Annotated in this window: 51 protein-coding genes and 1 pseudogene (2 of these 52 running past the window's edge); 16 read left to right on the top strand and 36 right to left on the bottom strand. The window is 46.8% G+C overall.

What is annotated here, in order from left to right; all coding sequences use genetic code 11:
• The 4 genes from EA26_RS11295 to tesA all read right to left on the bottom strand — a co-directional run.
• Window positions 1-468: the start of an ABC-ATPase domain-containing protein gene (locus EA26_RS11295; RefSeq protein ID WP_039427521.1), read on the bottom strand. It extends 1,188 nt beyond the left edge of the window; only the first 468 of its 1,656 coding nucleotides appear in the window; it begins with the start codon at window positions 466-468; its stop codon lies beyond the left edge, outside the window.
• A gap of 86 nt (window positions 469-554) precedes the next feature.
• The gene (locus EA26_RS11290; RefSeq protein ID WP_039427520.1) at window positions 555-2,468 is read right to left on the bottom strand and encodes a sensor domain-containing phosphodiesterase; all 1,914 of its coding nucleotides are present in this window, start codon (window positions 2,466-2,468) and stop codon (window positions 555-557) included.
• 189 nt (window positions 2,469-2,657) lie between these two features.
• Window positions 2,658-3,860 (bottom strand): enoyl-ACP reductase FabV, encoded by a 1,203-nt coding sequence (fabV, locus tag EA26_RS11285; protein ID WP_039427517.1) that lies wholly within the window; start codon window positions 3,858-3,860, stop codon window positions 2,658-2,660.
• 81 nt (window positions 3,861-3,941) lie between these two features.
• Window positions 3,942-4,544, bottom strand: a complete 603-nt coding sequence (tesA, locus tag EA26_RS11280; protein WP_039427515.1) for a multifunctional acyl-CoA thioesterase I/protease I/lysophospholipase L1 — start codon at window positions 4,542-4,544, stop codon at window positions 3,942-3,944.
• On the opposite strand from tesA, the gene EA26_RS11275 reads away from it, so the two are divergent.
• The 3 genes from EA26_RS11275 (at window position 4,543) to EA26_RS11265 (ending at window position 9,422) form a co-directional block, all read left to right on the top strand.
• On the top strand, window positions 4,543-5,220 hold the full coding sequence (locus tag EA26_RS11275; RefSeq protein WP_039427513.1) for an ABC transporter ATP-binding protein: 678 nt from the start codon (window positions 4,543-4,545) through the stop codon (window positions 5,218-5,220). The two genes, tesA and EA26_RS11275, sit on opposite strands and share 2 nt — an antisense overlap.
• Window positions 5,192-7,663, top strand: a complete 2,472-nt coding sequence (locus EA26_RS11270; protein ID WP_039427511.1) for an ABC transporter permease — start codon at window positions 5,192-5,194, stop codon at window positions 7,661-7,663. The genes EA26_RS11275 and EA26_RS11270 overlap by 29 nt, the downstream gene beginning before the upstream one ends.
• A gap of 319 nt (window positions 7,664-7,982) precedes the next feature.
• Window positions 7,983-9,422 carry an FAD-dependent oxidoreductase gene (locus EA26_RS11265; RefSeq protein ID WP_039427509.1) on the top strand — a complete coding sequence of 480 codons (1,440 nt, stop codon included), beginning with the start codon at window positions 7,983-7,985 and terminating at the stop codon, window positions 9,420-9,422.
• A gap of 90 nt (window positions 9,423-9,512) precedes the next feature.
• Here EA26_RS11265 and EA26_RS11260 read toward each other — a convergent pair whose 3' ends face one another.
• The 3 genes from EA26_RS11260 to EA26_RS11250 are packed head-to-tail and all read right to left on the bottom strand — an operon-like array spanning window position 9,513 to window position 11,880.
• A complete protein-coding gene (locus EA26_RS11260; protein WP_039427507.1) occupies window positions 9,513-10,448 on the bottom strand; it encodes a 5-oxoprolinase subunit C family protein in 936 nt (311 codons plus the stop codon).
• Window positions 10,445-11,128, bottom strand: coding sequence for a 5-oxoprolinase subunit B family protein (locus EA26_RS11255; RefSeq protein ID WP_039427505.1), 684 nt, complete (start codon window positions 11,126-11,128; stop codon window positions 10,445-10,447). The genes EA26_RS11260 and EA26_RS11255 overlap by 4 nt, the downstream gene beginning before the upstream one ends.
• Before the next feature lie 11 nt (window positions 11,129-11,139).
• Complete coding sequence (locus EA26_RS11250) at window positions 11,140-11,880, bottom strand: 5-oxoprolinase subunit PxpA (RefSeq protein ID WP_081947067.1); 741 nt, start codon at window positions 11,878-11,880, stop codon at window positions 11,140-11,142.
• Between the two features lie 168 nt (window positions 11,881-12,048).
• On the opposite strand from EA26_RS11250, the gene EA26_RS11245 reads away from it, so the two are divergent.
• From EA26_RS11245 to EA26_RS11235, 3 genes are read left to right on the top strand one after another with little or no spacing between them, the layout of a single operon-like run.
• On the top strand, window positions 12,049-14,034 hold the full coding sequence (locus EA26_RS11245) for a TonB-dependent receptor plug domain-containing protein (protein WP_052079729.1): 1,986 nt from the start codon (window positions 12,049-12,051) through the stop codon (window positions 14,032-14,034).
• On the top strand, window positions 14,024-14,539 hold the full coding sequence (locus EA26_RS11240) for a YfiR family protein (protein ID WP_039444615.1): 516 nt from the start codon (window positions 14,024-14,026) through the stop codon (window positions 14,537-14,539). The genes EA26_RS11245 and EA26_RS11240 overlap by 11 nt, the downstream gene beginning before the upstream one ends.
• Complete coding sequence (locus tag EA26_RS11235) at window positions 14,527-16,509, top strand: diguanylate cyclase (RefSeq protein WP_039427502.1); 1,983 nt, start codon at window positions 14,527-14,529, stop codon at window positions 16,507-16,509. Before EA26_RS11240 ends, EA26_RS11235 begins: the two co-directional genes overlap by 13 nt.
• Before the next feature lie 304 nt (window positions 16,510-16,813).
• Here EA26_RS11235 and EA26_RS11230 read toward each other — a convergent pair whose 3' ends face one another.
• The gene (locus EA26_RS11230; protein WP_039427501.1) at window positions 16,814-18,952 is read right to left on the bottom strand and encodes a TonB-dependent hemoglobin/transferrin/lactoferrin family receptor; all 2,139 of its coding nucleotides are present in this window, start codon (window positions 18,950-18,952) and stop codon (window positions 16,814-16,816) included.
• Between the two features lie 232 nt (window positions 18,953-19,184).
• Between EA26_RS11230 and EA26_RS11225 the strand changes: the two genes are divergently transcribed.
• Window positions 19,185-20,072 carry a LysR family transcriptional regulator gene (locus tag EA26_RS11225; protein WP_039427500.1) on the top strand — a complete coding sequence of 296 codons (888 nt, stop codon included), beginning with the start codon at window positions 19,185-19,187 and terminating at the stop codon, window positions 20,070-20,072.
• A 55-nt stretch (window positions 20,073-20,127) separates the two neighbouring features.
• Here EA26_RS11225 and EA26_RS11220 read toward each other — a convergent pair whose 3' ends face one another.
• A complete protein-coding gene (locus EA26_RS11220) occupies window positions 20,128-22,806 on the bottom strand; it encodes a bifunctional acetate--CoA ligase family protein/GNAT family N-acetyltransferase (RefSeq protein ID WP_039429032.1) in 2,679 nt (892 codons plus the stop codon).
• Window positions 22,807-23,031: 225 nt separating this feature from the next.
• Between EA26_RS11220 and EA26_RS11215 the strand changes: the two genes are divergently transcribed.
• Both EA26_RS11215 and EA26_RS11210 read left to right on the top strand, forming a co-directional pair.
• Window positions 23,032-23,607 carry an SPOR domain-containing protein gene (locus EA26_RS11215; RefSeq protein ID WP_039427498.1) on the top strand — a complete coding sequence of 192 codons (576 nt, stop codon included), beginning with the start codon at window positions 23,032-23,034 and terminating at the stop codon, window positions 23,605-23,607.
• Window positions 23,608-23,763: 156 nt separating this feature from the next.
• Window positions 23,764-24,765 carry a D-alanine--D-alanine ligase gene (locus EA26_RS11210; RefSeq protein ID WP_039429030.1) on the top strand — a complete coding sequence of 334 codons (1,002 nt, stop codon included), beginning with the start codon at window positions 23,764-23,766 and terminating at the stop codon, window positions 24,763-24,765.
• On the opposite strand, the gene EA26_RS11205 is transcribed toward EA26_RS11210, so the two are convergent.
• The gene (locus tag EA26_RS11205; protein ID WP_039427496.1) at window positions 24,762-25,718 is read right to left on the bottom strand and encodes a tyrosine-type recombinase/integrase; all 957 of its coding nucleotides are present in this window, start codon (window positions 25,716-25,718) and stop codon (window positions 24,762-24,764) included. The two genes, EA26_RS11210 and EA26_RS11205, sit on opposite strands and share 4 nt — an antisense overlap.
• A 102-nt stretch (window positions 25,719-25,820) precedes the next feature.
• Here EA26_RS11205 and EA26_RS11200 point away from each other — a divergent pair, with 102 nt between their 5' ends.
• Both EA26_RS11200 and yciH read left to right on the top strand, forming a co-directional pair.
• Window positions 25,821-26,195: a DUF3319 domain-containing protein gene (locus EA26_RS11200; protein WP_039427493.1), complete on the top strand. Its 375-nt coding sequence runs from the start codon at window positions 25,821-25,823 to the stop codon at window positions 26,193-26,195.
• A 2-nt stretch (window positions 26,196-26,197) separates the two neighbouring features.
• Window positions 26,198-26,512 (top strand): stress response translation initiation inhibitor YciH, encoded by a 315-nt coding sequence (yciH, locus tag EA26_RS11195; RefSeq protein WP_039427491.1) that lies wholly within the window; start codon window positions 26,198-26,200, stop codon window positions 26,510-26,512.
• An 853-nt stretch (window positions 26,513-27,365) separates the two neighbouring features.
• Here yciH and EA26_RS20470 read toward each other — a convergent pair.
• From EA26_RS20470 to EA26_RS11155, 9 genes are all read right to left on the bottom strand, one after another.
• Entirely contained in the window at window positions 27,366-27,527 is a 162-nt protein-coding gene (locus EA26_RS20470; protein WP_081946409.1) for a YoaH family protein, read from the bottom strand.
• Between the two features lie 44 nt (window positions 27,528-27,571).
• Window positions 27,572-28,702, bottom strand: a complete 1,131-nt coding sequence (locus EA26_RS11190; protein ID WP_039427489.1) for a conjugal transfer protein TraF — start codon at window positions 28,700-28,702, stop codon at window positions 27,572-27,574.
• 63 nt (window positions 28,703-28,765) lie between these two features.
• On the bottom strand, window positions 28,766-29,647 hold the full coding sequence (locus EA26_RS11185) for a DUF2861 family protein (RefSeq protein WP_039427487.1): 882 nt from the start codon (window positions 29,645-29,647) through the stop codon (window positions 28,766-28,768).
• Window positions 29,647-30,309 (bottom strand): response regulator transcription factor VxrB, encoded by a 663-nt coding sequence (vxrB, locus tag EA26_RS11180; protein WP_039427485.1) that lies wholly within the window; start codon window positions 30,307-30,309, stop codon window positions 29,647-29,649. Before vxrB ends, EA26_RS11185 begins: the two co-directional genes overlap by 1 nt.
• Window positions 30,284-31,738, bottom strand: a complete 1,455-nt coding sequence (gene vxrA / locus EA26_RS11175) for a sensor histidine kinase VxrA (protein WP_039427483.1) — start codon at window positions 31,736-31,738, stop codon at window positions 30,284-30,286. The genes vxrB and vxrA overlap by 26 nt, the downstream gene beginning before the upstream one ends.
• A gap of 152 nt (window positions 31,739-31,890) precedes the next feature.
• On the bottom strand, window positions 31,891-33,285 hold the full coding sequence (gene pntB, locus EA26_RS11170) for a Re/Si-specific NAD(P)(+) transhydrogenase subunit beta (protein WP_039427479.1): 1,395 nt from the start codon (window positions 33,283-33,285) through the stop codon (window positions 31,891-31,893).
• Window positions 33,286-33,298: 13 nt separating this feature from the next.
• A complete protein-coding gene (gene pntA, locus EA26_RS11165; protein WP_039427477.1) occupies window positions 33,299-34,855 on the bottom strand; it encodes a Re/Si-specific NAD(P)(+) transhydrogenase subunit alpha in 1,557 nt (518 codons plus the stop codon).
• 305 nt (window positions 34,856-35,160) lie between these two features.
• Entirely contained in the window at window positions 35,161-35,442 is a 282-nt protein-coding gene (locus tag EA26_RS11160; RefSeq protein WP_039427475.1) for an HlyU family transcriptional regulator, read from the bottom strand.
• A gap of 8 nt (window positions 35,443-35,450) precedes the next feature.
• Window positions 35,451-35,828: a late competence development ComFB family protein gene (locus EA26_RS11155; protein WP_039427474.1), complete on the bottom strand. Its 378-nt coding sequence runs from the start codon at window positions 35,826-35,828 to the stop codon at window positions 35,451-35,453.
• Between the two features lie 205 nt (window positions 35,829-36,033).
• Here EA26_RS11155 and EA26_RS11150 point away from each other — a divergent pair, with 205 nt between their 5' ends.
• Window positions 36,034-37,278 (top strand): GGDEF domain-containing protein, encoded by a 1,245-nt coding sequence (locus tag EA26_RS11150; RefSeq protein ID WP_039427473.1) that lies wholly within the window; start codon window positions 36,034-36,036, stop codon window positions 37,276-37,278.
• Window positions 37,279-37,321: 43 nt separating this feature from the next.
• Here EA26_RS11150 and EA26_RS11145 read toward each other — a convergent pair whose 3' ends face one another.
• The 5 genes and pseudogenes from EA26_RS11145 to EA26_RS11125 all read right to left on the bottom strand — a co-directional run.
• Entirely contained in the window at window positions 37,322-37,663 is a 342-nt protein-coding gene (locus EA26_RS11145) for a diguanylate cyclase domain-containing protein (protein WP_039427472.1), read from the bottom strand.
• Between the two features lie 20 nt (window positions 37,664-37,683).
• Window positions 37,684-39,216, bottom strand: coding sequence for an IS66 family transposase (tnpC, locus tag EA26_RS11140; RefSeq protein WP_039424673.1), 1,533 nt, complete (start codon window positions 39,214-39,216; stop codon window positions 37,684-37,686).
• Between the two features lie 59 nt (window positions 39,217-39,275).
• On the bottom strand, window positions 39,276-39,629 hold the full coding sequence (gene tnpB / locus EA26_RS11135) for an IS66 family insertion sequence element accessory protein TnpB (protein WP_039423669.1): 354 nt from the start codon (window positions 39,627-39,629) through the stop codon (window positions 39,276-39,278).
• A complete protein-coding gene (tnpA, locus tag EA26_RS11130; RefSeq protein ID WP_039423672.1) occupies window positions 39,626-39,946 on the bottom strand; it encodes an IS66 family insertion sequence element accessory protein TnpA in 321 nt (106 codons plus the stop codon). Before tnpA ends, tnpB begins: the two co-directional genes overlap by 4 nt.
• A gap of 80 nt (window positions 39,947-40,026) precedes the next feature.
• Window positions 40,027-40,674 (bottom strand): annotated as a pseudogene (locus EA26_RS11125) (GGDEF domain-containing response regulator); the annotation flags it as partial.
• Between the two features lie 139 nt (window positions 40,675-40,813).
• Here EA26_RS11125 and EA26_RS11120 point away from each other — a divergent pair.
• Window positions 40,814-41,251 carry a DUF3069 domain-containing protein gene (locus EA26_RS11120; protein ID WP_039427471.1) on the top strand — a complete coding sequence of 146 codons (438 nt, stop codon included), beginning with the start codon at window positions 40,814-40,816 and terminating at the stop codon, window positions 41,249-41,251.
• 190 nt (window positions 41,252-41,441) lie between these two features.
• Here EA26_RS11120 and modC read toward each other — a convergent pair whose 3' ends face one another.
• Genes modC through EA26_RS11100 form a run of 4 tightly spaced genes read right to left on the bottom strand, consistent with a single transcriptional unit; the run spans window position 41,442 to window position 45,452 of the window.
• Window positions 41,442-42,548, bottom strand: a complete 1,107-nt coding sequence (modC, locus tag EA26_RS11115; protein ID WP_039427470.1) for a molybdenum ABC transporter ATP-binding protein ModC — start codon at window positions 42,546-42,548, stop codon at window positions 41,442-41,444.
• Window positions 42,545-43,234: a molybdate ABC transporter permease subunit gene (gene modB, locus EA26_RS11110; RefSeq protein ID WP_039427469.1), complete on the bottom strand. Its 690-nt coding sequence runs from the start codon at window positions 43,232-43,234 to the stop codon at window positions 42,545-42,547. Before modB ends, modC begins: the two co-directional genes overlap by 4 nt.
• Entirely contained in the window at window positions 43,231-43,986 is a 756-nt protein-coding gene (gene modA / locus EA26_RS11105; protein ID WP_039427467.1) for a molybdate ABC transporter substrate-binding protein, read from the bottom strand. Before modA ends, modB begins: the two co-directional genes overlap by 4 nt.
• A gap of 14 nt (window positions 43,987-44,000) precedes the next feature.
• Complete coding sequence (locus EA26_RS11100) at window positions 44,001-45,452, bottom strand: cobyric acid synthase (RefSeq protein ID WP_039427465.1); 1,452 nt, start codon at window positions 45,450-45,452, stop codon at window positions 44,001-44,003.
• A 149-nt stretch (window positions 45,453-45,601) separates the two neighbouring features.
• Between EA26_RS11100 and EA26_RS11095 the strand changes: the two genes are divergently transcribed.
• Together EA26_RS11095 and EA26_RS11090 are read left to right on the top strand one after the other, a co-directional pair.
• Window positions 45,602-45,970 carry a YgiW/YdeI family stress tolerance OB fold protein gene (locus tag EA26_RS11095; RefSeq protein WP_039427462.1) on the top strand — a complete coding sequence of 123 codons (369 nt, stop codon included), beginning with the start codon at window positions 45,602-45,604 and terminating at the stop codon, window positions 45,968-45,970.
• Window positions 45,971-46,107: 137 nt separating this feature from the next.
• Window positions 46,108-46,644, top strand: coding sequence for a hypothetical protein (locus tag EA26_RS11090; RefSeq protein WP_039427460.1), 537 nt, complete (start codon window positions 46,108-46,110; stop codon window positions 46,642-46,644).
• 38 nt (window positions 46,645-46,682) lie between these two features.
• Here the strand turns inward: EA26_RS11090 and EA26_RS11085 are convergent, their stop codons facing one another.
• The 4 genes from EA26_RS11085 to nrdD all read right to left on the bottom strand — a co-directional run bounded on the left by EA26_RS11085 (window position 46,683) and on the right by nrdD (window position 51,352).
• Entirely contained in the window at window positions 46,683-47,306 is a 624-nt protein-coding gene (locus EA26_RS11085; protein WP_039427459.1) for an ATP-dependent zinc protease family protein, read from the bottom strand.
• Window positions 47,307-47,319: 13 nt separating this feature from the next.
• On the bottom strand, window positions 47,320-48,507 hold the full coding sequence (locus EA26_RS11080; RefSeq protein ID WP_039427456.1) for an amino acid aminotransferase: 1,188 nt from the start codon (window positions 48,505-48,507) through the stop codon (window positions 47,320-47,322).
• Window positions 48,508-48,699: 192 nt separating this feature from the next.
• Window positions 48,700-49,167, bottom strand: a complete 468-nt coding sequence (nrdG, locus tag EA26_RS11075) for an anaerobic ribonucleoside-triphosphate reductase-activating protein (RefSeq protein WP_039427453.1) — start codon at window positions 49,165-49,167, stop codon at window positions 48,700-48,702.
• A gap of 64 nt (window positions 49,168-49,231) precedes the next feature.
• Window positions 49,232-51,352: an anaerobic ribonucleoside-triphosphate reductase gene (nrdD, locus tag EA26_RS11070; protein ID WP_039427452.1), complete on the bottom strand. Its 2,121-nt coding sequence runs from the start codon at window positions 51,350-51,352 to the stop codon at window positions 49,232-49,234.
• A 289-nt stretch (window positions 51,353-51,641) separates the two neighbouring features.
• On the opposite strand from nrdD, the gene EA26_RS11065 reads away from it, so the two are divergent.
• Entirely contained in the window at window positions 51,642-52,547 is a 906-nt protein-coding gene (locus tag EA26_RS11065; protein ID WP_039427451.1) for an endonuclease/exonuclease/phosphatase family protein, read from the top strand.
• 39 nt (window positions 52,548-52,586) lie between these two features.
• On the opposite strand, the gene EA26_RS11060 is transcribed toward EA26_RS11065, so the two are convergent.
• The 4 genes in view from EA26_RS11060 to EA26_RS11045 are tightly spaced (at most 39 nt apart) and all read right to left on the bottom strand, a layout consistent with a single transcriptional unit that may run on beyond the window.
• Window positions 52,587-55,739 (bottom strand): efflux RND transporter permease subunit, encoded by a 3,153-nt coding sequence (locus tag EA26_RS11060; protein ID WP_039427450.1) that lies wholly within the window; start codon window positions 55,737-55,739, stop codon window positions 52,587-52,589.
• 1 nt (window position 55,740) lies between these two features.
• Window positions 55,741-56,745 carry an efflux RND transporter periplasmic adaptor subunit gene (locus EA26_RS11055; RefSeq protein WP_039427449.1) on the bottom strand — a complete coding sequence of 335 codons (1,005 nt, stop codon included), beginning with the start codon at window positions 56,743-56,745 and terminating at the stop codon, window positions 55,741-55,743.
• A gap of 39 nt (window positions 56,746-56,784) precedes the next feature.
• Window positions 56,785-57,243 (bottom strand): YeeE/YedE family protein, encoded by a 459-nt coding sequence (locus tag EA26_RS11050; protein WP_039427448.1) that lies wholly within the window; start codon window positions 57,241-57,243, stop codon window positions 56,785-56,787.
• A gap of 19 nt (window positions 57,244-57,262) precedes the next feature.
• Window positions 57,263-57,671, bottom strand: partial view of a YeeE/YedE family protein gene (locus EA26_RS11045; protein WP_039427447.1) — the 3' portion only. Its footprint extends 17 nt past the window's final position; only the last 409 of its 426 coding nucleotides appear in the window; the start codon falls outside the window, past its right edge; the stop codon is at window positions 57,263-57,265.

Raw genomic sequence — 57,671 nt, 5'->3', positions numbered from 1 at the left:
GTCGAGTTCTCGCTCGATGGTCGCGCGGCGGATAAATTTGGGCAGGTGGAAGGTCAGAATATTCAGCGCCTTCTTCGCCAGAATATCGCGCCCTTCCGCCGGAAGATTGACTCTAAAGCGCAGCTCAATACCATCTTCTGTAAACAAAACGGCAGTGCTATCAAGCACGGTTTGACCATGCAGCGCAATAGAAACGCTGGATTCTTGCTTGGCAAACTCTGCAAAGCTACGGGCGATGAAATCACGCGCAGCCAGTTGATAAGCGGGCGACTCATCACGCAGCCAAGAAAGGCCAGTTAAAGACCAAGCACGGAAAGCGCGGAATCGGGACGCAGAAGCAAAGGGATCCGACTGAACATAATCGATGAAAAGGTCGAAATCGCCAAAGTTGTATTGTCCTTTTATCTGCTGGTAGGCACGATAGTTTTGCTTTTCGAGCTTTTTGAGTTTTGCAGTCAACAGGTCCATAACAATCAGCCTTTTAGAAACACAAAAGCGGCGATTATAGGAATCGCCGGAGGAAGAGTAAAGCCAAATCGGGTCTGTGCCCGATATCATGACGTGTGGTAAGCAAAAGATGCAGTGCCGAGGAAATTCTGGTTGAACAAGCCTTGCTCAAACTCGTTACTCGGCATCGGTTTGCCATATAAGAAGCCTTGGCCGATGTCGCAGCCTTCACGGATCAAAAACGCTTCTTGCGCATCCGTCTCGATACCTTCCATCACCACTTCGAGATCGAGCTTTTTCGCCACGTGAATGATAGAGCGAATGATCTCTTCATCTTGCTCTGAATGTTCAATTTGCTGGACGAAACTTTTGTCGATTTTGATCGCATCAAACGGGAATTTCTTCAGATAGCTGAAGGAAGAGTATCCGGTGCCAAAGTCATCGAGTGACAATGTCACGCCGAGTTCATGTAAGCGGCTCAACGTCGCTTTCGCCACCAGTTCATCGGAGATCAAACCGCTTTCTGTGACCTCAAGTTCTAGATAGTGAGAAGGGAGCTGATAAGCTTCTAGCAGATCCTGCACTTGTTCCGCAAACAGCGGATTTTTCAACTGAATGCCGCTGATGTTGACCGCTACGCGGAAATTTTCAACCACTTCCGACCACTGTTTGGCTTTTTCGATTGCCACGCGCAGCACAAAAGCACCGACCTCAAAAATCAGCCCATTTTGTTCTGCCATATGGATAAGCGCTTCGTTGGATACATCCCCCAACACAGGGTGGCTCCAGCGCAGCAAAGCCTCTGCGCCAATCCATTTGTGGGTGTTGGGACACACTTTGGGCTGAAAATAGAGCGTAAGGTCGTCGTTACGTACTGCTTGCAATAGGTAGCTTTCAATCTGGTTGTGATACAACAACGCGTCGGCGTGTGCTGAGGAGAAGTAGGTGTAGCGCTGCCCGGATTCTTTACTGACTATCATGGCTTGATTGGCGTGGCTGAGTAAATCTTCGGCGCTGTTTGTCTGCGCATCTGAGAGTGCAACACCGATAAAGGCGTGCAGATGGACCTCATTGTTGTCAATATTAAAGGTGCTTTGACCCACAGCGACAATCTGATAGAGCAAGGTTTCTAAAATTTGGCCGATTCTCTCTGATTGGATGACGATGACCAAATCATGAGACGCCGGGCGGCCAGTTAACGTGAACATCGCGTCTGGTATGCTAATTTGGTTGCGATACGCGACCAAGAGCTCCTCAAACAGGGCGAAACCATACTTGGCTTGAATGGTGCGCGCATTGGTAAAGCCGATATGGATGACCGCAATGTTGGTGGGATTGGATTGTTCTAACTGTCTTTGCAACTGGTTTTCCAGTGCGCTGAGGTTCAAAAAGCCAGTGCCATGATCATGCTGTCGCTGATAATCGGCATCCTGCTCGGCGGCAAGACGTTTGTCTCTTTCCTGACTCAGTGAAAAGCTCAACTGAGCCAAGTTACTGGTTCGGCTCTCGACGCGATGTTGCAGTGCTTTATTCAACCTAAGCAGTTTTTCATGTTGATAGACAACGGCCAACTGCGCTTCGATGGAGCTGCGAAAACAGCGCAGCAATTCTCGATAAGTGTCACTGAAATGATTTTCTCTTTCGTCCAACAGACAGATGGTGCCAAACGTCTCGCCATTTGGCCACAGAAGCGGCAGACCGCAATAGGAGATCATGCCCAATTTTATGTCTGGATTTTTGTCCCATAGCGGGTCGCTCAGAGCGTTGGGAATCATCAGCTCTGTATTCGAATTGATGACACTCTCGCAATACAAACCGTGACCTAACGTTTCCGAATCGCCTAATTTGTAAGGGTTTAACGGAGTCTCGCTGGTACGGCACACCTCAATGTGCTGTGGGTGAATACGCATCACCAACGCGGCGGGCACGCCAACGATATCGGCAAGCAAATTGACGATCCGTTGCCAACCGTGTTGCATTGGTTCAGGAATTTGATAATCAAGCGTTTTGAATTTCGTCATGACTTGGCAGTCCTTATCCTCGTTGTCACCACATCCTGTGGTCACATGGAGCGCCTCAAATGGGAGCAGAGTGCACTTGGGTTAAGTATAGGAGTTAAGCAGAACAAGATGAAAAAAAGTCCCGAAATATGGTCGGGACTTCATCAGTCAAAAACAGAATCTCAAGTTTAAGACATATATACTGGCGACTTAAGGGCGCAACTTTTTCAAGTCAGCGAGATCAATCTCTTGAGTGTAATCAACTGACTCAAAGCCAAAGCCGTTCAGTTTTAAAAATTCGTCTTTATAACCTTCATAATCGCCAAGTTGCTTAAAGTTGTCGCCGTTCATTTCAGACAACAGAGCGTTAACCTTTTGCTGAATATGCGGAGCCAGTTCTAACTCATCGATGCGGATCAAGCGTTCACCGTCCACGTCGACTTTCGCTTGACCATAGAGTTTCGTACTAAATAAACGTTGCATCTGTTCAATGCAGGTTTCATGGCATTGCTCGGCTTTCATCACTTTATACAAGGCAAGCAGATAGGGAGACAACGCGGGAATAAACACGCTCGCTTTGGTCACCAAGGCTTTACAGACGGTGGCGTAGGCGCTGCCATTGAAATTGGCCATTTCCAAATTGAGCGCATGGCTGGTTTGGTGCAGATCGATTTTCGCCCGGCCTAGCGTACCGTCGAGATAAATCGGGTGAGTGACTTCCGGCCCGATGTAAGAAAAGGCGATGGTTTTACAACCTTCAGCGATGGATTCGGTGTTGATAAGCGCATCCACCCAACTTTGCCAATCTTCACCGCCCATCACTTTGATGGTGTGCTCGGCTTCCTCATCACTGGCAGGCTCAAGTGTGGTTTCAATCCAACGGTCATGCTGTAAATCGAGGGAGGCGCCGGTGATAGGCTGGCCATAGGGTTTGATCACGCTACGCCAAAACTCACCGGGTTTGCCCGGAATGGGCCGCATGCCAGTCGCTAGGCTATAAATAATGAGGTCAACTTCGCCATCGAAATAGGTCTCTATCGCTTCAATCACTTGTTCGCGCGTCTCTTGGGCAAAGGCATCTCCGACGATGTTGATGGCGGTACGGCCTTCTTTTTGGGCTTGTGCTTTGAAAAAAATGTTGTTGTACCAACCCGCGCTGCCAGTGCCTTTTTCACTTGGACCACGTTCGAACGAGACGCCGATGGTGTCTGCTTTAGCGCCGCCAAACGTCAGTGCGATGCGAGCAGCAAGACCAAATCCAGAGGAAGCACCAAGGATCAGTACCCGTTTAGGGCCTTGAGTGATCTGTGGCGCACGTTTTACGTACTCTATTTGTTGTTTAATTGCAGCTTCACAGCCATAAGGATGAGCTGAGCGGGCAACAACACCATCAATTTGTGGTTCTATGCGCATGCCATTTTCCTGATTGGGGGACAAAGAGGCAGTTAGGCTAACGTAAAGAAACGTAAAATGATTTGAGCTAGGGCATTAAAATCAGAGATGTTGGCTAAACATTTCGGCAACAAACTCAGCAATCCAAGGTTGCGCGTCAGCGGTGGGATGCAGGCCATCTTGCATCATCCATTCTGGTTTAGTGATCACCTGCTCAAGGAAAAAGGGCAACAATGGCACTTGTTGATGCTCTGCCAAGGTAGGGTAAAGATCGAAAAATGCTTGCGAGTAACGTTTGCCGTAGTTAGGTGGAACGCGTATTTGCATTAACACGGGTTTCGCGCCCGCCGCCTTTGTTATTTGGATCATCCGTGACAGATTCGCGGCGATGGTTTTGGGCGGAAAACCTCTGAGGCCATCGTTGGCACCCAGTTCAATTAACACCCAATCGGGGGAGTGGGTGGTTAACAAGTCTGGCAGGCGCGCCAAACCGTTGCCTGTGGTGTCGCCTGAAATACTGGCGTTAATCACTTGTACGTCTTTCCCGTAGGTTTTTAGTACGTCTGGTAACAAACTTGGCCATGCCTGCTCGGCTGGCATGTTGTATCCTGCACTTAAACTATCGCCAAGTATGAGAATTTTTTCAGCCGCCGTTGCTGTCCACGACAGGATTAACATCAGCATTAAGGAAAACAATCTGACCATGCAATCTCCAGTAATTAAAGCAAAATCCGTTAGTAAACAAGTGTCTACAAGCAATGAGAAGTTAATCATCCTCAGCGATGTCAATCTCGAAGTCGCTGCAGGAGAGAGTGTGGCTATTGTAGGCACCTCCGGTGCAGGAAAGTCAACCCTGATGACACTCTTAGCTGGCCTTGATGTCTCCTCATCTGGCGAGGTTTATCTGCTCGATCAACCTTTGTCTCGTTTGGACGATGAAGCGCGTGCCGCGCTACGCAGTGAATCGATTGGCTTTGTTTTCCAAAGTTTTTTGCTCATTCCAAGCCTGACCGCACTGCAAAATGTCACTTTACCTTGTCTGCTCAAAGGGGAAGAGGAGGATAACGAGCGAGGTAAAGCGTTGCTTGCCTCGGTAGGTTTGGCCTCGCGAGTGGATCACCTCCCGAGCCAGTTGTCGGGAGGCGAGCAGCAACGGGTGGCTTTGGCACGCGCGTTCATGGCCCAGCCGAAGATCTTGTTTGCCGATGAACCGACCGGCAATCTCGATCAACACACGGCAGAAAAAATCATTGAGCTGCTGTTTGAGCTCAATCAACACCATGGCACGACGTTAGTGTTGGTGACACACGATATGAAGCTTGCTCAGCGCTGCCAACGCGTGTTTAGCATGGATGCAGGTCAACTGTCGGAGGCGAGTTAGTATGGCGTCAAACGGATTAAATCGCAGGCTCACCGCCTGGAGTTTGGAAGAGATACGCCACGGCAATCTCTGGCCAATCAGTGTCGCGCTGGTGCTGATCATCTCTGCGGTGTTCGCTTTATCGGCCTTGGCAACGCGTATGGAACAGGTGATCGTCAAGCAGGGCAAAGATGCGCTCACCGCCGATACACTCTTCATTTCCGCCAATCCTCTGCCACAAACCTTGCTCGATGCGGCCAAGAGTGAAGCGCTTACCACCTCAAAAATGACCCGTTTTGCCACCATGGCCTTTAGTGACACGGGGATGCAGTTAGTCACTGTCAAGGCAGTGCAATCGAGCTATCCGCTGCTTGGTGAACTGAGCCTGCGCAGCGACACAACTCGCGCTCAGCATGTGAACCCGGGGGAACTGTGGTTAGATAGCCGGATTATGGAAAGGCTGGAGGTTACGCAAGGTGACAATGTCACGATTGGCGACGCAGATTTTGTTGTTTCTGGCGTGATTGAGAGCGAACCCGGATTAAGCTTCAATCCGTTTCAACAGATGCCAGCGGCGTATATTCACGACACGGATGTAGCGCGTACTGGCGCGATTCAAGTGGGTAGCCGTGTGCAGTATCGTCTTTTTATCGTCGGCAGTGATCAAGCGATTGCTAAGGTCAAAGAGAGCGTTGAGCTGACGCCGAGTGATCGTTGGCGCGATCAGGAGAGTGCCAGTCGTAGTAGCGAAGTGTTTGAACGCACCAATCAATATCTGTCTCTGACCGTCGCGATTGTCATCATTATGGCGGCGACAACACTCGTGCTGACTTGCCAAAATTACGTTGTCACGCGAAAACAAACCATCGCGATGTTAAAGAGCATTGGAGCAAGCCGAGCGTGGATAGCGCGTTGGTTAGCGATTCAGCTAGCGCTGCTATTTGTATGCGCGGCCGTGATCGGCGTCCTGATTGGCATAGGTCTGGAGCAGTTGCTGCGCATTCCATTGAAAGATCTGCTGCCGGACCCGCTTCCATCGTATGGCATTACGCCGTATTTAGTCTCATTGGCGACTGCGTTACTGATTGCGGTTCCCGCATTGGGCATTCCGCTGTCGGCTCTGTTGCATACATCAGCGATCAATGTGATGCAAACAGACAACCAGCAGAAAGCCATTCGATCGAAAACCTGGCTGCTGATTGGGGTGCCGCTTTTGCCTATGTTGGCGATTTACCACAATAACATCATGGTGTGGATTGTGCTCGGGGCAATCATGCTGCTGTTCATTGTGCTAGCCTTTGTTGGCTTAGCGCTGAGTAAGCTATTGGCACGTTTACCATTTTCTACCTCCGTTAAACTGGCGCTGAGCCGCATCAACCGCTCGGCACTCGGCAGTGGGTTGCAGTTGGGGGCGTTGTCATTGTCGCTCATGTTATTGGCGATCATTTGGCTGGTGCGCACCGATCTGCTTAAAGATTGGCAGCGGACACTGCCTGCCGATGCCGCCAATGTGTTTGCGCTCAATATCAGTGACTTTGAACTTGACCCTTATTTGACGTTTTTAGACCAGAACCAAGTGAATCGTTCTCCGGCTTATCCGATCATTCGCGGCCGATTTACCGCCATCAACGGTGAAAATGTCACCAGTTATAGCCGGCCAGATGGCCAAGAGCGCAGTGACGCAGTGAGTCGAGAGTTAAACCTTACTTGGGGGGCGAGCTTGCCCGATTATAATCAGGTGACCTCGGGCAGTTGGACGCCAACGCAAGGCGTATCGGTTGAAGCTAAAGTAGCTGAAGAGATGGGAATCGAGGTTGGTGATACGCTCACCTTTGTGGTGAACAGTCAAACCTTCAACGCGACGGTCAACACCATTCGTCACGTTGAGTGGCGTGATATGAAGCCTAACTTCTATTTCATCTTTACACCGGATGTGATGGCGTCTATTCCTGCATCCTATTTGGTCAGCTTTCGTATTGAAGAGCACCAGACATCTTTGCTGAATCAGTTGTCGCGGCAATACCCGACCGTCAGTGTGCTCGACATTCGCACCATGGCGAGCAAGATCCAAGATCTGGTTGAGCAGATAGTGTGGTCGATTTCGATTTTGGCACTCATGGGGGTGATGGCGGGAGTGATGTTGATCTTTACCTTGTTGCGCCTGAGTTTAGCGCAGCGTCAGCAAGAGATCCGCTTGTACCGCACATTGGGCGCGCCGAAAAAACGGGTCACGCGTACCATTTGGGCGGAATTTGGCATCATGGCGCTGATTGCCAGTGCGATTTCTGCTCTCGGCGCGGAAGCAACGGTGGCGGCGGTGATGCGTTTCGGCTTTGACTTATCCGCTACGCTGCATCCACATTTGTGGCTGCTATTGCCCACCTTGGCGTTGGCGACATTGTTCATGGTTGTATCAAGTTTAATCAAACAGTTATTGACACCCATGAATAACTCGTATGGCTAATAGCCGCCTAGTCTTATCCCAGTTATCCACAAAATCAGTGGATAACTTTTGGGATAAGTGAAGCTCAAAAAGAAGGCAAAGTGAGCGAAGTCTTTGCCCTATCGGACTTGCGCAGAGAGGGTTATTCACATTTGGCCGAGAAACTGAAATCGAGACAAATCAGTCAAGTATTTTTTTGATAATTTTATTGCCATCTTTACGTTGCAAATTTTTATGCTTTTCGCCTGCTGTACGGAGAAATCCACAGCGAATTTGTGATTTTATTCACGTTCAATCACGAGTAGAATTCAATCCCAGAATTCATAGACATAGTGGAATAATGAACGCTTTGAACTCGTCCACCGGCAACAAACATATCGCCGTTGTAGGGGGTGGTGTCGCTGGCGCCACGGCCGCGATACATTTTTCAGAATTAGGCTATGCGGTGACCTTGATAGAAAAAGGGCCTTCCTTGGTCAATGGTCCGCCGATCTGTCATCTGCACGCCGGGGGAAATCTCTATCGTGAGATCTCGACGCAGCAATGCATTGACCTCCTGAAGCAATCGATCGACAGCGTCAGACTTTTTCCAGCCAGTATCAACATTCGCCCCACCATCATTGCGGTACCGCGCAGTGATGCGGGAGAGGCCGAAGAGCTGTTACCAAGGCTGGCTATTATTCGCGAAGCATATCGAGATCTAGTTCGAGAAGACGCCCGCAACCAAGTGCTTGGCAAGCCGGACGACTACTTCAAACTCTATTCCAAAGCTGATCTCGCGCGCCTGGCGAGGCTAACTCAGCCTGAGCAGCCTAAAACATTTGACGACTGGTGCATTCCATTTGCCAAAAATACTGATCTCGAGCAGCTTAAATATCCGGTGATCATGGTGGCCGAATATGGCTGGAGTGTGTTTCGTCTTTCTGCCATCGCCACCCTTGCCCTTGAGCGCTTTCCGGCCTCGACGGTGATGTGTAACCGAGAGTTGCAACACGCGCAGTGGGATGGGGCTAAATGGCAGTTGGATGTTTCTGGTTTGTCTCAACCTATCTACGCTGATTATTTGATCAACGCATGTGGTTTTGAAACGGGCGAACTCGATGATGTGGTTGGCGTGGCCACGCAACGTATGGTCGAATTTAAAGCGGCGTACGTCACGCAGTGGCAAGAATGCCATGAGGCTTGGCCAGAAGTGATTTTTCATGGCGAACGTGGCACGCCAGATGGCATGGCGCAGCTCACGCCATACGCTGACGGTTATTTTCAACTGCATGGTATGACGGAAGATATCACGCTATTTGAAGATGGTTTAGTGGCAGCATCGCCTCGCTCTGCGCAGCCGAAGTTGCCAGCACAATACGTCAAAAAGATCCGTTCAGGATGGGATGAATCGGTTTTGCAACTGCGCACCCAAAAGGCGATTGAACACGCGGCCAAGTTGCTGCCGGCCTTTATCAGTGCCAAGCCAGCGGGCAAAGCGCTGTTTGGCGCACAGCAAATTCCCGGGCGTGATGCAACACTGCGCGCGGCAGATGTCTCCTTTTCTGCTAACCATTATGCTTGCATCGAAATTGTCAAAGGCTCGTCGACTTTGCTTGCAGCGCAGAAAATCGCCTTGCAGTGGTTTGGTAAGCCTATCTCCACCCACATCGAACAAGAACACCCGGTCACCTGTTCACTGGCCACCAGTGAGATCGAATCGGTAGCCACTACATTAGCCAAACAGCGCGGTTACCCAGTATCGTTAGCTCAAGTGGTGGGGGAAGGGGTGTATCAATAAACGCAAAAACCAAGGCGGCGTTGTAAGCTGCCTTGGTCTCTTCTCGCGCAGTGTGTTTTCATCCTTCGCTATCAATATAAACAAAAGCAATCAGTAACCAAAAAAACGTGCCCATTGGCACCAGACATCTTGCAAACCCTCGCGGTCGCCTCTAACAAAACGGACCTCCTGCCCCGGTTTTGCTTGCGCCAGTCTTGGAAGGTCGATTCGGGCAACGCAGCCTAGTTTGGGATAGCCGCCAATCGTTTGTCTGTCATTTAGCAAAATGATTGGCTGACCATTCGGTGGCACTTGAATGGCGCCCAAGGTAATCCCTTCCGACAAAATACCCTGATAGGGAGGCGAAATCGTCCCTCCGGCCAGTCGGTATCCCATGCGATTTGAGTTGGGATCCACGCTAAATCGCGTTTGGTAAAACAGCGCGATTTCCTCGGCAGCAAAATCCGCGGCTTGATAACCTTCAATCACGCGCAATTTTAACGGCAAGTTGTAATCAGGCTTGAAACGGAAAGTCAGCGAGCGGGCTTTATTTGAGCTAGGTTGGTGTGGCGTAAACGGTAATAATTGTTCAGCAATCAGCGGCATGCCGTTTTGTTTCAGGCCGCCGAGATGATCGCGCACGACGGTACTGGTGCTGCCAAGCTGCGGACTGACGTCAAAGCCGCCAACCACTGAGAGGTAAGCTCGCAGGCCATTTTTTGCTAAGCCAAAAGTGAGAATGTCACCTTTGTGCGCGCGAAATTCGCTCCAGTTGTGCAATGGGTGTCCGTTGAGACGCGCATCGAGATCGCCGCCACAGATCGCCAGTTGACACGAACTGAGTACTTCGAATGCCGCTTGACCTAAGGTGATTTCCAACGAGGTGCAATTGACGGGATTGCCCAGCAAATGGTTCGACCAACTGTAGGCGTAGTCGTCCACCGGTCCGCCTTGCGTGATGCCTTGATGGGCAAGGGCGAATCGGCCAAAGTCCTGAATCAGGCTGAGTGACCCCGGTTTGATGACTTTTAGCGCGTGGGTTGTCACAATGTGCCTCCTAATTCGAGATACTCTTGTTCACTGATCGGGTAAAAAGTCACTGTGTCACCAATAGTAAATGGGGTCACGGGAACCTCGTTCGGGTTATACACAGACACTGGGCATCGGCCGATGATGTTCCAGCCACCGGGCGTGGCGGATGGGTAAATGGCCGTCTTACTTTCGGCGATCGCGACACTGCCTGCCGGGACGGAAACACGTGGCGAAGCTAGCCTAGGAACGGCGAGGCGTTCATCAACGTCAGACAAAAACGCAAAACCTGGTGTGAAGCCAATCGCCGAAACCGTATAAGGCGTTTCACTGTGCAGCTCGACAACGTCATCCAGTGACAAGCCGCGATGAAGAAACGTCTCCAGATCCAGCGCGGTCTGTTTGGCATAATAAACGGGAATGCGATGGTTGCGTCCGGCCTGAACGGATGTGGTAACTTGGCTACTTTGCAACAGTTGCTCAAGCTGAAGCAACAACTGCGATTCACTCAAGCGAAAAGGTAAGTATTCCACCAAGATAGAACGATAGGCAGGAACCACGTTCATCAGTGCATTGGGTAGAGTCTGCCGAATCAGATTCGCCAATTCGCCTACTTGCTGCTCATTGACGCTCTCGGCAAAGTGCACCATTAAGCTGCATTCAGAAACGGGTTGAATTCGGTAGCAATTGCTCTTCAAATCTCTTCCTCTTATTTGGCCAATGTTTGGCTCAGCCTTTGTACCAAGGCGATAGACTCAGGATTATCACCATGCACACAGATTGTATCGGCTTCCAATAACACTCTTGTTCCTGAAACGGTAGTGACGCAACCATAGGTGGCGATTTGCATCGCTTGATTATAGATGTCATCGGCATTGTGGTAGACCGCATTCACTTGCGATCTCGGGGTAAGTCGACCGTCTTCTTGATAACTGCGATCAGCAAAGGCTTCAAACAGCAGTGGCACATCAAAAATGTCCGCAATGTCTAGGTAGCGCTGATTGTCTGTGGTTGCCAGAATCATCAGTGGTAGAGCGAAGACCGAAACGGCTTCAGCAATGGCGCGAAACACCTCTTCATCGGCCATCATATCGTTGTAGAGTGCACCATGTGGTTTGACATAATGGAGCGGCACATCGTGATATTGGCAGAAAGCCTTCAATGCCCCCACCTGATAAAGGACGATTTCTGTAATTTGCGCGGCGGTGTGAGGTATACTTCTGCGACCGAAACCACTAAGATCTTGATATCCCGGGTGTGCGCCGACTTTGACGTTATAATGCTTCGCTAAGGCGACGGTTTTAGCCATGACGTGAGGGTCTGAGGCATGAAATCCACAAGCGATATTGGCCATGTCAACCCACGGCATCACCAATTCATCAGAACCCATAGGCCAGATCCCAAAGCTTTCGCCCATGTCGCAATTTAGAGTAACTCTTTGCTTATTCACTATAATTTCAACCGTCCTTGCCGTTAATTGGTGTAAGTTGTCTTAAAAAATCCGTCATGACAGTGATCCACATCATCCTTTGCCAATTAAACGTTTTCTATCTGCGGTAGAGCTTGGGATTTGTGGCAATAATCAGTAGTAAAAATAATAGGTTCAGGCGAGCTTGATATGAAAAATATTGCAACACTAATCAATCTAATCTGCCTGATGTCATATCCAGTGTATGCCAACAGTCGAACAGACGCTCTCAAACAACTCATGGATATGAGCCTTGAAGAGTTAGGCATGCTGGAAGTGGAAGTACAAACCGTCGCCAAGACCGCGCAAAAGCTTTCCGATATTCCTGCCTCAGTTTACGTGTTAAGCGGTGAGCGAATTGCGCGCAGCGGCGTTCGTACCATCCCCGAAGCGCTTAAGCTTGTTCCCGGTTTACGTGTCAGCAAATTCTCAGAAACAGAGTGGTATGTTTCAGCAAGAGGATTTCACGGCGGTTTATACAACAAGCTGTTGGTTTTGATCGATGGCAGAACGGTTTACAGCCCGGTCTATGGTGGCGTGTATTGGCCTGGCATTGATTATCTGCTCGCTGATATTGATCGTATTGAAGTGCTGCGAGGGCCTTCGGGTAGTATTTGGGGAGGCAATGCTGTCAATGGTGTGGTGAACATCATTACTAAACGCGCCGAATCCACACTTTCTAGCTTAGTTGAAGGGAATTACAGCAATAAGCAAGACTACGGGCTTGGCGTGAGGCAAGGCTTTTCTATCAGCGGAGAGACGCAAGGGCGGGTATTCTACAAGCAGAAAAGTAACCGCTCGGATCTCTCTTATGACAGCGAGACATGGCTCAACCAGACGGGTGGCGTTTTGTTTGCCCATAGTGAAGAAAATCGCGATATTACCTTTCGTGCTGGGGCCAATCAATATGGTTATGAACGCGACTGGTACTACTGGAACGGGAGTCAATGGGGACCTAAGGAACTTGACGTTCAGGCGACAAGTGCTTTTGGTCAACTGCAATATGCACAATATCTGGTCGAAGGAGTGAAGTGGGAGAGTTCCTTGTGGTTTGATTACAACAAGGACAACGCTAAAGATGCGCCCGGTAAGTACACGACTCTTGATCTTGATACCAACTACTTCGATTACTCAGATAGTGAGACACAGTGGCAAGTTGGCGCTGGGGCACGCTTCATAAAACTTGATTTTTCTGGCGCACAATTGTCCGAGTGGGACGAGAATAACGTTGATATTTTGTACCGTGTCTATGATGTGCGCCGCGCTCATGAGCAAATTTTTAATGCTTATGGGCAAATAGATAAACAGTGGCGCGAAAACTTCAGCACCACCTTGGGTGTCAAAGCTGAGTATTTTAGCCAGACGTCCGCTTTGGAAATCTCGCCTCAATTGCGTGCTATGTATAGCTTTTCTGAGAGTCAGCAGATTTGGGCTGGCGTAGGCAGAGCGGTGGTTGCGCCGTCTTATATCGACAGCAATTCTTACTTTGTTTACTACGATGCAACGCCGAAACAGGTGGTGGTGAACCCTAGCGACCAACTGAAAACGGAGTCAGTGGTAAGCTACGAGCTTGGCTATCGAATCACTTATCATCCCCAGATCAGTTTAGATATGACCGCCTACTATTCGCTGCACGACAATGTGGTGATGGTCGACTCCTTCGACGCAGGGGATATTATTAATGCGTTTACCACCGATGACTACCAAGGCACATCGCATGGCGTTGAACTGGCAGCAGAGTGGTGCGTGAGGGGCGATACGCGAGTTTACGCAGCCTACAGTTACCTCCATCTCAATCTCGATTGGCAGGGTGGTGATTATTCCAACGGTGCTTCTGCGCTCTGGGCGAGTATCGAACAGCAGCATTTGTTGTCATTACAACTGCTTTGGGACATCAACAAACAGCTGCAATGGGATAGCACCATTTATTATCAGCATTGGGAAAATAAGAACATTTCTTTAGATGATGTTGTCACTTTAGATATGAGGCTGTCTTGGCAATACGCCCCTAGTTACCCTAAAGTCGAGGTAGTGGTGCAAAATTTAGGTGGCGTTGGCAGTGCCGATGATCTCAATACCGTGTCTCGATTTAAAAGTGAACAAATACATTATTTGAGGCTCAGCTATGAATTTTAAAATCCGCCTGCTTTGCGGGTTGATAGCATCGCTTTGCCCGTTTTTGGCTCAAGCAAACAAATTCCAACCACATGAAGTGGTGGCGGTGTATATCTACCAGATCAGCAATTTTGTTTTTTGGAATGAAGAACCGAGTAAAACGCACATCTACTTTTGTGTCCAAGATGATGACAAAGTAAAGCAAACCTTAGCAAAAGTGATTGAAGGAAAAACTATCCGCGACTTGGCCCTTGTCTTAGTAAACGCAACGGATAAACAGTGTGACATTGTCTATTATGGTAAGCCACTCACAAGCGAGCGGGTGCGTAGTGTTGGTAGTTACGCGGTCACAATTAGTTCTCAAAGCCACTTTCTAAGTGACGGAGGGATCATCGCACTGCAAGAGAACGAGGGCAGGATAAAACCGCTGATCTGTTCGCAGAATTTGGTTAGTGAGCGTTACACCATAGGGTCGAGTTTGTTGCGACTTGCCAGCGTCAAGGAGGCTGCACTATGCCTTCACTAAAAAACCTCTCTATACGGCATAAGTTGCTGGTGCCAATATTAATTTTCGTCACCTTTATATTTATCTTCGCGCAAGGTTTTCATTTTTTTGTCAATTATCAGAATGAACAGAAGAACCTGATCGATCGTGTCTCCATTTTGGCCAAAGGGGTGGCGTTTAACCTGCAAGCGGCAGTGTTGTTTGATGACTCGTTGGCAGCCAGCGAAGTGCTGTCGGCATTTAACGCCGATCCGGCTATTTTGCGGGTGAAGCTATTTGATCTGAATGAGCAGTTGTTCTCTATTTATGAAGCGCAAGCTGATGAGGCTCCGATTCCCGATCAAGCCCAAAGAGACGCTTTGCAGAAGAAAGGCCACCTTGTTGCTGGCAAGTATCTCTACCTTTTAGTACCAGTTGAAATGAATGAAGGTAAGATAGCATCGCTTAGAATTACAGTATCAAACCAAGCCTTTGAACAGATCATCAATAAGTTAATCGAAAGCAGCATCGTGTTCCTTTTTATGCTGCTTCCTACTGGCGCACTGCTGTACCTCATCGTGCAAAAATTCATTTTGGAGCCGGTGTACTCTTTACACGACTCGATGCAAGCTTTTGTGGAACACCGCCTTAAAAGGCCCAACCTCAAACCCAAAGCGGATGATGAAATTGGCGCTCTCATTGACGCATTTAATACCATGGTGAAACGGCTGGCTCAGCGAGACAGCCAAGTCCATTACACCTTAGATCGTTTAGAAAAAGAGAAAGCCTTTGCCAATGAAGTGATTGAAACGGTTCAACATGCGTTGCTGGTTGTGAATCATGACGGTGTTATTTTGCACAGTAATGCGGCCAGTAAAGAGATTTTCCCGATTTCTCTTGCGGCGGTGGAAAACAACACTTTAACCGACTTGATTCAGACGGAAGAGAAAGAGGTGCTCATCGCGGCCATAGAGCAAAAGCGAGTGTTGGATGATTATTTGCTCTCTTGTAAAAAAGCCGATCAAAGTGTTCAACTGCTGCAAATTTCCTCACGCTCTCTAAGTAACCGAGGTGCAACGCTCTTTGCCATTCAAGATGTTACTGAGATAGAGGCGGCGATGAACCGCCAACGTATTGCCGCGGGGGTGTTTGAACACAGCCAAGATGGCCTGATTGTTCTTGATCACAATGGCGTGATTACTATGTGTAACCCAGCGCTCACGCATATGCTTGGTTACAGCAGTGACACTTTAGTTGGTCGCTCTTTTCTGCAAGTGTTCCACTGGAAACAGCTGCAATCGCTGATGCCAACCATTCAAGAATCTTTGTCCCATTACGGACAATGGCAAGGGGAAGTGTGGGAGAAACACCTTAATGGCACCTTAGTACCCATGTTTGCCAAAGTCAGTCATATCGTGAAAAAAGTGGATCAGGAAGAGGTGTATGACATGGTCATCATCTTGTCAGATCTCTCTGATGCGAAAGAAATGGAGCGTTTAGAGTACCTCGCACATCACGATGCACTCACGGGGCTTGCCAATCGTTCTAAACTACATCGCATATTGGAAGAGGAACTTCGCTCATCCACTTACTCAAATAAAGAGCTAGCGCTACTTTATATGGATCTAGATGGCTTTAAACAGGTCAATGACACCTTCGGTCATGATGCTGGCGACGAAGTACTGCGCGTTATTTCCACTCGCTTGCAACAAGAAGTACGCAGTAGCGATCTGGTTGCCCGACTGTCCGGTGATGAGTTTGTTTTACTTATCAAACCTGCCAGTCAGCAATCAGTCACTCAGTTGACCGAGCGTTTGTTACAAAGTATCTGTAGACCGATTGAATACAAAAACCAAACACTGCAAGTCGGCTGTAGTATCGGAGTAAAGCTGATCGGTTCAAATGAGAAAGACATGGATAACATCCTGAAAAGTGCCGATACCGCGATGTACCGAGCGAAAAAAGCCGGGAAAGGGCAGGCTATTGTGATAGGCGCTGCAGCAAGTGAGTGAAGCTCATTTTCTCAGACTTCGGAATAAACTTTGATCTCAATCGGAAAAACCGCAACTTAAGTGCAAATAGGTAGCTTATTGAGTGGTGAGTGATAGACTTAGGCGGATTGTTTTTTGCTCAACTATTTCAACTCTGAGGATTTCATGGAACTTGCGCTTATCATTGCTTTTATCGTTGCATCCGCTGTAATGGTTAAAAAAGAGATGGCAAAACAGTAACGCTTTATTTTTCCTAACTTTTTTCTTTCTTTTAAAAATAGAGTGTAAAAAAGCCAGCGGTTGCTGGCTTTTTTTATCTGGTGAATCAAAACTCGTATTTTACGCTGAGGCTAAAATTGCGTTCCGCCTGAGTGTAATCTTTGGTTAATGACTTTTTCCCACGAATGTCGTTCCATGAATAATATTCCTCGTTAGTCAGATTCATTACTCCAGCGCGAAGTGTCAAATCATTCATAGGTTTAAAGTAAGCGGTTAGATCAACAACAGTTGCGCTTGGAATAGATACTTGTCCACTAATTCCACCTTCAGCGCTGTTTGAGTTGATGTCTCTCTGTGATTTGCTCGCAGTATAGTTAACCTTTAGACTCGTTCCCCAACCAGAAGTAGGAGAGTCGTAATTGAATGCAGCAACAGCGTTCCAAGGATTAACACTATTTAATGGATTGCCTTTTCCATCTTCACCTTTCGTATAGGCCGCTATAACTTTGGTCGAGATTCCTGCAGGGAGCCCCGCGATCTGATGCCAATCAAGCATATTACTGACTTCAATACCTTTAATCTGTGCTTCATCAATGTTTATATTGGTATATTCTGTCAATCCATCAACGTTAGACGATGTCTGCTCAATGAAGTCTTTATAATCGCTATAATATAGTGCGATTTCGGACGCAGAAGATGTAGTGTTATGTCTATAACCTAGCTCGTAAGATAAACTCTTCTCAGAGCCCAAATTGGGGTTCGGTTTATTTACGTAACCATGGGCTGGATTGTCGTAAGTATAATAGAGTTCATCAAACGCAGGAGCTCTAAACCCTTGGCTAATTTGGGCAAAAATGGTCCCAGGAGCCGTTAAACGATAGGTAGCACCAACCCGTCCTGTAATTGCAGAATCACTAAATTTCTCGAAGGACTCTACTGACGTATTTGAAGGATCGGTTAAGAAATAGTCGTATCGGATTCCTGGTGTAACAATCAGTTTTTCGCTCAGCAACGAAATTTCATCTTGAAAAAATAGACCAATACTTTGTTCTTTAGCATCTGGTGTATAAACATAGATTTGATCATCCGTGCTTGGATCGGAGTTATATTCGCGATTGATGTTGCTTATGTCGCTCTGTTTTGCACTCAAGCCATAAACGAAATAGTGTTTACCCAGTTCTTTGTCTAACTGACTTTCAAACTCAAGTTTATCTTCCGTATAGTTGTAATCTTTCTTTTGCTGGTTATCGTTATTTGGTGGAACCCATGGCGGCACTCCAGCACTGGCGGCTTTGAATCGGTTGGTCACGCCATTTTCTTTCTTACTTAGCCAAGTTAGGCGGGACGTTACCGTATCAGCCACGGAACTGTCGGCGAACCAAATGTGCTTCAGAGCGATCCGATTTTGCTTGGTGGAATCTTCACTATTAAAGTTTTGGTAAGACTTATTGGCAATATCTGAGTCGATTTGGTTGTAAATTACTTCTCCAGTGAACTCAATACGGTGAGCATCACTAAGTTGTGATTGCAGTTTAATGAGAAGGTCATTGTTTGCGTAATTCTGAGATTCAACTGCGTAATCGGTGTAAGGCGCTTTGGCAAAGTTATCAAGTTCCTCGCCATCTCTTCGGGTATAAGCCACTAATGCTTCAAGGCTTTCGAAACGTTTAGCGACAGCAACGTGTTCGCTAAAAGAATTATCTTCAGAAGAGTAGGTCACTTTGACTTGGCCGCCACGGTCTTTTCCGTCTTTTAAAAAATCTTTGGGATCTTTTGTTTCAAATGCGACGACACCGCCAATAGCGTCACTGCCGTGAAGACTTGATGCGGCTCCTTTCACGACCTCCACACTTTTTAGCATGTCAGGTTCAACCGTCACAGCACTTGAATTGATAAACTCATATGGTCCACCTGAAAACACACCCGGCTGAGAAGCACCATCAACTATAATCTTTACTCGTTTTCCTTCCATACCGCGGATGTTTATATTTTGTACACCCTGACGCTGAGATGAGTTAACTGTAACGCCTGGGACATACTCAAAGACATCACTGACATTTTTTGTCATATTTTCTTCGAGCTGTTCCTCTGTTACTACGGCGACAGAAGCCGCCACTGAGTCGATGGTTTGATTTGTCCTAGTAGCAGAAACAACAATCTCATCGAATAATCCATATTCTTCTGCTTGTACTGAAGCAGAGAGAGCTAATAGTATTGAGGCTGAAAGAAACGTTTTGTTATACATTTTACTACCTTAAAATCCATCGTAGGCGATTTAACGGCGCAATAATATTGGATGCTAATGATAATTGCTATCATTCTCATGAATAAAGTGTGGCGCATATTTATCTACAATGAGTACTAAAATGGTAAATATTCTTTTAAAATCATATGAATAGATTGATTTTCAGATGAATTAATGTGTGATTCTATAAAACTCAGAAAATTGATTTTGATCACATTTAAAAGAGGTGTTTGTGCAAAGTCCGATAACATTAGAAGCGCTACATATCCTTGATGCCATCGAAAGGCGCGGAAGTTTTGCCGCCGCGGCCAATGAGCTTGATAGGGCGCCATCCTCGCTCAGCTATCAGATCCAGAAGTTAGAGCAAGAGCTAGACATCATGATCTTTGATCGATCCGGTCACAAGGCAAACTTTACTGAGGCGGGGCGTTTGATCTTGGAGAGAGGGCGCACGATCCTTGGTGCGACTGAAAAGTTAGTCAACGACGCCACTTTATTGGCGAACGGATGGGAGTTAGACATCACGATTGCTTACGATGGCATTATCTCAGTAAACCACTTTTTCCCTTTAGTCGAAGCGCTGGGCAACGTGAGCAAAACGAGAGTCAGGTTACAAGAAGAAATCTTAGCGGGGTGTTGGGAAGCCTTACAATCTGGACGAGCCGACTTGTTAGTCTGTCCCGCACTGGACGTGGTTCCTCACGATGTAAAAACCGAATTGATTGGCAAGATGTCGATGATTTGGGTAGCCGCGGCAAACCACTATATTCACAATCGAAGTGGGCAGTTTGATGACACCGTGAGAGAAAAACACCGCATCATTGCCATTGCCGATACGGCCCGTGAGCAGCCAGCGCTAAGCGTCAACGTGATCCAAAAGCAACCACGTTTAACCGTAACCAATCTGCAAGCAAAAATCGATGCCTTGATTGCAGGGTTAGGCATTGGCACCTTACCTAGCAGCATGGCGATACCCTTAATTGAACAAGGTTTGCTGAAAGAGATCTCCGGCAGTGAAACTAAGACGATGAACATTGTGCTAGGTTGGAAACGCAATCAAATGGGTGAAGCCAAGTCGTGGTGTATTCAGCATTTGAAAAAGCACTGGAAGTTGAAATAAGCGGGAGAGCGGCAAATCTTCTCCCGCACCTAAGCCTTTAATGGGTAAGGTTTTTTCAAGGATTAAGTGGCAACACCATGTCAGCAGTGCCATCTTCAAAATGGACATCAAGCGCAAAGCCCATTTTCTGTGCCAGCATCAGCATACCTCGGTTGGTTGGCATAGTGATACCTGTCATACGCTGAGTACCTTTCGCACGGCAATAGTCGATGATCTTCGTCATCAATACATTGCCGAGCCCTTTACCTTTTAGATCCGAGCGGATCAAAATGGCAAATTCCGCTTCGGTATTTTCAGGGTTGATCAACGCACGTGATACGCCGATGATCCTCGCTTCGCCTTCACTAAAGGAGATAGCGACAAAGGCCATTTCCCGGTCATAGTCGATTTGGGTTAAGTTAGCCAGCGCTTCGTGATTGAACTCACCGACATCGCTAAAAAACCGTTTATAGAGGTCTTCTTTGGAGACTTTACTGATAAAGCCCGCATGCTGCGGTTCATCTTCCGGCAAAATAGGGCGCAGTAAAATCACTTCGCCATCTTTCAGCGTCACCGTCTCAACAAACTCGGCGGGAAAAGGACGAATTGCTAGACGCTCCTGGCCATTACCCGCATGGTGTTCTAGGGTCAAATCGGCGTCTAAGATAGTAAAGTGTTCACCATTTGCCAAAACGGGATGGATATCCAACTCTTTGATTTGTGGCAGTTCAACCACCATTTGAGAGATCCTAACTAAGAATTTCGCCAGCCCTAACACATCCATGGGCTCCGGCAGTTTCTGCAAACGAATATGGCCTTCTTTGATAGCCCGAACGATCAAGTATCTTGCCAAGCTCATGTTCAGCGGTGGAAGCGCAGCGGAGGCATCACGCGACTCGCTCCATTCAGAACCTCCTTGGCCAAGCAAAATAACCGGGCCAAAGACTTTATCTGTGATCACTTTGACGCGAATTTCTTCTCCGCCAGCCAGTTTTGCCATGCCTTGCACCAACAAACCATGAATTCTCGCCGCCGGATAGGAGAGCTTGGTGCGGTCTAAAATGGCGTCAGCCGCGGAAGCCACTTCTTGACTATTGCGTAGATTGAGCATGACGCCTTGCACATCCGATTTATGGGCAATATCGGGAGAGCGTAATTTAACCGCTACAGGGTAACCAATTTGCTCGGCAATATGTACGGCTTCACTGGTGTCTCCTGCAATCCAAGTTGGCAGTACGTCGAAATTAAACAGCTTTAGTAGCGTTCCGAGTTGATGCGTGTCTAAACTGACCTGCGGTTTTTCACTTAGCTGTTGCTCTACCCACTCTTTAGCGGCATTTACGTCTGCAATATGTAAAGGCTCAGCAGTGGTAGGCGTTTCCATCAGTTGCTTCTGGTTTCTGCGATACTCGACGAGGTGCATGAATGCGACCACGGCACTTTCTGGCGTTCTATAAGTTGGGATGCCGGCCTTAGTAAAAAGTAACCTAGCCGGTTTGGCTGTCTGTTCGCCTGACCAATTAGTTAGAATATTAAAGCGCTTGTGTCGAGGGTGCGCTTTGATCGCAGCAATAATCGCTTCGGCTGTTTCGACCGAATCTGAGACCGCTGAAGGACTGTGCATGATCAGTAGCGCATCAGCGCAGTCGCTATCTAAAATGGCATTGATCGTTTTGACGTAACGGAGTTTATCCGCGTCGCCCACCACATCGATAGGGTTGGAACGAGACCAGCTAGTCGGAAGAATGGATGAAAGTAAGTTATTGATATCTTCGGGTAAGGTCGCCAACTGACCGCCTCGCTCAAGCAGCGTATCGACCGCCATCAAAGCAGGACCAGCGCCGTTGGTTATAATCGCAAGCCGCTCGCCGCGTAGGGGAACAGAATGCGTCAAGGTTTCAACCGCAGCGAAAAGTTCATGCGTGTTGTGTACGCGCAACATACCACTGCGCCTGATGGCGGAATCGTAAACAATATCTAACGTATCAGCACTGGGTTTATTCAATGCGCGTCTGCCATGCGGTGAGCGCCCCCCTTTGAGCACAAGGATGCGTCGGTTACGCGAAGCGGCTCGCGCGGCAGACATAAAGCGCCTCGCGTCAGTGATTGAATCAAGATAGAGCAGAATGGCATCTGTTTTACTGTCGGTACTAAAGTAGTCAAGCAGTTCGTCAAAGTCGATATCCAACCCATTGCCTACAGAGACAAACGCAGAAAAGCCGATCTCTTTATCATTTGCCCAGTCAAGAACGGTCGTGCATACCGCCGCAGATTGAGAAACAAAGGCAATTTTGCCTGGCTTTGCTGTCGATGGAGAAAAAGACGCGTTGAATTTTTGCCAAGGTAAGATAAGCCCAAGACTATTTGGGCCGAGAATTCTCATCTGATGTTCTCTGGCGATGGCTAAGCACGCGTCGGCGACCGATGCCTCTTCATGATGCGGGTAATCCGTATCTGAAGCGAGGACAATGACAAACTCGGTCCCTGCTTCGGCTAACTGCTTAAAAATTTCCACGTTCCGTTCAGAGCGGGTACAGAGAATCGCGACATCGGCCGCAAATGGTAGCGAAGCCACTGAAGAGTAGGCCAACACGCCCGCCACCGAGCGATATTTGGGCGTAACTGGCATAATTGCACCTTCGAAGCCACTTTGTAGCAGATTCTTCATGACGATGTTGCCTGCGCTTAAGTTACGTTGTGACGCCCCAATAACTGCAATCGACGTTGGTTTAAATAACTTTTGTAGCTTGTTCACCCACATCTCTCCTAAAAAGCTTAAGAAGTCAGATCAATAGCATGATAAACAAAAATAACCTGAGTGAAACTTACCCAAGTACAACTATGCTTACTAAATCGGCGAGTGGTAGACACTTTGTGTTGCAAATCACATGTTACAACCAGTTTATGCAGATAGACGCTTGATTCTCATCTACGCTATCGGCATGATTTACAGTAAATTTGTATAGAGCTGAGCCATTCCATGAAAAAAGTTGCAATCGTTACCTTGTCTGTGTTGCTTTCTGCTTGTTCATCTGGTGATTACGTCACCAATGTGACCTCAGAAAGCCACCGTGAAGAGTTTAAAATGGATACCATCCCTGAGCCTTTGATGGCCCAACAGGATGTGGTTCAAGAGACAAATCTGCCGCAGCCAATGGTGAAAGTTGAAACTCCGGTTGAAGAAAAAGCCGTTGTCAAACTCAGCCCGCAAACCGAACGCCCCAAAGCGGTAAAAATTGTTCCACCAAGCAAAAAACAACGTGATCAGTTACAACGTTTCGGCTACACCATTCAGGTGATGGCTGTTGGCACACAATCGAAGGTGGATTACTTTGCCTCACGTCTGCCCAAAAATGAACAACCGATTTGGGAAAACTACAAGGTCGTCAATGGGACTAAATGGTTTACCATTTTGTACGGCGATTTCGCCACCAGTACTGAGGCTAAAAAAGCCATTGCCAATCTTCCTCAAGAGTTTAAAGACCTAAAACCTTTCGTGAAGAGCATCGACTCGATCAAAAACTCGGATTACCCAACGCTGAATAAATTAAACTAATGTCAGGGTTCAAGGAGCCATAACATGGCTCCTTTGCCTAACAAATACGCACTTAAGCTTGTCTCGTTAACTATTTGCCGATAAATAACTGTACCTCTCACGTTATATCGCTATCATTGAGTAAGCATGTCCTTTATCACGGATCAGATTATTCAAATGAAGAGAAACATCCTACTTCTGTGTGGCGGAGGCTCATCAGAGCATGAGATTTCGCTGCTTTCAGCCGGCTTTCTTGAGCAGCAATTGAACCTCATTGAAGGCGTGAACGTTTGCAAAGTTGAAATCAAAAATGAAGGTTGGTTTGATCAGCAAGGCAATCTAGTTTACCTAGATATCCACACCAATAGCATTAAAAGCGACTATGCTAGCGATGTCATAAAGATTGACTTCATCGTGCCTTGTATCCATGGTTATCCTGGTGAGACAGGAGATATCCAATCTCTGTTTGAACTTGCCAATATTCCTTATTTCGGTTGTGGTCCAGAAGCGAGTAGCAATAGCTTTAATAAAATCACGTCAAAGCTTTGGTATGATGCCATCGGCATTCCCAATACTCCGTACCTCTTTTTGACTAAAAATGATCAGACTGCGCACTTAAAAAGTGCCGAAGCTTTTGCAAAGTGGGGAAAAGTGTTTGTTAAAGCGGCGAGACAGGGCTCTTCTGTGGGATGTTACAGCGTGACTAAACAGGAAGAGCTCGACGAGGCGATCGACAAAGCGTTTACTTTCTCTCATCAAGTCCTCGTAGAAAAAGCGGTTAAACCACGTGAGCTTGAGGTCGCAGCTTACGAAATGAACGGTGAACTGCATATTTCAAAACCAGGTGAAATCATCGCACCTGCAGGTTCATTTTATAGCTACGATGAGAAATACAGCGCTAGCAGCCATTCTTTGACCGAAGTAGAAGCAACAAATTTAACTCAAAAACAACTCGATACTATTCGTGAATGCAGTGAGAAAGTATTTAGACAGATGAACCTGCGCCACCTGTCTCGGATTGACTTCTTTTTAACAGAGGAGGGAGAGATCTACCTTAATGAAGTGAATACATTCCCTGGTATGACTCCTATCTCGATGTTCCCTAAGATGTTGCAGCACAACGGTCATCTGTTCCATGACTATCTTGCAGACTGCATTGAGCGTTCAATCACAGCTTAATCCCACGGTCTTATTATTTTAAACTTCAGCATTTCTTGCTGTGCCATGCCTTGACGTCCTGCGTACTGATAAGGCATGGCAGGGCTAAGCCAACGACCAAAGTCTTGTATTTCTCTAATTTTCATCCCTTGAGTACGCAGTTGCTCTACCGCACCAATACGCCCAGATTGGCCTGAAAAAGTCTCATCCAATCCCAATCGTTTCCCTGCATTTTGCATGATTCTAAATATCGAAGAATCATCAAGTTGGCTTGATGACAGGTTACCGTGTTTGTCAATCGCGGCAAAAAGGTAATGAGCACCCTCAGGTAAGCGTTCTAGCCAACGCTTACAGGCTAGGCTACTTAGCTCGCTCAACTGGTAAGCGTTATCACCAATCGTAATTGAAACTGTGCCACCAATTTTTCGTACAGATTCCAATCGTAGTGCTTTTAACTCTGAGCGTTTTGCGGCGCACTCAAACATAATTGAGTAGATTGCACAATCGCGGATCTCTTTGTTGTTCTTACTTTTCAATAAAGTGGAGTGCAATAGAGCAAGGTGCTCTTTGGTAAACGCAATGGCTTGAACTGGGCTTGAGCCTTTTTTTAAGCGCAATTCATTCAGTGATAGTTGAATCGTGCGATGTGAGGTTGGGTTGGCCAATGAGAGCAATTGGTGAATTAGGCCGATATGAACGCATGAACGTCGGATGGATGAATATTTTCTCTCCCTTGCTTCGGTTTCAATAAAGCGCCGCATGGCAACGATAGAGCAGGGTAGTATGGTTATTTTTGCTTGATTACAGAAATCTAGGTACCGATTCCAATCATTTTGTATGGCGAGTAGCGAATTTTTGGCATACTTGAATTGGGTGAACTGATTGAAAAAGTCCAGATCGGGTCTTTGGCTTAATCGTTCGATAAGCTCTTTGACTTCAGTAGTATCTGTATATGCAAAAAGGTTTTTTTTCATTTTAGTGCACTATAACACGTTAACATAAGCATTTTATACTTGCTAAGCGCCTGATTACAATTATGATTAATGTAAGACTTAATTAATAGATGATTCAGTTACATGGCTATATCAAATTACCGTGGTTTTAACTTAAAGTCTGCTGGTAATGACACCAGTGTCTGGCAGGTAAGAATAAAGAATCATGTTCTTCAGGGGAGCTTGAGCGCCGTCAAGAAGAGCATTGACTGGTGGTGTGACACCGCATCCATCATTGATCCTCGTGAGTTTGCTTCTTTAGATAGGAAGTTAGAATCAGGAACACCTCAAGCAGAAAATTTTAATGGTTTTTCCATTAAGAATGACACTGGCGAACCAAACGCTTGGTATTGTTTTTTTAATGGTAAACTCATTAAGGGCTCAAAAGCGGCCATCCAACGTCATATTGAAGCCTATTTGGTCGCGAAACAGAAAGCAGAACAGCAACAGAAGAAATAGTTATGACTCTTGTATACTCCACAGAGACAGGCCGAATTGAGCAAGATGAGCCTACTAAAGCACAACGTCCAAAAGGCGACGGTATTGTACGCATCCAGCGCGAAACCAAAGGTCGTAAAGGCAAAGGTGTATGTGTCATTACAGGGCTAGATCTTGATGATGCACCTCTTAAGCTACTTGCTGCAGAGTTGAAGAAAACCTGCGGTTGTGGCGGCTCAGTCAAAGACGGAAACATTGAAATTCAGGGTGATGTTCGAGAGAAAATTAAAGCATACCTAGAGAAAAAAGGCATGAAAGTTAAACTAGCAGGCGGATAGTACGTTTCTATCTCGACAAGCAATCAAACGCAAGGAGCAGAACGCTCCTTTTTTTCAGAACAAGATATTATCCAAACATTCCACCGCGTTGAACCTTAGCAGAAACGCTTGAGCTTTAATATAGAACAAAACAAACGCAGATTGTTTTGTTCTATATTAAGGATTTTATGGTAAATCAGTTATGTTCAATTGCGATCGTCGTTCTAAGGGAAAAGTGCAGGCATACAAGATTAGAGTGATTCCTTATTTAACATAAGATATATAATACGCACTGAGATAGCAGGGTGACAGGGTCACTTGTCAGCAGCGCCAATGCTCCGCAAACTATCCTGCTATGAAGAAACCCTTAGCTATATACCGACATCAAAATAAATGCTCTCACAATTACATTGGGCGGTGATTCTACTCTTTATGCATAACTTGCCACACGGAGGCAGAGGAACTCATTACCTAGTGACCTACATTACTCATTGTTGTACGAACTATGACGATAGCTCAATGAGTGAGAGCACCCAGTAGACGTAGAGCGAACTTGCAAAGAAGTGTAAGTACTTACGTTGTCACTTTTACGTTTGGCCAGAACAATATGCTACATGGGAATCTTCTTCATAATTAGCCGTGTAATTTAATTACACAATATGTGTTACAGTGTACTGATTAAGATTTAAAGTCTGACGTATCGCATTGAATTAATTACACATATTTAACTGATTGGCGTATTTTGCAACGAGGTTCGTGAGATTTTGGCAAGATAGGTTTTACCTATTGAACTGTGTTTGGGTTATTTTTGACAAAAAAAAGCAGAGCGCTTTGGCTCTGCTTTCTTGACTTCGGTTTTATTGTGGGGTCGTACCTAGTGACTTGCTTTGTCGTTAGTCTTGTACTCTGCCCTAATCTGCTCTGCAACGATTTTTATTGCTTGGGCTGTACTCATTCCCTCGGACATAAGTTTCTGGATTCTCTCTACAGCTTTTTGCTGTTCTTGATGTGATAGCGGTGGCAGATCATCAAACATAAAAATTCGGCTCCTTTGCTTTGGAGCCGACTATAGCGAGATGACTAGTAGGTCGCAAGGAAATTAATTGATGCACCCATTGCATTTTCATTGGTGTACCGGGCAGAAATATCCAGTTCGAACAGATTTAGTGGGGATATGCCAATACCTGCGGTAATCGTATCGTCAGTATCTCGGGCCATATTTTTTATATAACCTCCCCTTAGTTGAAGTTGCCGCAGCAGATCAACCTCAATACCCGCTCTAAGCATCTGTGTATTGTCATCAAAAGCGGAGAACTTCTTCTCTTCATTGAGATCGTAATCCACACTTAGTGTGAAGTAATCAGAGACGATCCCTGCTCCGACTGTATAAAGCGGCCTCATACTATACTCGTATGAAGTAATTGTGGTGGCTGGGCTTGTCCCATTGAATGTGTACTCTTTGGTCTTTATATCTCGACCAACAAGATTTTTCGCTACCACACCGATTCTAAATGGTCCGTAAAACCAGAGCGCTCCTGCATCAAGATTAAACATGGTTTCCGCAGTTTCGTTTTCGCGCACATCTCCAGAATCATAGCCACTAAATGTGGCTGCATAGGAATAAGTATAAACTCGCTGTAGCTTAGGAGTTACCCCAAATGCCATATGTTGGTTGAGAAAAGTCTGATACTTACCAAGCGATACGCCAACCTCAGTCACTGCAACTGTTACGGCTTGCACGTAGCTGTTATCAGGATCCGGTCCAGGCGCAATTGTTGGAGTCACGAAAGACTCTGTGTATGCCTTACCGTAGATGGTGGCTGAAAGAAACTTATTTGGGATGCCAAAGGCGACAACACCACCAATCTCAAAATCGAGCTGGTCACCATTGATATTATTTAACGCGTCGACCACACCGGGATCACTGGCGGCAATGAGATCGCCAAGCTCTTCTATTTGATCGACAAGTTTATCGGGATCATTATAGCTAATACCAAAACTTGGAATGATCATGCCTGCATCATCGTTTCTACGATACACGGCAGTGAGTGCTGGGTTAAAGAAAGGAGCGGTGAGATAGGTGGCAGACACTGTCCCTACACCACCCATCGCATCACTTCGTGCTTCAATAGCATAATTAGCGGCATTTGCGACAGAGGAACCACATAGTGCGGCAATGGTAGCTGCGAGATATCGGTTTTTCATCTTCATGATAAATAATCCTGAGATTTCTTTTTGTTTTGTATCGGCAGTGAGGAAGATTTATTTAGCCATTTATTCTTGCGTAATATCGTAGGTACGGCTGATGGTTTGAGACTGTTCGACAATAATGTCCCCTTGCCAACGTCTTGTGTTAAGGCTAACGGCAAGGACATAACGTTCATTGGGAATGCCTTCAAGCTCAAGGCTTTCTGGGTAGTCAGACTCATAAGTCTTGTTCCATATCCGTTCGTATTGTCCATTGACGAAGTCATATAGCCCCACATTCATCTCTGGTAGTGGGCAATATGGATTCATCAAGGCACGTTTTTCCACTTTCCAATTCTCTTTCGATGCCCAACGGACATATTGAGGAGCCGTGGGCTCTCCAAGAATTACCCAGCCACTCCAATCACTACCATCTTCCGCTTCGATAAGAAGGCGATAAAGTCCAGATTCCAGTTTTCCTGATAAATTGTAGCGCTTTTGGTAACGTTTTTCGTTTTCTCTCATCGTGACACCGTCACCAGAGACTTCATTAAATAGGCTATCTGCCGATACGGAGCGGTCTATCCAGCGTGTAATACTCACATTACTAAGAGAAAGCGTTGATCTCACATCAATAACAAGTCGGTGAGTATCTCTCCCGGGACTTTGGATGGTCTGTCGGATGATATTGACGCCGCTTGCCCATACAGGCAGCTTTTTCTTAGTGAGTGATTTTCCACAATCGCGCTCTAAAGATAAGATCAGCAGCTCATTTAGGTGGGATTTCAAGGTATCATTCGGTGATGATTGCCAGACTTCGACAAATGAATCAAACATGCCTGAGAGATCATCTTCCAGAAGATGTTTGTGAGCTTGAGTTAGTGGCGTATTCTTCTCAAACCAGTCTACCCCGTAGACTGGTTGAACGAAGAGGGATGTAACGAAAGAAGCAAGGAATAGACTGCGCATTAGCCTTTCATCTTATAACCCACGCCACGCAGCGTTTCAATTTCGAGCCCAGGAAGCTTCTGGCGTAGCTGCAGTACATGAGTGTCTACTGTACGCGTAGTTGGAAAATGGTTGTAGCCCCAGACGTGATCAAGCAACTCATCTCGAGTGAAGACTCGTCCCAAGTTGCTCGCTAAAAACAGCAATAAATCAAACTCGGTTCTCGTTAAGGTAATTTGCTCACCGTTAAAAAAGACTTCTCGCGTTGATTTATCGATGATCAGATTTTCTGTCACCACTTGCTCTGTATTGAGCTGTTCTGATGTTTCAGGCGATCGCAACTGAGCGCGGATTCTGGCGAATAATTCCGCTTCCGCGAAAGGTTTTGTCAAGTAGTCATTTGCACCCGAATCCAATCCGGCCACTTTATCTTTTACAGTGACCAACGCGGTGAGCAGAATTACCGGTATGTTCTTTGATTTCTTCCATTCAGGGAGATGCGAGACTGAGTCGCCATCTGGCAATTGTCTATCCAATATAACCAAGTCCGCTTTCTGCCAAAGTGGCTCCACTTCAGAAATACTTTCGGCGTGCAAACACTCGTAACCTGCCTGCTCCAAGCTCACCAATAGGCCATCTGCCAGATTTTTATCGTCTTCAACGAGTAGCAACGTCTGTTTCACAAGGTATCTCCAAAATAAACGTAGTTGGTGGACCAATGAGTTTCATTTTTCCTCCCATTCGTCCAACCATAGATTCAACAATGGTTAGGCCCAGCCCTAAACCACTTTTACTGACAAATGGCTTACGTAAGTGCGTCCAGTCTTTGCTGGTCAACACGCCATTGTCTTTTACTTCAATCACTAACTTATTGTCACTGGTGCTCACGTTCAAAACGACAGGCGCAACACCATACTTCACTGCATTTCGAATAAGATTGTCAACACAAGTTCCCAACCAATAAACATTAATTTTTGCTGCGACATCACGATCAATGCAAAGTTGTACGCCTTCCGGAAACTGGTCTTCCAATTTAAACATTAGCCACTCTTCGACAGAAGGTATCCATTCCGTCGCTAAAGGCTGATTGTCTGACTGAAGATAATCTTTACTTGCTTCCGCGAGTTGTCTTAATCGGCGGGTATCTTCGCATAACCTTCGAAACTCATCATAAACGGTTTCCGGTAAGTGCTCAAACTCTCGACGAAACCCTTCAACGGTCAATGATAGACTGGCGATCGGTGTACGAAGTTCATGAGTGAGAATTTGTAGTACCAGCATACGACTTTTCATCTCTTGTCGTTTGCTGTTCCAACGATAAACCGCCCAACCTGCTACAAGCATTATGTTGGCAATCACGAGCACGATCATTGAAATGCGCAACACTTGCGAATGATCTTCAAGATTCCAGCAGATGTTGCCTCTTTGCACGAAGCAGCTCCCAGTATCGGGCGCCAAAGTCAGTGATAACCCAGCTTTTTCAACATTTTCTGACCAAGTATCTTTATCAAAAATATAGTAGTAGTCGCCACGACGAAGCCACAGGTTATCTTTCTCAAGGAACATGTTTGCCCCGGAAATCAATGCGTTTATGGCTTCTTCATTCATTGATTTCAAGCTGGTAAGCAATTCATCGCCTTGATCTTCTTCTCGCTCCTGGATATGCATGTATTTCTTGAGCGTTTCTTTTTCTTCAGGGTATTTCTCGACGTATCTTGCCGCATAAGTACCACCACCAGGATGAATTAGCGCTGAACGTGAGAACCAGCGAGAGGTCAACTTTGAACCTTTACACATCGCACGTGTAAACACTAAGGGCTCAGTGATCAATGGACTGAGAGGCAGCTTTCCGTTGCATGTCTTAGACAGTTGATAAAGCTGTTGAATATCTTTAAGTGGGTAGCTCGCCGTTTGGGGCTGCATGGATTCAGGAGAAAGTAAACGCGTAGGAAAAGTCGACTGCATGTCACGGATGTCATAACTTTTAACTGCGCTATTGAAGTCGAATAATTCGCTAAAGCGGTCTATGCGCTCTGGCAACGAATCCGCCAACGCAATTTGCGGCAGGATCAGAAGGCTAATGATGAGTGAAAAAAGACGCTTATTGAACAAAATTAACGGTTAAGTACAGTGAAATCTGGCTCCAATATACAACATATTCACAAGAATAGACATTTTCATGGCTTGGTATTTCGCGCAGAGGTTCTCGTTTGTTATAAAAAAGGTCGGTTTTCACCGACCTTTGAGTGTACTAACTGTGTCGTTTAAAGTGCTTTAGAGATGGCATCGACACTCTCTTTGGCATCACCAAATAGCATCGAGGTATTCTCTTTAAAGAACAGAGGGTTTTGAACACCTGCGTATCCCGTGTTCATTGAACGCTTAAACACAATAACGTTCTTCGCGTGCCATACCTCTAGCACTGGCATTCCCGCTATCGGGCTATTTGGGTCTTCCAGCGCGGCAGGGTTAACCGTGTCGTTTGCCCCAATGACCAAAACAGTATCGGTTTCTGAGAAGTCTTCATTAATTTCGTCCATCTCAAGCACGATATCGTAAGGGACTTTCGCTTCTGCAAGCAAAACGTTCATATGACCCGGCAAGCGTCCCGCGACTGGGTGAATACCAAATCTGACATTAATCCCTTGAGCTCGTAGTTTCTCAGTGATTTCATGTACGGGATATTGTGCTTGCGCAACAGCCATACCATACCCGGGAGTAATGATGACAGAGGTCGAGTTTTTCAGCATTTCAGCCACTTCTTCTGCACTGACTTCACGGTGTTCGCCATATTCTTGATCGGAAGAGATAACCACTTCCTGACCAAAACCGCCAGCAATAACACTGATGAAAGAGCGGTTCATTGCTTTACACATGATGTAAGAGAGAATTGCACCAGAAGAACCAACCAGCGCGCCAGTAACAATCAGCAAATCGTTTGCCAGCATAAAGCCAGCTGCCGCAGCTGCCCAACCAGAGTAAGAGTTGAGCATCGAAACCACCACTGGCATATCTGCCCCACCGATGGACGCCACTAAGTGATAACCGAAAGCAAACGCGATCAACGTCATCACAATGAGCGCAAACATGCTTCCGTCGGCTTTCACGAAGTAGATCATAAGTAGAGTAGAAACGACGATCGCTGCTAAGTTCATTTTGTGCTTATGCGGCAAGTTTAGCGGCGATGAAGAGATCACCCCGCGTAGCTTACCAAACGCAACGATCGAACCAGTAAAGGTTACTGCCCCGATAAACACACCAAGGAAAACTTCGACTAAATGAATGACATGTTCAGCGTGCATTCCTGCGACATCGACAGAAACCGGTTGTGGTGGCGCGATAAAGCTGTTGTAGCCAACTAATACTGCCGCCATACCCACGAAGCTGTGCAAAATCGCGACTAGTTCCGGCATCTCGGTCATTTCAACTTTTTTCGCAAAGTGGATACCAATACCACCACCGATCACCATGGCGAGAATCACCCACGCAAACCCTTGTGCACTCGGGCTAAAAACAGTCGCGATTAAGGCAATCGACATCCCCGCGATTCCGTAATAGTTCCCTGCACGAGCCGATTCCTGTTTGGATAATCCCGCCAAACTTAAGATGAAAAATAGAGCAGCAACGATGTATGCCGCCTGTACTAATCCTGCAGACATTGATGACTCCCTATTATTTATCTTTGCGGAACATTTCGAGCATACGCTTGGTTACCGTAAAGCCACCAAAGATGTTAATACTCGCAATTAATACGGCAATAAATGCCAAGAAGGTAACGGCCCCGTTTCCTTGACCTATCTGCAAAAGTGCGCCAACTACGATAATGCCCGAAATGGCGTTCGTGACAGACATCAATGGTGTGTGTAACGCATGAGTCACGTTCCAAACGACGTAGTAACCCACCACACAAGCCAAAACAAACACGGTAAAGTGAGACAAGAAAGCGGCAGGAGCCACAGACGCAATCCAAGCAAATGCGCCAACAGCGGCAGCAAGGCCAAGCAGTTTCTTCACCGGAGAAACGGGTTCTTCGGCTTTCTTCTCTACTTTGGCGGCAACTTTCGGCTGGGATTGAGGCTGAGCGGAGACTTGAATTGGCGGTGCTGGCCAAGTGACTTCACCGTCTTTAATGACAGTTACGCCGCGAAGCACAACGTCTTCAAAATCGATGTTAATCGTGCCATCTTTCTCTTTGCATAGCAGCTTAAAAAGGTTGACTAGATTGGTTGCGTACAACTGAGACGACTGAGTTGGTAATCTTCCCACCATGTCGGTGTAACCAATAACTTTTACCCCATTTGCGGTAGTAAAGACTTGATTAGCGACTGTGTATTCGCAGTTCCCGCCATTGGCGGCGGCTAAGTCTACGATCACACTGCCTGGCTTCATACTGTCAACCATCTCTTTGGTGATCAACTTAGGGGCAGGTTTGCCTGGAATCAATGCCGTTGTAATGATGATATCGACATCTTTTGCTTGAGCTGCATACAACTCTGCGGCCTTTTTGTTAAAGTCATCGGACATTTCTTTGGCATAACCATCACCGCTACCTGCCGCTTCTTGGTAATCGACCGAAAGAAATTGCGCGCCCATGGATTCAACTTGTTCTTTCACTTCAGGACGAACGTCGAATGCACGTACGATTGCACCAAGGCTACCTGCCGCGCCAATGGCTGCCAAGCCCGCAACCCCTGCCCCTGCGACAAACACTTTGGCTGGCGGAACTTTACCTGCAGCCGTGATCTGCCCCGTGAAAAAACGCCCAAATTCATGCGCGGCTTCGACAACTGCACGGTAACCTGCAATATTCGCCATGGAGGAGAGCGCATCAAGCGCTTGAGCGCGCGAAATTCGAGGCACTGCATCCATAGCTAATACGTTGATTTTTTTGCTAGATAGTTGCTCCATCAACTGAGGATTTTGCGCTGGCCAAATAAAACTGACTAAGGTCGCTCCTTCTTCTAGCAATGCGATTTCATCGATGCCATTTTCACTGTCAACGATTGGCGCATTAACTTTCAAGACCAGCTCTGATTTCCACGCCTCTTCAGACGACACCAACTTCGCGCCAGCCGCTGCGTAAGCTGCATCATCGAAGCTCGCCAAAGCCCCCGCTTGCGTTTCGATGACAACATCGAAACCTAATTTTATTAGCTGCTCAACCGAACTGGGCGATGCAGCAACCCGCGTTTCTCCCGCGAGTCGTTCTCTTGGTACACCAACTTGCATAGCTATTCCTTGACTATTGGTCTTGTTACTCATCTTTTTGTATCGGACACAGAATGCGACTTCAAGCATTTTGTAGTTAAAATACAAAATTTCATTACATATAACCCCACGTAATGAATGAACTCTACGCACTTCATGAGATAAAACAATGATGCACTAACAAGACAGAGGTCCAACCAGACCTCAAATTATTGGTTATTTTACAACCAGATAGATTGCACTTTTGTGTCAAAAACAAAAAGAGCCATCAGCATAAACACTAATGGCTCTAGCAAAGATGACTGGAATCAAATCCTGAGATATTTTTAGCTAAATATGTCGTCTTTCATTTGTTCGATAAACATCTGCGATTTTTTAATCATCAGTTCGTTGGCATCGCTTTCAGATGATAGGAGATCAGAGCGTATAAAATGGTGGGTTTTTAAGTCACCTTTGACCTCCTTAGTGATACGTCCGGAGACTCGAAACTGTCCTCCTTCAGCTTTGCTCTCTGGGTATATCAAATACCCCTTGTATTCAATAGGTTCAACTTGTTGCTGCTTAATCGGCTTCGTTTCTAAACCGAACAGACGCGAAAAAAATCCCATTTAACCTCTTATTTATGTGTCTTATGTGTTGGCAAAATTGGTTTCTCAAACCATTCTAATGTAGCGTCATCGTCATAATTGACGTGCGAAAAGACCACGGGTACATCATCGAAACTGCGATTTTTTCTTCGATCGTCAATGATCATGCTTTCTGCATTTTTTACCGCAATTTCACTATTTCTTTTAAATTGCACCAGTCGTGCTTCCGGTAATGCCGACAAAAAATCAATATCATGCCTGATATAGACGGGTTTCAGTTGCACAAGCGCCAGACACGCCAAATCGGCCAATTGTTCGGATGTGAACTCCTGTGTATATTCTTCTCGAGCGAGTACCTGACCCACTAAAGTTTCCATGTAGTTATGTACATCTACACTAATTTGCATCTATACAACTCCTTGTTTTAATTGAGTCTATTTCAGCCACTCTATACTAATGCTTTATAGGCGTCCAAGCTGCGCATTTAACTTTTACCAACACCGTCAATAATTCCTCACTAAGTTTAGCAAAAAGCTTGGAAAATCGAGAAATAATCGTATCCTAGCAGGTTACTTCAACACATAAGTTTGTTTTATAGGATAGCGGCTTTTAATGGCATTACCGTTCGTTACCTCTGCACAATTCAGAATGATTTTCCCCTTATTTTTACTTGGGATCATCTTTTTTGGTATGGACAACATCATTTTAGTTACACAAGCCAATTGGGGACTGGCCGCAAACTTACCCTACTTCTTTCTCATTACCGCTTTTTTGCTCTGTAGTGTGTTTAAACAAGGTAGAATCGCCATGATATCAATGGCGATGCTGATGGCATACTTTGTGATTCAGAATCGACTTCAGATTCCCCTTTCATCCGGTTCCGCACTGATCGAATTATCTCTGCTCGCTTTTCTATTACCGAGTGCGTGTTTTATTGTCTACCTGTTTAATGCGACCGGTATGCACCATCGCTCAATCGCGGTTTATCTCTCAGTACTCGCCACCTTATTGCTTTGGTCGTATGTGTCTCTCGATTACTTCAACGAAGCTGGTGTTGAACAGTGGGGAAAAGGCATTTTGTTCTCGATTCCTTATGTGTCGAAACTCCCTTTCGTACTGGTTGCCTACAGTGTTGGTGTGGTTCTTAGTACCGCTATTCTCGTGCTGATGCACAACCGCCCAATCGAAGTCGTGATCTACTCTTGCCTATTATTTGCGTCTGTGACTTTTATCTTTTTTGATGTGAAATACATTTCTAGTACCATGTTTTCACTCGCAGGTATCTTGTTGATCATCTACGTTATTTCTGCCAGCCATGAGCTCGCGTTTATTGATGTCCTCACTCAGATTCCTGGCCGACGTGCTTTAGAAATGGACTTAAAGCATTTGGGAAGAAAATTTGCTATCGCCATGATTGATGTTGATCACTTTAAAAAGTTTAACGACACCTATGGACACGATACTGGCGACGATGTTCTGAAGTTAGTTGGCTCACGTCTACTCAACATCAATGGTGGTGCAAGAGTCTATCGCTACGGCGGTGAAGAGTTTGTGGTGGTGTTTAAAGGCAAAACTGCTCGTGAGGTTGAAGAGTATCTCGACGATATTCGCGCTGATATTGAAAGCTACAAGTTAGTGATTCGAGATGATAAAACTCGTCCTGACAATCACAATGATGGCAAAAGACGCCGTGGAAATGCGAATGATAAACCCAAAACCGTCAATGTAACGGTGAGTATTGGTTTATCCGACAGCAGAACCTCTAAAGATCCCGATGCCATTCGCACGTTGGCTGATGAGGCCCTCTATCAAGCGAAAAAGGCGGGCCGCAACCAAGTCAAAATGAAGTTAGAGTGAGACTGACTTCTGAACTGTTTGAGCTGAGCAAGCGCGAAAGCACTTAAATCGCGGTGCAAGATTCAGCAGAGACATATTGATTCCGACCTGCTAACTTTGCTTGATAAAGGGCGTGGTCAGCTTGCTTATAAATCCATTCTATCTCTCCGTTGCCTTGCGGTATAAAGGTAAATACTCCTTGTGACAATGTCACAAAATGAGCAACATCTGAATAATTATGACAATAAGCGAGACGATTCATCATGCCTTGCACTCTTTCTGCTGCGTGTAATGCATGCTGATGATCAACTCCGTCAAGCACAACGACGAACTCCTCTCCCCCATAGCGACCAACACACTCGCCCGAACGATTAAAGAGCGCTTTGATGTTTCGTATCCGCCCCATGAACCCACGGGGCGATATTGTTAGTGTTTGAAGTTCCAAGGCAGGAGTGCATCGATATCTGGTTCTGCTTTCGCTAACTCCTGCATGCACTTGACTATGTAGTCGTAAAGGATAAGGCCGTTGGCTTTCGCTGTCTCGACGATACTGTAAAGCATCGCGCTCGCTTCCGCTCCATTGGGATTGGTCGAGAAGAGCCAGTTCTTTCTCCCAATAACCAGCGGTTTTATTGCGCGTTCAGCACGGTTATTGTCTATCGATAAGTGACCGTCATCGATATAGCGAATGAGCTTCGGCCACTGACCGAGCGTGTATTTTATCGCTTTACCCAGCGGGCTAGACTCAAGCACTTTCTGAGTTGTCATCCATTCATAAAGCTCATCCAGTATCGGCTTAGCATGCTCTTGGCGCTCTGCTTTCCGTTTTTCGGCACTGGCACCTTTTAAGCGGGATTCTATCCCATAGAGTTTCTGGATTTTGGCCAGCGCTTTATCCGCTTTGCCTGACTTACCTTTGCCTTGAAGCTTTTTCGCGTCCATGAACTTGCGCCGAGCATGCGCAAAGCAACCGACATTGGTGACTCGATGAAGCCCATCATAAACACCATAGCCATCGGTTTGCAGATACCCATCATAGTCGCCCAAGAAGGCAACAGGGCACGACCTCGCGCGACTGTTTTGATAGTCATACAAGACGATATTTTTTACATTGGGCAGTGCGGCATCTGGCGAGTCCGCGCCCGAGCAGTAGAGCCACATGTAACACTGTTTATCTTCTTTGAGGACATTGAGCGGCGTTTCATCCGCCTGAATCACCATTTGCTCAAGTAGGTGCGCTTTCAAGGCCGCATAAAGTGGAGCGAACTTCTCACTGACTTGGATAATCCACCTTGCCATGGTGGTGCGCGAGAGTTCGATACCCGACTGGGTAAACAACGACTCTTGTCGATAAAGTGGCATCGCGTATTGGTATTTGCCGAGGATGATATTGGCCAACAAGCTTTCTGTAGCGAAGCTTTTAGGGATAATACTTTGCGGCGCTGGCTTTTGAACGATGCGGCTGTTGTCCTGAGTTTGCTCGCATTGGCGGCAAGCATATTTAGGACGAACATATTCCAACACTTTGAGTACCGCTGGCGTGAACTCAAGTTTCTCGCTACGGTCTTCACCGATTTTATGCAGGTGATGTTGGCAGCAAGTGCACTGCTTTTCATCGTCGTCTAAATCAAGTTCGATAACCTCACGAGGCAAGCTCTTTGGCAGGGGCTGACGTTTGCCGCGTTTCTTCATTGTGGTGGTCGTTGTGACAACATCAACCTCTTCTTCCTTAGCAGCTTCACACTCCGCTTCGTTGAAGAGGTCACCTTGGGATTCATTGTAAGGCTTTAACGCCTCTGAGCGTTTAGCGAACTGACGGTCGAAGGCAAGCTTGAGCTGTTCAAGTAGGGATTGACGCTCTTGTTGCCACTCATTTTTCTCCGACATCAGCACTTTCACCATCGCTTGTAGCTCGGCAACATCTTGGCTTTCTGGGTTGATATTTAGCGTCTTTTTCATGGCGTTGATTATACTAAAATCATGACGTTAACGCTTGGTGGATAAGACTTTATTATCGCTTAAGTCATTGTAAAATCGTTTATTTCAATGGGTTTATGGCCGATAATCGTGAAGCCAGAAAGCAGTCTATCAAGCTCGAATTGAGTTAGGGTAAACACCTCATTTTGCTCTTTGGAAGGCCACTTGTACTTGGCTTTTTCGAGGCGCTTGTACCAAAGAGCGAAGCCTGTTTTATCCCAGTACAACACTTTGACTTTATCGCGCTGTTTGTTGGTGAATAGGAACAGCGCACCACTGCCCAAGGGTAAGTCGGTGTCACTTTCGATAATCGCCGCGAGGCCGTTGATGGACTTTCTAAAATCGACGCTTTCGCGATAGAGATAGATTTCGGGAGCACTGAGCATACGTTTCATGACAGCGCACCGATAAGCTCTGCGAGATAGGTCGCTGGCGTGCCTTGTGGGATGCTCAGTTCAACATCATTGACGAGCAGGGTCATATTGGCAACGGCAACGTGAGTGGCTTGATACTTTGTGGTCTTTTCAACGACTTCTGTTTTAACAAAGCCAACCGTGTTCGGTTTTTCGCAGTGCTTTAACTGTTGGCGCTTAGCGTAAAAAGTGGAGAGACTCAGTCCGTTACGTTCACAGAATAATCGTTGTGATAACTGGCTGGATTCATAGTGTTCGAACAGGGTTCGCCATTCTTGGTTAGTGCGTCGTTTGGCCATTTCAAATCTCCTTTGGGTTGGAGGTTTGATCTTATTATTCGGGCTAGACGATTAGAATGCGGGGTTTATGATGCGCTTACGATGTTTCGCGCAATTTCTTGCAAACATTTGTCACCCTCGATATGCCCGTAGTTATCATTGAACGCTTTGAAATGATCTACATCAAGCAAGATAAGACTGACTGACGTTTGGTGACGTCCATGCCAACCAATCATTTCAGCCAACTGCTGATCGACATAGCGTCGGTTGAAGAGTTTTGTTAAGCCATCTTCATTGGCTTGCTGTTGGAGAAGTTCATTGAGTTCCGCTAGTTTGGCCGTTTTTTGCTTTAATTCACGCCGCATGGTTGCGATGCGTTGCATGGCAATCAACTTTGAACTGAGAACGAGTTTGTTGACAGGCTTGATCAGATAATCATCACCCCTCGCCGCTATCGCTTGGGCAATCATTTCCGGCTCTTCATAGCTACTTAAGAAAATGATCGGCACCCATTCGACAAAAATTTCTCTGATCGCTTGCGAAACCGCAAAACCATCCATTTCTGGCATATTGATATCGAGTAACACGAGCTCGGGTTCGAAGTTTGCGTACACGGCAAGTGCCTCTTTTCCGCTCGATACTGATTCTACCAAATGACCTAACTGTTTGAGACGCATCGCAAGTTGCATGCGATCAAGTTGAACATCATCTACGAGCAGGATTCGCATTGAAGAACACGTTGGAATCATGGCCTTTCCTTAAGGCTTCTATACTATTATTAAATGTATATTATATCAGGCAGTTGGTTTCACCCAGAGGGCATCGTAATTCGTTGACTTTTTTCGGGTTAGACTTACTATTCGCTTTTTATAATTCGAGAGACGTGTCATGTCAGAAGCAAATAACACAGAAAAGCAACCTATCGACTTATCGACTATTTCACCTGAGCTGCGTCAGGTTATTGAGTTTGATCAGGTTCCGGAAGCCATGTACGAGATGGTGACGTCTATTCACGAAGTGTCAGAAGAAACGGTTCGCGAAGCGTGGAATAGCATCCCTGCCAGCGCACAAAACGTATTGGATAATTTTGAGCAGTTTCATGCACTCATTTCTGTCAGCCAAGCCTTTGCTGGTATCAACGTGATGGAAGAGTTTCCAACCATGAAACTGCCAGAAGGCATGTCTGAAGAAGAAAAAGACAATTATCGTGCACAACTTCTTGATCACGTCTTGTTCAACTGCGTGAAAGATATGGTAAAACAGCTGAAAAAAGCGCGCCGCGATCCTATCTTAAAGCGCGATTTCAAAGATGTATTCGCCAAGTAAGCGTTTGAAAGCTGCTCAACGAGCAGCTTTTTACTCGTACAGTGACAACTGCCCTTTCATGAGTTGATCTAATTCATCCAGCCCGCTGTACGACGAAAGCTACCGAGTATTGCCAGTAGATTGAAATCGTTCAAAAAACGCCACCAATCGTCACACTGTCACTCATTGATAGTTGATTACCAACATTACTTCAATGCGTCAAGGCGATATCACGCTGTGTAACGCTGACTCCTTTAATTTGCGCAAAGATTTGGGTGCCCACGCTTAACTGCAACTCATCCAAAGCCCAAGGCGTAATGGTTGCCCATAAGTGGCAGTCATTCTCGAGGTGCAGCTCGACATTGACACTTGCTTGACCAGCCGGTGAATGTTGCTTTTCGATGCGGGTGATTGTCGCAGGCAACACATTACGAATGGAAGTTTGCTCTGGACGCACCAGGGTGAGTGAAACATCGCTCGCTCTAATCTGAAGGCGGATCTCCACACCTAGACAAACATCCACTTTTTGGATCCAAATTGAGACGTTTTCTGCCAATTGAACCCGTGTCAAGGCGTAGCTTGTATGCTGCTCAGCAACTTTAGCGAGAAAAAGCGAGCTTTGATCTGCAAAAGAGAACCACGGTTTTAATGTTTGCGACGACCAAATTTCTTCCAATTTACCGCTGGCGACAATTTTACCTTGATCGACCACCGCGATATGACTTGCGAGCCTGAGGATTTCTTGCAAACTGTGAGTCACATAAATGATTGGGATTTCAATGTGATCAGCCAATCTCTCTAAAAAAGGCATCACTTCTTTTTTCCTTGGGATATCCAATGACGCCAGAGGCTCATCCATCAGCAACAGCGCAGGTTCAGAGAGCAGCGCTCTGCCTATTGCCACCCGCTGTTTTTCGCCTCCAGAAAGCGAAGCCGGGTAACGCTTGAGCAAAGGCTCTAAGGCCAGTAGTGCGACGACTTCGGCAAACAATGCAGGTTTGTCTTGCTTCATTCCGAAGCGCAAGTTGCCCTCGACGCTAAAATGAGGAAAGAGGCGAGCATCTTGGAATACGTAGCCAATCTTGCGCTTATGCGTTGGCAGATCAATCTCTTGCATCGAATCGAACAGGCATGTGCCGTTAAGTTCTATCCGGCCACTTTGCGGTTTAGTTAAGCCACTGATGGCGTTTATTATGGAGGTTTTCCCTGCACCAGAGCGGCCAAAGATGGCACTGATACCCCTCGCGGGCAAAGTTAGGTTGATATCCAACTCGCTTGCTCCAAGGCGTTGACGAAATCGAACGGTTAACGCATTCATATTTTGACTCCCAAACGCGCCGCAGCACGGCGATTGAGCCACTCAGAAATAAAAAGAGAGAGTAAAGCAATCACGATCGAGAGAATACATAATCTGGCCGCTTGCATCTCCGCTCCTGGCGTTTCGATGAAATTAAACATGGCCAAAGGTAGGGTTTGTGTTTCACCCGGGATATTGGAAACAAAACTGATGGTGGCACCAAATTCACCTAAGCTTCGAGCAAAGGCAAGCGTGATTCCGGTGATTAACCCCGGCGTCATCAGTGGTAACGTAATAGTAAAAAATACTTTTAAGGGCGATGCCCCCAAGGTGGCCGCCGCTTGTTCTAACTTAATGTCCACGTTTTCCAAGCTCAGCCGAATGGCTCTTACCATCAAAGGTAAAGAGACGACCCAGCACGCTAGTACTACTCCCTTCCAATTGAAAGAAAAGCTGATACCTAGAAGCTGGTGTAACGGCGCGCCCAAAAGGCCCTGCCTTCCCATCACAACAAGCAAAATGTAGCCAACAACAACCGGAGGCAACACCAACGGAAGATGAATCACACTGTCTAGTAAGGTTTTGCCGAAAAACTGCTTTCTAGCCAACAGCCAAGCAAAAAAAATGGCAAAAGGCAAAAGCCACAACACCGTATAGAATCCGACTTTCACACTGAGCAGCAGTGCTTGATATTCTAAATCTGTCACGGTTGCTCCAGACTAACGAAACCAAATCGACTAAAGATGGCTTTCGCCTCATCGTCAAAGAGAAACTGGTAAAATGCGTTCGCTTGTTTGGAATCTGAAAGTAGACCAGCAGGATAAATAATCGGCTCATATAAAGCGGGATCAGGCGTGTTCACGACTTTGATTTTCTCTGATAACAAAGCATCTGTTTGGTACACCACGCCCAGTAGAGCTTCGCGCCTTTCAACCAATGCAAGTGCCAGTCGGACATTTTTACTTGGGGCGACCCGCTTTTCAATTTGTGACCACAAGTGCAAATTTTCGAACATCTGACGTGCATACATACCCGCTGGTACTGAGTTAGCATCGCCCATCGCCAGCCTCTCGTCGCGCAAGAGTTGCTGCCATTGCTCTGCAGAGTGGAGATCTAGAGTAACGTCATTGTCTTTGTGGGTGATCACCACTAACTGGTTCCCCAACAAATTAGTGACATCGTCACGCGAAATCCGTTGTTCCTGAGATAAGTAGTCCATCCACTTTGTGTTGGCAGAGATAAAAATATCACCTGGCGCTCCATTTGCTAGCTGACGCGCTAACGATGAAGAACCTCCATAGACAGGCGTGATTTTAACCCCTTCTGGCGCAGGATAGCTCTCGATGATGGCGGAAATGGCGTTGGTTAATGACGATGCCGCGTACACCCTGACCTCTTCTTGGCCGGAAGCGCCCGACGAAGCCAGTAGTGCTACCATCAAACTAAGCCACTTTTTCATGCGTTTACATCCTCTTATAGATCCAGTTTGCTGAGATCGAGATGAGTTTCGATGGCGTCGGCAATACGATTGATCGCCTCTTCTTTTAACTGTGTAAAATTACGCGCTTCGATTTTTGAACCATTTGCCCACTGGCAAATCAAGGCTAATGCGGGCTCACTATCGAATAGACCGTGCAGATAACTGCCCATCACTTGGCCACAAGCGCTCAAAGCGCCCTCAGCTTGCCCGTTTTCCAATACAATGGGTTGTGTTTCACGGACGTTCGTGCGTCCAACATGGATTTCATAGCCGCTCACTGTAACCGAATTACCGTCAAGAGATAATTGTCCTTTGGTGTTAGTCAAACATTTGTCGTCAGTGAGAATTGTATCTACATTGAGCAATCCTAGGCCAGCACTGCCCCCCGGTTCACCTTCTACGCCCATAGGATCGGCAATCGATTCGCCGAGCATCTGATAACCCCCGCAGATGCCTAATACTTTTCCGCCTAGACGCAGATGTCGTAGAATGTCTCTGTCCCAGCCTTGCTCACGCAGATAAACCAGATCGTCGCGAACTGACTTTGAGCCGGGCAGAATAATCAAATCAGCCCTATCTAACCTTTCGCCTTTACCAACGTATCTCAAATCAATGTCAGGGTTGAGGCGCAGGACGTCAAAGTCAGTGTGGTTGCTGATTCGAGTAAACACAGGGACCGCCACTTTCAACTTGATTTGCTGGCCAAGCTCCTGCTGCGAGGTTATCGCATCTTCTGCTTCAAGGTTTAGGCCATGCAAATAGGGCAAAACGCCGATAACAGGTTTGCCAGTTTTTTCTTCCAGCCAGTCAAGGCCTGATTCCAATAGCTTAATATCCCCTCTAAATCGGTTAATCACAAAGCCTTTTACCCGCTCTTGTTCAGACGGAGAAAGCAAAGCCAAAGTACCGTAGAGATGAGCAAACACGCCACCTCGGTCAATGTCAGCAACAATAATAACCGGCACGTCCGCCGCCTCAGCAAAGCCCATATTGGCGATGTCATTTTCTCTTAGGTTGATTTCTGCCGGACTGCCCGCCCCCTCGATCATAATCGCTTGATATTCTTCTTTTAGCTTCGAAAAAGAGTCCAATACGGTGTCCATCGCCACTCTTTTGTAGTTATGAAATCCGTAGGCATCCATGTTAGTGATGGCTTTACCCTGCAAAATAATCTGTGCCCCGGTATCGCTATTGGGTTTAATCAAGACAGGATTCATGTGCACGCTTGGCTCAATGTTACATGCCATCGCTTGAACCGCCTGCGCTCGACCAATTTCTCCGCCCTCTTTGGTCACCGCGCTATTTAATGCCATATTTTGTGGTTTGAAAGGGCTAACTTTTACCCCTTTGCGTGCAAGGACGCGGCATAGTCCTGCCACGAGGATGCTCTTTCCCGCATCCGATGTAGTGCCTTGAACCATAAGGGTCGTTATTGTCGATTTCATGCTATCGCTACTAAATGATGAGAGGTTGATTATCTTACCTTTTTTGCCGTAAAGGGGAAATGAATCGAACATGAATAGCTTTCTCAGATGCGGTTCAAATGAAGTTTGTTTTAATCCACTGCGTATTTGAATCACAGAGGAATCGTAAAATGAATAAAGCATTTTTTACCACAGCAGCAGTTATGACCTTAGTATCCAGCATCGCGGTCGCCAAAGATTACCAGCACAATACTGGCATTCAGTTCAACGGCCCAGTTGAAATCAGTAAGGTGGCAGATTTACTCCAAGAAACCGGTATGTTTAGCGAAAAGCATGTGGTGGTGGAAGGTAAGTTCATCAAGCAGTTAAATAACGACACGTTTATTTTTTCAGATGGCAGTGCGGAGGTCCAAGTCGAGCTCGATGACAAGGTGCATTTAACTACACCGATCAATGAAACCACGCAGCTAAGATTGTTTGGCGAGTATGAAGGTGGCAAAATACCAGAAATCGAGGTGGATCAAATCGTTATACTCTAAGACACACGGCCATCGGATTTAAATTTGCGCCCAAAAGCTGGTATGCTACTGATTTTCATCGCCTATACTTATTTGGCCTGCTAATTGCAGGCTATTTTTGTAATAATGGATCGTTATTTTTTGGCTTCGGAGATCACATGCTAAGTAGAGCTCTCAAAACGGCAATGTTAGGTGTATGTACTTTGCTCCCAGTTGCAGCAAGTGCAAACAACTTTAATTACAACATGTTTGAGGTGCGCATGGGTTCGAGCCCTGGAACGTTTGGGGCAGAATTTAATACCTACTTCACTGAAAACACACACATTGTCGCGCGATTTGACAGCGAATTTAGTGGTGACTGGGATCTCGCGGGGGGGATTGGATTTAATGGACCAATGGGGCAATTTGCCGATATTTACGGTCAAATGCTTCTGCACAACGTAAAAACAGATTCCAACGATACCATCGGTGATGAGTGGAAAACCGAAATTAATATTGGAAGCCGTATCTGGTTGATGGAGAACATTGAAGTTCATGGCCGCGTTGGACAGCTTATTTCTAATGATGACACGGCCTCCATCATAGGTATCGGCGCAAGATTCCACTCAACACAGCAGCTTTCGATAGGCGCCGACATTCGTAACAACGGCATTTACGGCCACCAAATCTTGATGTCAGTACGATTCCATTTCTGATTGGAACAAAAAACGAAGGGACCTGTTGGTCCCTTTTGTCATTTGCTTTGCGGTTTATCCTGAACATATTTACGTGAGACATCAACAACGGCCACATCTTTGAAGAAGCTGCGCCCGAGTAGCATTGGGTAACTAAGATGCGTTCTGTCTGTTAAGGTAAACTCGGTCTTCTCTTTGAGATCGCCGATTTGGATCCAAGCTAAAACGACCGGACGGAGCTGCGTTCCTTCTGCACTAGATTGACGAATTTTAACCCAGCGCTCCACAGGCAGAGCAATCTCTTTACTATGAATACCGTCATGTTCGATTTTGAACTTGACCCAATCTTTGCCGTCACGCTCAAAATCGACGATATCAACGGCGCTAATGGATGAAGTGGTTGCTCCAGTATCAACACGTGAACGAAATGCTTCTTCTAACCCAGGCACATAAACCCACTCTTTTTCACCGAGAATCAGCTTACCATCTGAGGTTTTTTTCGCCTTTAACTCAATAACGGGTTGTTCCGTTTCGATAGGTTCAGGCTGTTTCGTTGCCTGTTCGACGGTTTGTTCTTTGTTGACTTCTGGCTTATTTTCGACCTGATTCTCTTCAGGGGCTGTAACACACGCGCTCAGACCGCCGCAAAGTAGTAAGGGTAAAATAAGTTTACAATTCTTCATCCAATCACCTGATTTAACGTTGTGAGACCTTAACTATCGCATCAGCTACGTAAGGAATGTCTTTTTCTGTCAGGCCAGCGATATTGATTCGCCCATCTCCCACACCATAAATTCCGTATTCTTCACGCAACGTTCCCATTTGCTCTGGTGAAAAGCCTAGCACAGTAAACATCCCCTTGTGGCTTTCAATGAAGTCGAATTGTGACGTATTGTGCTGATTTCTCAATTCATTACACAAGGTTTGACGAAGGTTTAACAAACGTTGCTGCATTTCACTCAGTTCTTGCTTCCACAATGTGGTTAATGCTTGATCTTGTAGCACAGTTTTTACCAGAGCGGCGCCGTGATCCGGCGGCATGGTGTACGTGGCGCGAGCCAGAGTCATGAGTTTGCCCTTGGCATTTTGTGCGGCCAGTGCACTTTGACCAATCACTATCGCAGCGCCAGTACGCTCACGGTATAAACCAAAGTTTTTCGAACATGAGGTGGTGATAAGCATCTCTTCGACTTGATTGGCCATGTATTGTAGACCTTTCGCATCTTCTTCCAGACCATCCCCAAAACCTTGATAAGCGATATCGACAAACGGCGTAAAACCATTTTTCACGGCCAGTTCGGTAATCGCTTGCCAAGCGGAAAAGTCAATATCGGCACCTGTCGGGTTGTGACAACAACCGTGCAGCAGCACGACATCATTCACACCAGCCCCGGCCAAATCTTGCAGCATGAGTTCGGTATCGACCTGCTTAGTCAGTGGACTAAAGTAGCGGTAATACTTAACCTTTAGACCCGCCGCTTCCATCACAGGCTTGTGGTTGACATAACTTGGGTTAGAAATCCAAACCGTGGTATCTGGCTGAGCCACTTTCATCAAATCGCCCAACATGCGTAACGCGCCACTTGCACCCGGAGTCTGAATTGCGGCCACGCGATCCAGTACCGATGTGCCTTTTAGCAATAGGTCCACCATCGATTGGTTGAACTCTTCACAGCCAGCGAGGCCTACATAAGATTTGGTTTTTTGTGTATCAGCGACGATATGCTGCGCCTGAGAGACTGCACGCATGATAGGCGTTTCGCCTTGGCTATTTTTGTAAACACCAATTCCAAGGTCTACTTTTTCGCGACGAGGATCGTTACGAAAAGCGACGGTTAATGAAAGAATTGGATCTAAAGCTGGTGTTGGTAATTGAGAAAACATGAAAGTCACAACCCTTTGAAATTCAAGTGATGGAAGTCATCCAGATAGGAAGATAAAACTTAACATCAAAGGATTGTGAAGACGAAGCAAATTTTTACCTTGCCAATCAATTCAGTGAAAAAAACCAAAACAAGCAACATTTCATTAACATAGAAAGCGCAGATAGAGTTTTATGCTAGTACAACCGTTGTTTCACAGAGTAAAGGTATGAATGATTTGATTCGCACTGCCTCGCCATTTCAAGCTGGGGTCTGCCTTGTCTTGCTCAAACTTACCGTCAATTAGGGTATCGATGTAGCCAATGACTTCGCGTTGCGCGGTATTGAGTTCATCTAGGCAGTAACCTGTCCACAGCCAGATATCTTTGCCTTGACACTCCTCTCGAACGCGTTTAACCAAATGTAGCACATCCGCCACGTTGGCAGGATGAAGCGGATCGCCACCCGATAGCGATAACCCGCGTCGAGGTATCCGCGTATCATTGAGATCGGCGATGATTCTGTCCTCCGCCTCTTGGGTAAAAGGCGTTCCAGAATCTAAACGCTGCGTGGATTGATTGTAGCAACCTCGGCACTGATGGACACAGCCCGAAACAAACAGTGTGCAGCGAGTTCCCGGTCCATTCACGACATCCACTGGGTAGTATTGGTGATAGTTCATCACTTACCTTCTCAAAGGGCAGAGCCAACTCACGTCAAGTTGACTCCTTAGCCTTTCTTACAACTTAGAGATGTTTCACTCGACGAATCACTTCTTCCTGCTTGCCGAAGTTGAACGGCCGTGCATCTGGGCTGCCTAAATAACCACACACCCGGCGAGTCACTGACACTTTTGAGGAATCATGGTTACCACATTTCGGGCAGGTGAACCCTTTGCTGGTACAGTCAAATTCTCCGTTGTAGCCACACTCGTAGCATTCGTCGATGGGCGTATTGGTGCCGTAGTAAGGTACTCGGGTGTAGCTGTAATCCCACACGTTTTCCAGCGCTTCGATGTTGTTTTGCATGTTTGGAAATTCGCCATAGCAGATAAACCCACCACTGGAAATTTCCGGATACGGCATTTCGAAATCGATCTTATCGTAAGGATTGACCTTTTTCTCTACATCCAAATGAAAACTATTGGTGTAGTAGCCTTTGTCGGTCACGCCCGCAATCACGCCAAACTCTTTGGTGTCAATTCGGCAGAAACGGCTGCACAGGTTTTCACTTGGCGTGCCATAGAGGCTAAATCCGTAACCAGTCTCCTCTGTCCACACATCTACGGCCGCTTTCATGCGTTTGACAATCTCTAGCGCCTTCTCGCGCAGACTTGCATCATCGTAAACATGCGTACCATCGCGATACAACGCGTTAATGGTTTCATGGATACCGATGTAACCAAGAGAAATGGACGCTCGACCATGTTTGAATATGTCGGCGATCGCTTGGTCTGCCTTCAAACGCACACCACACGCTCCTTCCATGTAAAGAATCGGTGCAACGCGCGCTTTAACATTCTCTAAACGGCTAATGCGTGTTTCTAAGGCGCGACGGGCTAGCTTCAGTTTCTCATCCAGCAATTGATAAAAACGCTGTTCATCACCAGCGGCTTTTAGGGCAATGCGCGGCAAGTTGAGGCTCACCACACCGAGATTGTTACGCCCTTCATGGATCAGTTCGCCATTTTCTTCGTAAGTGCTTAAAAAGCTGCGACATCCCATTGGTGTTTTGAAAGAACCAGTCACTTCAACCACTTTGTCGTAGTTAAGGATGTCTGGGTACATGCGCTTAGAAGCACATTCCAGTGCCAGTTGTTTGATGTCGTAGTTTGGGTCCACAGGTTTATGGTTGAGACCATCTTTGATAGCGAAGACCAACTTAGGAAAAACGGCAGTTTTGCGATTTTTCCCCAGACCCGCAATGCGGTTTTTCAAAATTGAGCGCTGGATAAGTTTCGATGCCCAACTGGTGCCAAGACCAAAACCAAAAGTGACGAACGGCGTTTGCCCATTGGCGGTGTGTAGGGTGTTCACTTCATATTCCAAGGATTGAAATGCGTCGTAGCACTCTTTCTCGGTACGAGCACGTGCAAAGCCTTCTGGGTCATAGATATTCCATTCACGCGCGATGTCGAGGTGTTTCTCATAGCTCGCCATCACATAGGGCTCAAGCACTTCATCAATGCGGTTAATTGTCGTTCCGCCGTAAATATGGCTGGCAACCTGAGCAATGATTTGCGCGGTAACGGCGGTCGCGGTGGAAATCGACTTTGGCGTGTCGATTTCTGCGTTCCCCATTTTAAAGCCGTGTGTCAGCATTCCCTTCAGATCGATCAACATGCAGTTAAACATAGGGAAAAAAGGCGCATAGTCTAAATCGTGGTAGTGAATATCGCCCTCTTCGTGTGCCTGCACGACATCTCTTGGCAAAATATGCGTTTTGGCATAGTGCTTGGCGACAATACCTGCGAGCAAATCACGCTGAGTTGGAATGACTTTACCGTCTTTGTTGGCGTTTTCATTGATAAGATCAACATTGCTCTCTTCAATCAACCCTTCGATCTCGCGAGTCAAAGTACTCTGTTTTTCGCGTGCAATATCACGGTCATGACGGTATTCAATGTAAGCTCTGGCAAGCGATTTGTAAGGGCCTTGCATCAGTTCATTTTCAACTAAGGTCTGGATTTCGTGAATGTGAACTTCATCGTGATCTTTTAGCTGCAATTCAACAGCTAAGGCAACGTTAAGGGCATAAATGGCGATTTCTTTATCCACATGCTCGGCAGCCGCTTCTACCGCAGCTTGAATACGATCGCGGCTAAATGGAGCCCTAGAGCCATCACGCTTGATTACGATTGGTTTCACTTTCTTCTCCTTACCCTTAGCATACTCACAGAGTTATCACACTATATAGGGTTATTTTTTATCCGACTGGCACTATATATTGTGGCGTATTTAACGAAAAGCCGTCGCCCTCGGTATTGATTTTGATCAACAAAAATGGGGTATGGATTAAGATCAAATCGATCTTGTTGGCAGCGATCTCAGTTAGGAAGAAAAGCGTGAAAATTGCAAAAATGTGCTCTTTTCTGCTTGAAATTTTTTGAGCTCTTGTAGGATAAAGGGTTGCCGAATGACTTGGGAATAATAGGTGATGACAAAACGACTCAGTGTGCTTTTTTTTATTTGTTTAGGATTGCTATGGTCTGCTTTAGCCAAGGCCGCAGGTACAGTGCATATTACCACCTGGAATATGGAGTGGCTTAGCAGCGTGCCAAGCAAGCAGATAGTTGAAAGCCAACGCCAAACAGAGGATGTGGCAAAAATGGCATTCTATTTTCAGCAAACCCAAGCCGATATTCTCGCTTTCCAAGAGGTCAACGACATCAAAGCGATACAACAAATCGTCGGTACCAATTACCATGTGCGGCTCTCTGATCGCGCTAGCCCTCCCTTTCGCCGCCATCAATTTGATGACATCAACCAATATACGGGCTTCGCGATCAAAAAGGGTATTCCCTTTGAAGATCCACAAGACATTGCTTTAGATACTCAGGCCAACAGCAAACTGCGCTTCGCCTCTTATGTCATCGTTAAGCAGGCGCCTTATGCGGATATTCACTTGTTAAACGTGCATCTGAAAGCGGGTTGCAGTGGTGCATTTAAAGCAACGGATTCTTGCCAAACACTCAAACGACAAGGCAAACAATTGGCAAAGTGGATAAAAGAGAGAGAAGTGCAAAAACAGAACTATGTGATTTTAGGTGACTTCAATCACAACCTCGCCTATGCAGGTGATTGGCTTTATGAAATTTTGGCTCAATCTGGGCAATTTCGCTTGGCGTCTCAGCACAGTGAAGCGTTATGTCAGGTGCGCTCGAAAAAGCAGCCGAGCAAAACTCACCGTTTTCGCTCTTTAATCGATCACATACTCGTCAGCCATTCACTATCGGCGTCTGAAGCCAAACAGACGCGCTTTGACAGCCTTGATGTACTGCGTTTCCAACTGAGCGACCATTGCCCGTTGAGCAGCACTCTCACTCTTAACCAGCCAAAATAGACGAGGCCCTGTTGGGCCTCGCTAGGTCGACATCGCCAATTAATGGCTGAAGCGTTTGCGCATAAAGGTGAAATAAAGCACTGGAATAACAATCAAGGTCAGTATGGTTGAAACGAAGATGCCGAAGATCAGGCTTATCGCTAAACCGTTGAAAATCGGGTCATCAAGGATAAATACGGCCCCAATCATGGCGGCCAGCGCGGTCAACATTATCGGTTTTGCCCGCACGGCGGCAGACTGAATCACCGCTTCGGCAAACTCAACGCCTTGTTCAACTTGCTGGTTAATAAAATCCACCAACAAAATGGAGTTACGCACAATAATCCCGGCAAGGGCGATCATGCCGATCATCGATGTCGCAGTAAACTGCGCACCCAGCAACGCATGACCGGGCATTACACCGATAATCGTCAACGGGATCGGTGCCATGATGATCAGCGGCACCAAATAGGATTTGAACTGCGCGACTACCAACAAGTAGATCAACACCATTCCAACTGCATAGGCAATTCCCATATCACGGAACGTTTCATAAGTAATGGTCCATTCACCATCCCACATGATTGAAATGCCTTGCAGCCCATCTGGCTGGTGGATGTAGTACTGATCGAGCGTCATCGCTTGGTCGAGCTCGCCAGAGAGATTAAACATGCCGTAAAGCGGGCTGTCGATCTCTCCCGTCATATCAGCCACGACCATCACCATAGGAACAAGGTTTTTATGCACGATGTAGTCTTCCATCTGACTTTGCGTGATCGAAACCAACTCCGTTAGCGGGTAGTGGTTGCCATTTTGACTGCTTACTTTGAGGTTCAACAGCTGCTCAAGACGTACTTTTGCCCCTTCCTGCGCTTGAATCATGACAGGCACAGGATACTTACTGTGTTCTGTATGTAGATACGTGATCGGTTTACCACCAACCGTCGTCGCCAACGCATCGACAATCTCACTGTACGGCACCATCAAACGAGCGGCCTTGCTGCGATCGATCTTCACTTGCCATTTCTGATGGATTTCAGGCAGATACATGTCCACGTCGACAATATCTTCGCTGTTTCTAAAAATGTCTCGCACTTGGCGAGCGGCTTGAGCTCGCAGATCGGGTGTTGGTGCGTACACTTCTGCCAGAATTGGGGACCACACTGGCGGCCCTGGCGGCACTTCAACGACTTTCACTTTCCCGCCAAACTGGCTGGCGATTTGGTTAAGCACTGGGCGAACGGCACTGGCTATCTCGTGGCTATCGCGATCCCGTTCACGGCGATCCAACAGATTGACTTGAATATCGCCTTGGTTAGCTTGGCTACGCAGGAAATAGTGGCGCACTAGGCCGTTAAAGTTGATGGGCGCGGCATTGCCGACATAAATCTGGTAGTTCTCTACTTCCGGCACTTTGGCAAGCTCTTGTCCTAACTCAAACAGTACGCGTTGCGTGCGTTCAAGAGCGGCGCCTTCAGGCATATCCAATACCACCTGAAACTCAGATTTATTATCAAAAGGCAGCATTTTCAATACTACAGCTTGCATGGCTGGCAAGGCCACCGATCCTGCGATCAACCCTAAAACACCCAGCAAGAGGAAAAGTCGATTTCTCGCTTGTTGCTCGGCCGTAATAAAAGGAGCCATGAGTTTGTGGAAAATCGAATCCGCTTGATGCTCATTTTCATGTTTACCCGCTTTAAGCATTTTCCCCGCCAACCAAGGGGAAAGCACGAAAGCAACCGCAAGGGAGATCAGCATCCCCATTGAGGCGTTGATCGGAATTGGGCTCATGTACGGCCCCATTAAGCCAGAGACGAACGCCATCGGCAGCAGCGCCGCTATTACTGTCAAGGTGGCTAGAATGGTCGGCCCCCCGACTTCATCAACGGCAACCGGGATCAACTCCGACAGTTTCTTTTTGCCCATCGACATGTGACGGTGAATGTTCTCCACTACGACAATGGCATCATCCACAAGGATACCAATCGAGAAGATCAGCGCAAACAGAGAGACGCGGTTTAAGGTAAAACCCCATGCCCAAGAGGCAAACAAGGTGATCATCAATGTCACAATGATGGCGATACCAACGACCAAAGATTCTCGCCAGCCCATGGTCAGCAGCACCAGTAACACGACGGCCGTGGTGGCAAACGCCAGTTTACCGATTAAGGTATTGCTTTTATCTGCGGCGGTTTTGCCATAGTCACGGGTGATAGCCACATCAATATCGGCGGGAATGAGCTGATTTTTCAGCACATCAATGCGAGCCTCCACCGCTTTGGCGACGTTCACCGCATTCTCCCCACTCTTTTTGGCAATCGCCAAAGTCACGGCAGGCGACAGGGTATGCTTATCACTGGTCCAAACGTTGTGTTTGGGGGTATCGACACCCAGAGCGATCTCTGCGATGTCTTCAAAGTAGACGGGCGAGCCATTTTGTACACCAACCACGAGCTGCTTGACTTGATCAACTTGGGTTAAGAACTCGCCAATCTGGAGTGGCAACTGCTGATTGTCATGGGTCAGGCTAAGTGTGGTGGAACGCTGATTGGCAGAAGGAAGCGCTTGATTGAGTTGGCTGATAGTCACACCATAAGCATTCATTTTGACCGGATCGAGCCTAACATCAACGATAGTGGCATGCGCACCCACCGTGTATATGTCACGTGTGCCATCAATGCGCTTTAGCTCGGTTTCTAGCCCGTGCGCAATTTGAGTTAGCTGCTGCCCGGAATAGTGACCATCTTTATCTGATAAGGTAATAGTGACGATGGGGACATCTTCAATGCCACGTGGTTTGATGATGGGCTCTCCGACTCCAACGCCTTGCGGCATCCAGTCTTTGTTGGAATAGAGTTTGTTGTAAATCCGTACCACGGCATCGCTTCGCGTTACGCCAACCTCAAAGATCGCCACGATCATCGCACCGTCTGGCTGAGAGAAAGAGTAAATTTTGTCGATACCTTGAATCTCGGAGATAACCTGTTCTGCTGGTGTGGTCACTAAGCTGGCGACTTCCTGCGGAGACGCACCGGGAAACGGGATATAGACATCGGCAAAAGTGACATCAATCTGGGGCTCCTCTTCTTTTGGGGTAACCACAACAGCGAAGATTCCCATCAACAAGCCAACTAAGGCCAGCAATGGGGTCATTGCTGAGTTTTGAAAGGCCGCAGCAATGCGACCCGAAATACCGAGTCGTTGAGTCATATTATTCACCTTTCACTTTGAGCAAATTGCTTACCACACGATCGCCAATTTCAAGTCCAGACAACACTTCATAGCTGTCCTCAAACTCTTGCCCTAGGCGTACCGGATTAAGGATTGCCTCATCGTCTTTAGTGAGTCGGTAGACGACGCTCAGTTCAGCGCGACGCATGACGGCCGTTTTGGGGACCAGCAGGAGTTCTCTCTGCCCATAGACAAAACGCGTTTTCACCCAAGCACCTGGGGTAAAACCAAGTTGCTTTTCCGGTAAGTTAAGGCGAATAGTATGGCTGTGTGAGCTAGGTTCTGCATAACGGAAAAGATTGTAGGTGGTTGGAGTGACTTTCTCGCCACCGCCATTGTCAATCGTAAACTGCGCTTCATTGTTTACCAGCGAGTAATAGTGCTGCGGGATCTCACTTTCCACTCTGAGCTCGTCCATCGAGAAACCGCTCAACAGTGGTGTGCCCGGGGCCACGGTTTCCCCCAGTTCGACATAACGCTTAGTCACCACACCATCATAAGGTGCCGTCACGCTGGTGTAACCGAGAGACTCTTTTGCCTGTGCTACCGATGCCTCCACCGATTTGACTGCGGCAGCAGCGCTGCGAGCACGCGTTTCTGCTGCATCCATCTGATCTTGGGAAATCGCCCCTTTCGGCATCAATTGGCGAAAACGCTTTACTTGTGCCTGCGCTTCTTTATTTTGTGCAACTGCGCTTGCCAATTGCGCCTTGGCTGCATCTAGCGCGGCCGATTGTTGTACTGCACTAATTTCCAATAGCACACTACCTTGCTTAACGTAATCATTCACATCCACATTGAGGGCGACCACGGTACCTGACGTTTGCGCGGCGACAGTACCTTGATTGACAGGCTGAACCACACCATCCAACACGATGGCCTGATCGACTTTAGTGAGCTGCGCGGTATAGACATCCGCCATTGCCGAGCTGTTCGTTGTGAGCAAAAGTGCGGCTGCCAACGCAGACTTTTTCAACCATTGCATAATCAAATCTCCCTGATTGTTTCTGTTACTCTAGCCGAGCTAGGCCAGCTCTGTTTTGACTTGACGCTCATTTCTAATACAGATCAGCAAGTTAGTTGTGCCTAAGCCGACCATCATTGCAGCAAAAAAGATCCAGATTTGAGGATTGCCCAATCCAAGACTCGCTACGGCAGGTCCGGGGCAAATGCCCGCCAATCCCCAACCAACACCAAACAGTGTCGCACCAGAAATCAGCCTTGCGTCCACTCTCTTTTGTGTCGATAAGCAAAAGCTTGGCGCGTTGACTGGCTTGTTCTGCTGACGAACGATAAAAAAGTAGCCGGGCATAAACACCGCGAGAGCACCGCCCATCACAAACATTAAACTGGGGTCCCATTGCCCAGCCACATCAAGAAAGCCAATCACTTTAGCGGGATCAATCATCCCAGAAATAGCCATCCCCAAACCAAAAAGAACGCCTGCGACTAACGAAGTAAATCGAAATAGAAAGTTATTCATTGAGTTACGCCTTAGGAAATTAGATCAAATGAAGTCTGATAAACACCGTCACCGCAGCGGCTAACATAAAAACGCCTGTCGCCACCATCGAACGCGTTGATAAACGGCCAATGCCACAGATACCGTGTCCGCTAGTACACCCGTTACCTAATCGCGTGCCGACTCCCACAACTAACCCCGCCAATGCCAACATGAGTGAAGAAACGCCTAAAGACGAAGCGGCTGGAATATGTGCCATGCCGAAAGTCACCGCCGCGACACCTCCGGCGATCATGCCGATAACAAACATTAAGCGCCAAGCAAAATCACGTGATTTGGGGGTTAATAACCCGGTTAAAATCCCGCTGATGCCAGCAATTTTCCCATTAAGCACTAGCATGATTAATGCTGATAGCCCAAGTAAAACGCCTCCTGCTAACGATTCCCAA

Source organism: Vibrio navarrensis (assembly GCF_000764325.1).
Lineage (GTDB): Bacteria > Pseudomonadota > Gammaproteobacteria > Enterobacterales > Vibrionaceae > Vibrio > Vibrio navarrensis.
This window is presented reverse-complemented; position numbering and strand designations above follow the sequence as displayed.

What these genes read in the sequence shown, in the direction of transcription:
- EA26_RS11290 (WP_039427520.1), bottom strand. Translation starts at nt 2,468, where the DNA reads ATGACGAAATTCAAAACGCTTGATTATCAAATTCCTGAACCAATGCAA.
- fabV (WP_039427517.1), bottom strand. Translation starts at nt 3,860, where the DNA reads ATGCGCATAGAACCACAAATTGATGGTGTTGTTGCCCGCTCAGCTCAT.
- EA26_RS11275 (WP_039427513.1), top strand. Translation starts at nt 4,543, where the DNA reads ATGCAATCTCCAGTAATTAAAGCAAAATCCGTTAGTAAACAAGTGTCT.
- tesA (WP_039427515.1), bottom strand. Translation starts at nt 4,544, where the DNA reads ATGGTCAGATTGTTTTCCTTAATGCTGATGTTAATCCTGTCGTGGACA.
- EA26_RS11270 (WP_039427511.1), top strand. Translation starts at nt 5,192, where the DNA reads ATGCAGGTCAACTGTCGGAGGCGAGTTAGTATGGCGTCAAACGGATTA.
- EA26_RS11265 (WP_039427509.1), top strand. Translation starts at nt 7,983, where the DNA reads ATGAACGCTTTGAACTCGTCCACCGGCAACAAACATATCGCCGTTGTA.
- EA26_RS11245 (WP_052079729.1), top strand. Translation starts at nt 12,049, where the DNA reads ATGAAAAATATTGCAACACTAATCAATCTAATCTGCCTGATGTCATAT.
- EA26_RS11240 (WP_039444615.1), top strand. Translation starts at nt 14,024, where the DNA reads ATGAATTTTAAAATCCGCCTGCTTTGCGGGTTGATAGCATCGCTTTGC.
- EA26_RS11235 (WP_039427502.1), top strand. Translation starts at nt 14,527, where the DNA reads ATGCCTTCACTAAAAAACCTCTCTATACGGCATAAGTTGCTGGTGCCA.
- EA26_RS11230 (WP_039427501.1), bottom strand. Translation starts at nt 18,952, where the DNA reads ATGTATAACAAAACGTTTCTTTCAGCCTCAATACTATTAGCTCTCTCT.
- EA26_RS11215 (WP_039427498.1), top strand. Translation starts at nt 23,032, where the DNA reads ATGAAAAAAGTTGCAATCGTTACCTTGTCTGTGTTGCTTTCTGCTTGT.
- EA26_RS11210 (WP_039429030.1), top strand. Translation starts at nt 23,764, where the DNA reads ATGAAGAGAAACATCCTACTTCTGTGTGGCGGAGGCTCATCAGAGCAT.
- EA26_RS11205 (WP_039427496.1), bottom strand. Translation starts at nt 25,718, where the DNA reads ATGAAAAAAAACCTTTTTGCATATACAGATACTACTGAAGTCAAAGAG.
- EA26_RS11200 (WP_039427493.1), top strand. Translation starts at nt 25,821, where the DNA reads ATGGCTATATCAAATTACCGTGGTTTTAACTTAAAGTCTGCTGGTAAT.
- yciH (WP_039427491.1), top strand. Translation starts at nt 26,198, where the DNA reads ATGACTCTTGTATACTCCACAGAGACAGGCCGAATTGAGCAAGATGAG.
- EA26_RS20470 (WP_081946409.1), bottom strand. Translation starts at nt 27,527, where the DNA reads ATGTTTGATGATCTGCCACCGCTATCACATCAAGAACAGCAAAAAGCT.
- EA26_RS11190 (WP_039427489.1), bottom strand. Translation starts at nt 28,702, where the DNA reads ATGAAGATGAAAAACCGATATCTCGCAGCTACCATTGCCGCACTATGT.
- EA26_RS11185 (WP_039427487.1), bottom strand. Translation starts at nt 29,647, where the DNA reads ATGCGCAGTCTATTCCTTGCTTCTTTCGTTACATCCCTCTTCGTTCAA.
- pntB (WP_039427479.1), bottom strand. Translation starts at nt 33,285, where the DNA reads ATGTCTGCAGGATTAGTACAGGCGGCATACATCGTTGCTGCTCTATTT.
- pntA (WP_039427477.1), bottom strand. Translation starts at nt 34,855, where the DNA reads ATGCAAGTTGGTGTACCAAGAGAACGACTCGCGGGAGAAACGCGGGTT.
- EA26_RS11160 (WP_039427475.1), bottom strand. Translation starts at nt 35,442, where the DNA reads ATGGGATTTTTTTCGCGTCTGTTCGGTTTAGAAACGAAGCCGATTAAG.
- EA26_RS11155 (WP_039427474.1), bottom strand. Translation starts at nt 35,828, where the DNA reads ATGCAAATTAGTGTAGATGTACATAACTACATGGAAACTTTAGTGGGT.
- EA26_RS11150 (WP_039427473.1), top strand. Translation starts at nt 36,034, where the DNA reads ATGGCATTACCGTTCGTTACCTCTGCACAATTCAGAATGATTTTCCCC.
- EA26_RS11145 (WP_039427472.1), bottom strand. Translation starts at nt 37,663, where the DNA reads ATGGGGCGGATACGAAACATCAAAGCGCTCTTTAATCGTTCGGGCGAG.
- tnpC (WP_039424673.1), bottom strand. Translation starts at nt 39,216, where the DNA reads ATGAAAAAGACGCTAAATATCAACCCAGAAAGCCAAGATGTTGCCGAG.
- tnpB (WP_039423669.1), bottom strand. Translation starts at nt 39,629, where the DNA reads ATGAAACGTATGCTCAGTGCTCCCGAAATCTATCTCTATCGCGAAAGC.
- tnpA (WP_039423672.1), bottom strand. Translation starts at nt 39,946, where the DNA reads ATGGCCAAACGACGCACTAACCAAGAATGGCGAACCCTGTTCGAACAC.
- EA26_RS11120 (WP_039427471.1), top strand. Translation starts at nt 40,814, where the DNA reads ATGTCAGAAGCAAATAACACAGAAAAGCAACCTATCGACTTATCGACT.
- modC (WP_039427470.1), bottom strand. Translation starts at nt 42,548, where the DNA reads ATGAATGCGTTAACCGTTCGATTTCGTCAACGCCTTGGAGCAAGCGAG.
- modA (WP_039427467.1), bottom strand. Translation starts at nt 43,986, where the DNA reads ATGAAAAAGTGGCTTAGTTTGATGGTAGCACTACTGGCTTCGTCGGGC.
- EA26_RS11100 (WP_039427465.1), bottom strand. Translation starts at nt 45,452, where the DNA reads ATGAAATCGACAATAACGACCCTTATGGTTCAAGGCACTACATCGGAT.
- EA26_RS11095 (WP_039427462.1), top strand. Translation starts at nt 45,602, where the DNA reads ATGAATAAAGCATTTTTTACCACAGCAGCAGTTATGACCTTAGTATCC.
- EA26_RS11090 (WP_039427460.1), top strand. Translation starts at nt 46,108, where the DNA reads ATGCTAAGTAGAGCTCTCAAAACGGCAATGTTAGGTGTATGTACTTTG.
- EA26_RS11085 (WP_039427459.1), bottom strand. Translation starts at nt 47,306, where the DNA reads ATGAAGAATTGTAAACTTATTTTACCCTTACTACTTTGCGGCGGTCTG.
- EA26_RS11080 (WP_039427456.1), bottom strand. Translation starts at nt 48,507, where the DNA reads ATGTTTTCTCAATTACCAACACCAGCTTTAGATCCAATTCTTTCATTA.
- nrdG (WP_039427453.1), bottom strand. Translation starts at nt 49,167, where the DNA reads ATGAACTATCACCAATACTACCCAGTGGATGTCGTGAATGGACCGGGA.
- EA26_RS11065 (WP_039427451.1), top strand. Translation starts at nt 51,642, where the DNA reads ATGACAAAACGACTCAGTGTGCTTTTTTTTATTTGTTTAGGATTGCTA.
- EA26_RS11060 (WP_039427450.1), bottom strand. Translation starts at nt 55,739, where the DNA reads ATGACTCAACGACTCGGTATTTCGGGTCGCATTGCTGCGGCCTTTCAA.
- EA26_RS11055 (WP_039427449.1), bottom strand. Translation starts at nt 56,745, where the DNA reads ATGCAATGGTTGAAAAAGTCTGCGTTGGCAGCCGCACTTTTGCTCACA.
- EA26_RS11050 (WP_039427448.1), bottom strand. Translation starts at nt 57,243, where the DNA reads ATGAATAACTTTCTATTTCGATTTACTTCGTTAGTCGCAGGCGTTCTT.